50 protein-coding genes, 1 tRNA gene and 1 pseudogene (2 of these 52 cut by a window edge) are annotated in these 56,148 nt (G+C 69.8%); 15 read left to right on the plus strand and 37 right to left on the minus strand.

Translation table 11 applies throughout. The annotated features are described in order from the left end of the window. The 10 genes from M8445_RS03020 to dkgB all read right to left on the minus strand — a co-directional run. Positions 1-1,049 carry the 5' portion of an MDR family MFS transporter gene (locus tag M8445_RS03020; RefSeq protein WP_273989570.1) on the minus strand. Its footprint begins 1,042 nt before the window's first position, so 1,049 of the gene's 2,091 nt are visible here — the first part of the coding sequence; it begins with the start codon at positions 1,047-1,049; its stop codon lies beyond the left edge, outside the window. Beyond that, the gene (locus tag M8445_RS03025; RefSeq protein ID WP_273989571.1) at positions 1,046-1,519 is read right to left on the minus strand and encodes a MarR family winged helix-turn-helix transcriptional regulator; all 474 of its coding nucleotides are present in this window, start codon (positions 1,517-1,519) and stop codon (positions 1,046-1,048) included. The genes M8445_RS03020 and M8445_RS03025 overlap by 4 nt, the downstream gene beginning before the upstream one ends. Positions 1,520-1,638: 119 nt before the next feature. Then, entirely contained in the window at positions 1,639-2,304 is a 666-nt protein-coding gene (locus M8445_RS03030) for a Type 1 glutamine amidotransferase-like domain-containing protein (protein ID WP_273989572.1), read from the minus strand. A gap of 121 nt (positions 2,305-2,425) precedes the next feature. Continuing rightward, complete coding sequence (locus M8445_RS03035; protein WP_273989574.1) at positions 2,426-2,995, minus strand: DUF1801 domain-containing protein; 570 nt, start codon at positions 2,993-2,995, stop codon at positions 2,426-2,428. Beyond that, positions 2,992-3,624, minus strand: a complete 633-nt coding sequence (locus tag M8445_RS03040) for a dihydrofolate reductase family protein (protein WP_273989575.1) — start codon at positions 3,622-3,624, stop codon at positions 2,992-2,994. Before M8445_RS03040 ends, M8445_RS03035 begins: the two co-directional genes overlap by 4 nt. Beyond that, a complete protein-coding gene (locus tag M8445_RS03045) occupies positions 3,621-4,016 on the minus strand; it encodes a VOC family protein (protein WP_273989577.1) in 396 nt (131 codons plus the stop codon). Before M8445_RS03045 ends, M8445_RS03040 begins: the two co-directional genes overlap by 4 nt. 39 nt (positions 4,017-4,055) lie before the next feature. Beyond that, complete coding sequence (locus M8445_RS03050; RefSeq protein WP_273989579.1) at positions 4,056-4,466, minus strand: VOC family protein; 411 nt, start codon at positions 4,464-4,466, stop codon at positions 4,056-4,058. Further along, a complete protein-coding gene (locus tag M8445_RS03055) occupies positions 4,463-4,909 on the minus strand; it encodes a YdeI/OmpD-associated family protein (protein ID WP_273989580.1) in 447 nt (148 codons plus the stop codon). The genes M8445_RS03050 and M8445_RS03055 overlap by 4 nt, the downstream gene beginning before the upstream one ends. Before the next feature lie 31 nt (positions 4,910-4,940). Beyond that, entirely contained in the window at positions 4,941-5,489 is a 549-nt protein-coding gene (locus M8445_RS03060; protein WP_273989581.1) for a DUF4287 domain-containing protein, read from the minus strand. 244 nt (positions 5,490-5,733) lie between these two features. Beyond that, positions 5,734-6,561 (minus strand): 2,5-didehydrogluconate reductase DkgB, encoded by an 828-nt coding sequence (dkgB, locus tag M8445_RS03065; RefSeq protein ID WP_273989582.1) that lies wholly within the window; start codon positions 6,559-6,561, stop codon positions 5,734-5,736. A 122-nt stretch (positions 6,562-6,683) separates the two neighbouring features. On the opposite strand from dkgB, the gene pnp reads away from it, so the two are divergent. Next, the gene (pnp, locus tag M8445_RS03070; protein ID WP_273989583.1) at positions 6,684-8,849 is read left to right on the plus strand and encodes a polyribonucleotide nucleotidyltransferase; all 2,166 of its coding nucleotides are present in this window, start codon (positions 6,684-6,686) and stop codon (positions 8,847-8,849) included. Positions 8,850-9,075: 226 nt separating this feature from the next. Here pnp and M8445_RS03075 read toward each other — a convergent pair whose 3' ends face one another. From M8445_RS03075 to M8445_RS03095, 5 genes are all read right to left on the minus strand, one after another. Beyond that, positions 9,076-9,315: a hypothetical protein gene (locus tag M8445_RS03075; RefSeq protein ID WP_273989584.1), complete on the minus strand. Its 240-nt coding sequence runs from the start codon at positions 9,313-9,315 to the stop codon at positions 9,076-9,078. Positions 9,316-9,360: 45 nt separating this feature from the next. After that, positions 9,361-13,923, minus strand: a complete 4,563-nt coding sequence (locus M8445_RS03080) for a beta strand repeat-containing protein (RefSeq protein ID WP_273989586.1) — start codon at positions 13,921-13,923, stop codon at positions 9,361-9,363. Positions 13,924-13,987: 64 nt separating this feature from the next. Then, on the minus strand, positions 13,988-16,312 hold the full coding sequence (locus M8445_RS03085; protein WP_273989588.1) for a hypothetical protein: 2,325 nt from the start codon (positions 16,310-16,312) through the stop codon (positions 13,988-13,990). A gap of 590 nt (positions 16,313-16,902) precedes the next feature. Further along, positions 16,903-19,410 carry a transglycosylase domain-containing protein gene (locus tag M8445_RS03090; protein ID WP_273989589.1) on the minus strand — a complete coding sequence of 836 codons (2,508 nt, stop codon included), beginning with the start codon at positions 19,408-19,410 and terminating at the stop codon, positions 16,903-16,905. After that, positions 19,407-19,547, minus strand: coding sequence for a hypothetical protein (locus M8445_RS03095; RefSeq protein WP_273989591.1), 141 nt, complete (start codon positions 19,545-19,547; stop codon positions 19,407-19,409). The genes M8445_RS03090 and M8445_RS03095 overlap by 4 nt, the downstream gene beginning before the upstream one ends. Before the next feature lie 209 nt (positions 19,548-19,756). Between M8445_RS03095 and ttcA the strand changes: the two genes are divergently transcribed. Beyond that, positions 19,757-20,686 carry a tRNA 2-thiocytidine(32) synthetase TtcA gene (gene ttcA, locus M8445_RS03100; protein ID WP_273989592.1) on the plus strand — a complete coding sequence of 310 codons (930 nt, stop codon included), beginning with the start codon at positions 19,757-19,759 and terminating at the stop codon, positions 20,684-20,686. A 74-nt stretch (positions 20,687-20,760) separates the two neighbouring features. On the opposite strand, the gene M8445_RS03105 is transcribed toward ttcA, so the two are convergent. From M8445_RS03105 to M8445_RS03115, 3 genes are all read right to left on the minus strand, one after another. Then, a complete protein-coding gene (locus tag M8445_RS03105) occupies positions 20,761-21,732 on the minus strand; it encodes an acetyl-CoA carboxylase carboxyltransferase subunit alpha (protein ID WP_273989593.1) in 972 nt (323 codons plus the stop codon). Beyond that, positions 21,729-22,583: an acetyl-CoA carboxylase, carboxyltransferase subunit beta gene (accD, locus tag M8445_RS03110; RefSeq protein WP_273989595.1), complete on the minus strand. Its 855-nt coding sequence runs from the start codon at positions 22,581-22,583 to the stop codon at positions 21,729-21,731. Before accD ends, M8445_RS03105 begins: the two co-directional genes overlap by 4 nt. A gap of 213 nt (positions 22,584-22,796) precedes the next feature. Then, on the minus strand, positions 22,797-23,246 hold the full coding sequence (locus M8445_RS03115) for a LapA family protein (RefSeq protein ID WP_273989598.1): 450 nt from the start codon (positions 23,244-23,246) through the stop codon (positions 22,797-22,799). A 124-nt stretch (positions 23,247-23,370) separates the two neighbouring features. Between M8445_RS03115 and cutA the strand changes: the two genes are divergently transcribed. Beyond that, positions 23,371-23,694, plus strand: a complete 324-nt coding sequence (gene cutA / locus M8445_RS03120) for a divalent-cation tolerance protein CutA (protein WP_273989600.1) — start codon at positions 23,371-23,373, stop codon at positions 23,692-23,694. Between the two features lie 173 nt (positions 23,695-23,867). On the opposite strand, the gene M8445_RS03125 is transcribed toward cutA, so the two are convergent. The 3 genes from M8445_RS03125 to M8445_RS03135 form a co-directional block, all read right to left on the minus strand. After that, complete coding sequence (locus tag M8445_RS03125) at positions 23,868-24,515, minus strand: hypothetical protein (RefSeq protein ID WP_273989602.1); 648 nt, start codon at positions 24,513-24,515, stop codon at positions 23,868-23,870. A gap of 252 nt (positions 24,516-24,767) precedes the next feature. After that, positions 24,768-24,843: transfer RNA gene (locus M8445_RS03130), tRNA-Trp, on the minus strand. A gap of 130 nt (positions 24,844-24,973) precedes the next feature. Next, positions 24,974-25,195, minus strand: a complete 222-nt coding sequence (locus M8445_RS03135; protein WP_078301879.1) for a hypothetical protein — start codon at positions 25,193-25,195, stop codon at positions 24,974-24,976. 87 nt (positions 25,196-25,282) lie between these two features. Between M8445_RS03135 and nth the strand changes: the two genes are divergently transcribed. The 3 genes and pseudogenes from nth to M8445_RS03150 all read left to right on the plus strand — a co-directional run bounded on the left by nth (position 25,283) and on the right by M8445_RS03150 (position 27,961). Further along, positions 25,283-25,957 carry an endonuclease III gene (nth, locus tag M8445_RS03140; protein ID WP_273989604.1) on the plus strand — a complete coding sequence of 225 codons (675 nt, stop codon included), beginning with the start codon at positions 25,283-25,285 and terminating at the stop codon, positions 25,955-25,957. Further along, positions 25,915-27,203 (plus strand): annotated as a pseudogene (locus M8445_RS03145) (MFS transporter). The gene nth and the pseudogene M8445_RS03145 overlap by 43 nt, the downstream one beginning before the upstream one ends. Before the next feature lie 35 nt (positions 27,204-27,238). Beyond that, positions 27,239-27,961, plus strand: a complete 723-nt coding sequence (locus M8445_RS03150) for a zinc ribbon domain-containing protein (RefSeq protein ID WP_273989606.1) — start codon at positions 27,239-27,241, stop codon at positions 27,959-27,961. 207 nt (positions 27,962-28,168) lie between these two features. Here the strand turns inward: M8445_RS03150 and M8445_RS03155 are convergent, their stop codons facing one another. The 3 genes from M8445_RS03155 to hemC all read right to left on the minus strand — a co-directional run bounded on the left by M8445_RS03155 (position 28,169) and on the right by hemC (position 30,343). Then, entirely contained in the window at positions 28,169-29,134 is a 966-nt protein-coding gene (locus tag M8445_RS03155; protein WP_230270073.1) for an asparaginase, read from the minus strand. Between the two features lie 94 nt (positions 29,135-29,228). After that, the gene (locus M8445_RS03160; RefSeq protein ID WP_273989608.1) at positions 29,229-29,408 is read right to left on the minus strand and encodes a hypothetical protein; all 180 of its coding nucleotides are present in this window, start codon (positions 29,406-29,408) and stop codon (positions 29,229-29,231) included. A gap of 5 nt (positions 29,409-29,413) precedes the next feature. Next, the gene (gene hemC, locus M8445_RS03165; protein WP_273989610.1) at positions 29,414-30,343 is read right to left on the minus strand and encodes a hydroxymethylbilane synthase; all 930 of its coding nucleotides are present in this window, start codon (positions 30,341-30,343) and stop codon (positions 29,414-29,416) included. 126 nt (positions 30,344-30,469) lie between these two features. On the opposite strand from hemC, the gene M8445_RS03170 reads away from it, so the two are divergent. From M8445_RS03170 to M8445_RS03180, 3 genes are all read left to right on the plus strand, one after another. After that, the gene (locus M8445_RS03170; protein ID WP_273989612.1) at positions 30,470-31,801 is read left to right on the plus strand and encodes a family 1 glycosylhydrolase; all 1,332 of its coding nucleotides are present in this window, start codon (positions 30,470-30,472) and stop codon (positions 31,799-31,801) included. A 94-nt stretch (positions 31,802-31,895) separates the two neighbouring features. Then, positions 31,896-33,716, plus strand: coding sequence for an ABC transporter ATP-binding protein (locus M8445_RS03175; protein WP_273989613.1), 1,821 nt, complete (start codon positions 31,896-31,898; stop codon positions 33,714-33,716). Positions 33,717-33,798: 82 nt separating this feature from the next. Then, positions 33,799-35,616: an ATP-binding cassette domain-containing protein gene (locus M8445_RS03180; RefSeq protein ID WP_273989614.1), complete on the plus strand. Its 1,818-nt coding sequence runs from the start codon at positions 33,799-33,801 to the stop codon at positions 35,614-35,616. A gap of 280 nt (positions 35,617-35,896) precedes the next feature. Here M8445_RS03180 and pyrE read toward each other — a convergent pair whose 3' ends face one another. After that, positions 35,897-36,457: an orotate phosphoribosyltransferase gene (pyrE, locus tag M8445_RS03185; protein WP_273989616.1), complete on the minus strand. Its 561-nt coding sequence runs from the start codon at positions 36,455-36,457 to the stop codon at positions 35,897-35,899. A gap of 92 nt (positions 36,458-36,549) precedes the next feature. On the opposite strand from pyrE, the gene M8445_RS03190 reads away from it, so the two are divergent. The 3 genes from M8445_RS03190 to M8445_RS03200 all read left to right on the plus strand — a co-directional run bounded on the left by M8445_RS03190 (position 36,550) and on the right by M8445_RS03200 (position 40,238). After that, positions 36,550-36,753 carry a helix-turn-helix domain-containing protein gene (locus M8445_RS03190; RefSeq protein ID WP_273989618.1) on the plus strand — a complete coding sequence of 68 codons (204 nt, stop codon included), beginning with the start codon at positions 36,550-36,552 and terminating at the stop codon, positions 36,751-36,753. A 164-nt stretch (positions 36,754-36,917) separates the two neighbouring features. Next, positions 36,918-37,670, plus strand: a complete 753-nt coding sequence (locus M8445_RS03195) for a ribonuclease H family protein (protein WP_273989620.1) — start codon at positions 36,918-36,920, stop codon at positions 37,668-37,670. A 102-nt stretch (positions 37,671-37,772) separates the two neighbouring features. Then, entirely contained in the window at positions 37,773-40,238 is a 2,466-nt protein-coding gene (locus tag M8445_RS03200) for a glycoside hydrolase family 31 protein (protein WP_273989621.1), read from the plus strand. Positions 40,239-40,298: 60 nt separating this feature from the next. Here M8445_RS03200 and M8445_RS03205 read toward each other — a convergent pair whose 3' ends face one another. From M8445_RS03205 to M8445_RS03230, 6 genes are all read right to left on the minus strand, one after another. Next, on the minus strand, positions 40,299-40,853 hold the full coding sequence (locus M8445_RS03205; RefSeq protein ID WP_273989622.1) for a VUT family protein: 555 nt from the start codon (positions 40,851-40,853) through the stop codon (positions 40,299-40,301). Positions 40,854-41,098: 245 nt separating this feature from the next. Beyond that, the gene (locus M8445_RS03210; protein WP_380091515.1) at positions 41,099-41,602 is read right to left on the minus strand and encodes a hypothetical protein; all 504 of its coding nucleotides are present in this window, start codon (positions 41,600-41,602) and stop codon (positions 41,099-41,101) included. Between the two features lie 356 nt (positions 41,603-41,958). Further along, the gene (locus tag M8445_RS03215) at positions 41,959-42,636 is read right to left on the minus strand and encodes an arginase (RefSeq protein WP_273989625.1); all 678 of its coding nucleotides are present in this window, start codon (positions 42,634-42,636) and stop codon (positions 41,959-41,961) included. 111 nt (positions 42,637-42,747) lie between these two features. Then, the gene (locus M8445_RS03220; RefSeq protein ID WP_273989628.1) at positions 42,748-43,704 is read right to left on the minus strand and encodes a GNAT family N-acetyltransferase; all 957 of its coding nucleotides are present in this window, start codon (positions 43,702-43,704) and stop codon (positions 42,748-42,750) included. Then, positions 43,701-44,693, minus strand: coding sequence for a GNAT family N-acetyltransferase (locus M8445_RS03225; RefSeq protein ID WP_273989630.1), 993 nt, complete (start codon positions 44,691-44,693; stop codon positions 43,701-43,703). The genes M8445_RS03220 and M8445_RS03225 overlap by 4 nt, the downstream gene beginning before the upstream one ends. Next, positions 44,690-45,724: a GNAT family N-acetyltransferase gene (locus M8445_RS03230; protein ID WP_273989632.1), complete on the minus strand. Its 1,035-nt coding sequence runs from the start codon at positions 45,722-45,724 to the stop codon at positions 44,690-44,692. Before M8445_RS03230 ends, M8445_RS03225 begins: the two co-directional genes overlap by 4 nt. Positions 45,725-45,832: 108 nt before the next feature. Here M8445_RS03230 and M8445_RS03235 point away from each other — a divergent pair, with 108 nt between their 5' ends. Then, positions 45,833-46,510 (plus strand): PIG-L deacetylase family protein, encoded by a 678-nt coding sequence (locus M8445_RS03235; protein ID WP_273989634.1) that lies wholly within the window; start codon positions 45,833-45,835, stop codon positions 46,508-46,510. A gap of 65 nt (positions 46,511-46,575) precedes the next feature. Here the strand turns inward: M8445_RS03235 and M8445_RS03240 are convergent, their stop codons facing one another. Continuing rightward, on the minus strand, positions 46,576-46,872 hold the full coding sequence (locus M8445_RS03240) for a hypothetical protein (protein WP_273989637.1): 297 nt from the start codon (positions 46,870-46,872) through the stop codon (positions 46,576-46,578). Between the two features lie 157 nt (positions 46,873-47,029). Here M8445_RS03240 and M8445_RS03245 point away from each other — a divergent pair, with 157 nt between their 5' ends. Continuing rightward, the gene (locus M8445_RS03245) at positions 47,030-48,949 is read left to right on the plus strand and encodes a putative bifunctional diguanylate cyclase/phosphodiesterase (protein WP_273989639.1); all 1,920 of its coding nucleotides are present in this window, start codon (positions 47,030-47,032) and stop codon (positions 48,947-48,949) included. Positions 48,950-49,097: 148 nt separating this feature from the next. Here M8445_RS03245 and M8445_RS03250 read toward each other — a convergent pair whose 3' ends face one another. Together M8445_RS03250 and M8445_RS03255 are read right to left on the minus strand one after the other, a co-directional pair. Then, entirely contained in the window at positions 49,098-50,261 is a 1,164-nt protein-coding gene (locus M8445_RS03250; protein WP_273989642.1) for a M20 family metallopeptidase, read from the minus strand. A 118-nt stretch (positions 50,262-50,379) separates the two neighbouring features. Further along, the gene (locus M8445_RS03255) at positions 50,380-50,571 is read right to left on the minus strand and encodes a hypothetical protein (RefSeq protein ID WP_273989645.1); all 192 of its coding nucleotides are present in this window, start codon (positions 50,569-50,571) and stop codon (positions 50,380-50,382) included. A 345-nt stretch (positions 50,572-50,916) separates the two neighbouring features. On the opposite strand from M8445_RS03255, the gene M8445_RS03260 reads away from it, so the two are divergent. Further along, positions 50,917-52,971: a S9 family peptidase gene (locus M8445_RS03260; protein WP_273989646.1), complete on the plus strand. Its 2,055-nt coding sequence runs from the start codon at positions 50,917-50,919 to the stop codon at positions 52,969-52,971. Between the two features lie 57 nt (positions 52,972-53,028). Here M8445_RS03260 and M8445_RS03265 read toward each other — a convergent pair whose 3' ends face one another. The 3 genes from M8445_RS03265 to M8445_RS03275 all read right to left on the minus strand — a co-directional run. After that, positions 53,029-54,918: a beta strand repeat-containing protein gene (locus tag M8445_RS03265; RefSeq protein ID WP_273989647.1), complete on the minus strand. Its 1,890-nt coding sequence runs from the start codon at positions 54,916-54,918 to the stop codon at positions 53,029-53,031. A 175-nt stretch (positions 54,919-55,093) separates the two neighbouring features. Next, positions 55,094-55,975, minus strand: coding sequence for a hypothetical protein (locus tag M8445_RS03270; RefSeq protein ID WP_273989649.1), 882 nt, complete (start codon positions 55,973-55,975; stop codon positions 55,094-55,096). A gap of 169 nt (positions 55,976-56,144) precedes the next feature. Then, positions 56,145-56,148, minus strand: the end of a protein-coding gene (locus M8445_RS03275) for a hypothetical protein (protein ID WP_273989650.1). The gene runs 200 nt beyond the window's last position; the window shows 4 of its 204 coding nt (coding positions 201-204); its start codon lies beyond the right edge, outside the window; it ends in the stop codon at positions 56,145-56,147.

The following is a 56,148-nucleotide window of genomic DNA, read 5'->3' on the forward strand; positions in this document are numbered from 1 at the left end:
ATCAGGGGCAGCAGCGTGAAGCCGGAGTTCGTGGCGCTGATGCCCAGCACCGTCTGCATGAACAGCGGAAGGAACATCATGACGCCCAGGAACGCCATGTTGATGATGAACGACGCGACGTTCGACACGCTGAACACGCGGTTTTTAAAGAGGGTCAGCGGCAGGATCGGATCCTTGACGCGCGTCTCGGTGATCAGGAACGCGATCAGGCTCGCGGCGGACAGGGCGAACAGGCCCAGGATGCGGGCGCTGTCCCACGCGTACGTGCTTCCGCCCCACGTGAGCGCCAGCAGCAGCGGCACGGTCGTCGCGACGATCAGCGCGGCGCCCAGGAAGTCGATCTTCCCGGTGCCGTTGCCCATGCGCAGCAGCGGCATGAAGCGCGTGACCAGCGCCAGCGAGATCAGCCCCAGCGGCAGGTTCACGTAGAACACCCAGCGCCAGCCCTCAATGGTGTGGCCCAGCAGCGTGGCGGTGCCGTGGTCGGTCAGGAAGCCGCCCACCAGCGGCCCGACCACGGAACTCAGGCCGAACACCGCGCCGAACAGGCCGGTGAACTTCCCGCGTTCCAGCGGCGGGATGATGTCCGCGATGACCGCGAAAGTCGTGGACATGATGGCCGCGCCGCCCAGGCCCTGGAGTGCCCGGAACACGACGAGCTGCGTCATGCCGCCGCCGAACAGGTTGCCCAGGAAGGCCTCGCCGCTCAGGCCGCACAGGGCCGAGCCGAGCAGGAAGATCGAGACGCCGATCAGCAGGATGGGCTTGCGCCCGAACATGTCCGAGAGCTTCCCGTAGATGGGCACCATGACGGTGCTGGTCAGCAGGTACGCGGTGGTGACCCAGGTGTACAGCGAGAGCCCGTCGAGCTGCGCGATGATCTTCGGCATGGCCGTGCTGACGATGGTCTGGTCGAGCGCGGTGAGCAGCATGACGACCAGCAGCGCGCCCAGGATCACGTTGCGCTGCGCGGGCTGGATGTCGAAACCGGTGAACGGGGCGGGGGCGACCAGGCTGGCCTCCTGGCCGGAGGGGGTGGCGGTGGTCACGGCTGGTTCCCGAAGGCAGTCTGCGCGGCGTGCGCGAGGGTCTGGATGGCGGCGAGCACCCCGGCGCGCTCCGGGGCGGGGATGTGCTCGAACAGCTGCTCGATGGCGGCGTCCACGGTCACGCGGGCCTGCTCCAGAAGGGCGTGTCCGGCGGGACTGACGCTCAGGCGCGTGCGGCGCGAATCGTCCGGGTCAATGCTGCGCTCGATCAGGCTCTTGCCGAGCAGGTCGTCGATCACGCGGCTGGCCATGTGCTTGGGAATCTGCAGTTCGCCGGCCAGTTCGGTCGGGTACTGCACGCCCGAGCGGATGTGGCCCAGCACCATCAGATCCTTGAGGTTCACGCCGTGCTCGCGTTCGATCAGGGGCATCAGGTGGCGGCCGAGCGCCTGGTTGAGTTTCCACTGGCTGGCCAGGAAGTGCTCCGTATCGGTCGCCGGGGCACGGGACGGGAAGGGTGGTTGCGTCATGCAACTATTCTAGAACCGATTGATTGCAAAACGCAATAGATTAAATATGCAATCAACCGCTGGGTGGACATGGCCCCGGAGTGACAGACCGCGCCGGACGCGCGAACCGGCCGGACGCGCTACCGCAGCTGCGTCCACTCCCCCTCGGAGATGATCTCGGTGACGCCGCCTACCACCTGAAAGGCGGTCTGGTCGTCCACCGCGTAGCACGGCCCGGTCAGGCGGGCGGCCCACTTCCCGGCGTTCTCCAGGGTGTTCCAGGGCAGCATCTCGACGTTCAGGTGCGGGAAGATCGAGAAGTCCACGAGGCCCAGTCCCTCGTCGCCCCCACCGGGCGGTGTCCACTGCACGAACTCCCGCCCGATCTGCGGCGTCATGACCATGCTGCCGGCGCTGACGCCCACCCAGACCGTATCCGGCAGGGACGGCAGCAGGTCGGCCAGCCCGGACTCGCGCAGCCAGTGGGCCAGGTACAGGGCGTCTCCACCGTCGACCAGCAGCACGTCCGTTCCCCGCACCCACGGCACCCAGCGCTCCCGATCCATGCCGGGCAGCGCCAGCAGTTCCAGCACGCCCACTGACTTCCAGCCCAGGCCGGTCATGTGGGACGGTGGATGACCGGAGATGAACCGCCACGCGGACTCCGGCGTGCACCAGGGATGCCCGTACTGCGCGGTGGGAATGCACAGGGCCGCGCATTCCTCGATGGGTTTGCCCAGCAGATTGACCAGGGCGCTGCGGATACTGGCGTTGGTGACGCCGCCGGACGTGAGCAGAAGTTTCATGGTGCCTCCCCTGGCGAACCCGGATGCCGGACTTGATGTCGGTGAACCCGTGATCCTGCACTGGCATGGGTCGGAACGGCGGCGCGCACGTGCCGGGTGGCCACGCCGACGCGAGACGGCCTCATTCGCTGAAGGCCAGTCCCCGCTCCCTCAGTGCCTCGCGCAGCAGCCCGAGCGCCTTCGGCCCCAGGCCGTGCAGCCCGGCCACCTCCTTCTCGGCGCGCAGCGCGAGGTCAGCCAGGGTGGTGATGCCCGCGTTCGCCAGGGCGCGTCGGGCCGGAGCGCCCACGCGCGGCAGGTCGTCGGCCGGCGCGGCGGTGAGCTGCGCGATCCACTGCCGGACGATGCCCTGCACAGCGTCCGCGTGCGCGGCCACGGCGTCCGGGTCACGCAGGATCAGTACCGCCCGGTCCGGCGCGACCCAGGCCAGCAGGCCCGCCGGGTCGTCAATGTGCATGACCAGCGGTTCGGCGCGCACCTTCGCCCCGGTGTGCAGCACGACCTGCACGGTCGATCCGGGCCGGAGTTTGAAGGTCGCGAAGTGATCCGCCAGCCGGAAGCTCGGCGCATTCCACTTCACCTCCTCCCGGATGGCCGGATCGGCCGCCAGGATCACGGCCCGCAGCTCCCCGATCTGTGCCCGGTGCGGGTGCTCCAGCGCGGCCAGGAACGCCGTCACGGCACTGTTCACGACCCGGCCACCGGCGCGAGACCCGACACGTCGTACACGTTCAGCACGTTCCCGGAGCCGGGGTAGGTCTGCGTGCGGATCAGCCGGAACTGCACCGGGGGGCGGCCCGTGAACAGCGGCGTGCCGCCCGGCCCGGCCAGCAGCGGGAAGGTCGTCAGGTGCAGTTCGTCCACCAGTCCGCGCGCCAGCAGGCCCTGCCACAGCAGGCGGCTCAGGATGATCAGGATGGGCGCCCCCTCGCCGGCCTTCAGGGCACGCACGGTCGCTTCGGCCTCCGCGACCTTCGCGGCGCGGGCGTTCGGGAACGGCGTCAGGTCGCCCGGCGTGACGTGATCGGACACGATGACCGTCTCGATCTGCGCAATGCGGCGCGCGAAGGCCCGGCGTACCGGGGTCGCCTGCGGGTCGCCTTGCACGCCCTGCCAGTACCGCAGGTTGTTCAGCGCGGACTGGTGCCCGGCGAGCAGCAGCGTCCCGGCGGCCTCCAGCACCTCCAGGTTGTGGTGATCGAACTGATCGTCGCCGTCGTAATCGGGGTGCCGGTACTCGAACAGGGGCACCAGCGTCCGGCTGGCATCCTCGTAACAGCCGTCCAGCGTGACGAAATTGCTGACGATCAGGGGCCTCATGGCGTCTGTGGATGGGGTACATTCAGCTGCCATGACACGCCGTACGGGTCGTTCACCCACGCGAAGCGCGGACTGAAGCCGTAGTCGGCGGGCGGCATCAGAATCTCGCCGCCGTCCGACAGGCCCGCGTACAGCGCCTCGAACCCGGCGGTGTCCGCGCAGTCCACGAACAGCGACGTGGACGGCGTGAACGTGAACGCATGCTGCACGGGACTGTCGGTCACGCGCAGCGCCAGCGTGTCCGTCAGGTGCAGGGTCGCGCCGCGCACGGTGCCGTCCGGGTGGTGCTCTAGGCCCTCCACGCGGGCGGCCGGGAACACGCGGGTGTACAGGGCCAGGGCGTCAGTGCACTGTCCCTGGAACATCAGGAAGGGCGTAATGGTCTGCGGCATGGTCATTCCTCCTTCAGGAGTGGGGGCGGTGGCGGTTGGCTATGGGCGGGCGCTGATCTGCTGCACAGCAAACCCGTTCCCGTCCGGGTCTTTCAGGAACAGAAACCCGACATGGTTCAGGTCGTCGTCCGGGGTGGCGGGGCGCGGGGGGCCGCCGAGTACCTGGATTGCCGGGGCGTCCACGCCGCGCGCCAGGAGTTCCTCACGGGCGGCGCGCAGGTCATTCACCACGAGCTGCACTCCCTGAAGAGAACCGGGCGGCATGCTGGCAGGCTGCGGCCCGAGCACGATGGAGCACCCGGAGCCGGGCGGCGTGAGCTGCACCAGACGCCGCCCGCCGCCCATCTGGAGGTCGTGATCGACGTGAAAGCCCAGCCCTTCGGCATAGAACGCCTTCGCGCGGTCGATGTCGGTCACGGGTACCACGACGACCTCCAGCGTCCAGTTCATGCGCCGCCCGACAGTGTCCCCACGGCCTTCGCCACGCGCCGCGCCCGCGTCTCCGGGTTCTTCGTGCCCTCCACGCTCAGGGTGTGCTGGCGTTTGCCGCTGTACGACAGCCGCGCGAAGGCGGCCAGTGCGGTGGGATTCGCGTCCAGCGCGGCCTGGAGGTCTTCAGGCACGTCCACCTCGCGGGGGGCCGTGTCGAGTTCCAGGGTGACCTGCACGCTGTCGCCGGCGCTCAGGCCCGCGTTTCCCCGGTGCCCGGCACTCACGGGAATCATGGAGCGCCCGCCCATCACGCCGATGGTGCTGCGGTACGCGTACCCGTTCAGGGTGACGGTCACGGCCGGTTTCTTCCCGCCGCCGAGGGCCTCCATGATCTCTGGCGGCACCTCGATGCCGGTCGCGGTCCTGCCTTCTTGTTTCAGTGTTGCGGTGAATGTGGGCATTGGCCTCCCCGGAAGCTCTGGTGCGGGCGGGTCACTGCGCGGCCCCGTACGCGGCGCGCAGCCAGTCCATGACCTCGGCGTCGAGCTGCGCGGGGTCACCGATGCGCACGCGGTGCGTGACCATGCTGTTCCACGTTCCGGCTGCCTCGAAACGCTCCGTGGCCTGTGCGTCCCTGCGCTTGATGCCCAGATCCAGGCGCGCGGCGGTGGGCTGCACGACCGCGAATTTCTTGCCGCCCCGCGTGAAACTGACGTACGTGTCGGTGGGAGCGGTGTCCACGTCGTTCCCGAAGGCCTGCACGGACGCCAGCAGCGCGTCGTAGGCGGGTTTCCACGCGGCCTTCTTCCCGCTGAACACGGCGGCGACCCGGTCGTCCCTGGGCGTGGTGGCGTGCCCGGCCCTGAGGAGCGCGGCGGCCACGGCGTTCGCGTGCCCGTGCCCCAGCCCGTAATCGCCTTTGAGCCACATCACGATCTCGCCGTGTTTCGTGAGGCCCCGGTCTGCGCTTTCCGTGCGGAAGTCCGCGACGGTCTTGCCGGTCTTCGCCTGCACGCTGTCCAGGTAAGCCTGAAACGACATCAGCGGGCACCCGTGCGGGCAGGGACAGGCGGGTGTGGGTAGGGCGGGACGGGGGTGGGACGACGCATACAGCCTCCTGATACGGATTCCGTCTGACCTGACCGGCCTGAACGGGCGAGCCGGCGCTGGCAGGCCCGTAATCGTGGGTTTCCGTACACTTCAGTTTAGCCTGGAACAGAATGACATGCAACAAGAAGGGCCGGGAATGAATCTCTCCCGGCCCCTCCTCTCCCCGGCAGCGCGGTCAATCCCAGATGGGACGGGCACTCTCGGGATTCGCCAGTCGCGCGGACTCGCCCTGCTCCAGCCCGGCGATGCGCTCCATGTCCTCGTCGGTCAGGCGCAGGGTCAGGGCGCCCAGGTTGCTTTCCAGGTTCTTGCGTTTGGTGCTGGACGGAATCACCGAGTACTCCTGCGCCAGCGCCCAGGCGAGCGCCACCTGCGCGGGCGTCGCGCGGTGCGCCCGGGCGATGGCCTGCAAGACCGGGTCGTCCATGACCTTCCCGACTGCCAGCGTCATGTAAGACGTCAGGTGAATGCCCTCGCCCCGCGCGAACTCCGCCAGCCTGCGGTTCTGCAGGTACGGGTGGATCTCGACCTGGTTCGTGGCGATGGGCACGTCACCCAGGATGGCGCGCGCCTGCTTCAGGCCCTCGATGTTGAAGTTCGACACGCCGATCTGCCGCGTCAGGCCCTGATCCAGCCCGTCCGCCAGGGCTTTCAGGTACTCCTCGGGTTTCACCGGGCCGTTCGGGGCGGGCCAGTGGATCAGGGTCAGGTCCACCGATTCCACGCCCAGTTTCTCCACGCTGTCCTGCAGACTGGCGACCAGACTGCTGCGGCCGTAGTTGTCGGGTTTGATCTTGGTGGTGATGAACAGTTCGTCACGGTGAATGCCGCTCTCGGCCAGCACCTCGCCGATCTCGGCCTCGTTACCGTAGCCCTGCGCGGTATCGATGGCGCGGTAACCGACGTCCAGCGCGTCACGCACGGAATCCATCACGACCTGATCCTTCAGGCGGAAGGTACCCAGACCGAACTTAGGAACGGAACCAAACTTGTCGATGCTCATAAGGCGCACTATCCACCCGCGCGGGCCGGGAACTCAAGGTGCGTGCCGCGTGCATGAAGAGAGGGTGACGGGAGGCGTCTGGTCGCGGTGTCGGCCGCTCCGGGCGGGATAGACTGCCCCTTATGATCGGAAAGACTTACAAGACGATGCTGGGTGACCGGGAACTGAGCATCGAGACGGGCAAACTGGCCAAACTGGTCAGTGGCAGCGTGACCCTGCGCTACGGGGACACCATGCTGCTGGTGACGGCGCAGGCGCGCGAGGAGCGCAGCACGCTGGACTTCCTGCCGCTGACGGTGGAGTTCGAGGAGCGTCACTACGCGGTCGGGAAGATCCCCGGTAGCTTCCACCGCCGTGAGGGTCGCCCCGGCGAGAAGGCGATCCTGTCGGCGCGCATCACGGACCGGCAGATCCGCCCGCTGTTCCCCAAGGGCTACCGTCACGAGACGCAGGTGATCATCACGGTCATCAGCGCCGATCAGCAGAACCTGCCGGACGTGCTGGGGCCAATCGGGGCGTCGGCGGCGCTGAGCATCAGCGACATTCCCTGGGGCGGCCCGACCGCCTGCGTGCGCGTGGGTCAGATTGGCGGGCAGTTCGTGTTGAACCCCACCACCGATCAGATGCAGCGCAGCACCCTGGATCTCGTGGTGGCGGGCACGCGCGACGCCGTGATGATGGTCGAGGCGGGCGCGCAGAACGCCAGCGAGGAGGACCTCGTGGCGGCCATCGAGTTCGCGCACGCCGGCATGCAGGGCGTCATCGACCTGATCGAGACGATGCGCGCCGAGCTGGGGCAGGAGAAGTTCAACATCCTGGCCGAGGGTGACCTGAGCACCGATCTGGTGCCCGAGGTGGCCGAGGCCGCCCGCGCCGCCGGTCTGCGCGACGCGCTGCTGACCGTGAAAAAGAAAGACCGTGGGATTCGCACGAAGGCCGTGCGTGACGCCGTGATCGCCGCGCGCGTGCCCGACGCGGACGCCGAGGGCGCCGCCGAGCAGACCCTGGCCCTGAAGGCGGCGTTCGGGAAGGTCGAGAAGCAGGAACTGCGCCGCCTGATCCTGGAAGACGACCTGCGCGCCGACGGCCGCAACAGCAAGACCGTGCGGCCCATCTGGATCGAGGCCCGTCCCCTGCCCCGCGCGCACGGCAGCGCGATCTTCACGCGCGGCGAGACGCAGGTGCTGGGCGTGGCGACGCTGGGCACCGAGCGTGACAACCTGCTCGTGGACGACCTGACCACCGACGAGAACGACAAGTTCATGCTGCACTACAACTTCCCGCCGTACTCCACGGGCGAGGTCAAGCGCATGGGCGGGCAGTCCCGCCGCGAGATCGGGCACGGGAACCTCGCCAAGCGCGCCATCCGCGCGGTCCTCCCGACCTTCGAGGAGTTCCCGTACGTGATCCGACTGGTGGGCGAGGTGCTGGAATCCAACGGCAGCTCCTCCATGGCGACCGTGTGCGCCGGAACGCTGGCCCTGATGGACGCCGGCGTGCCCATCAAGGCCCCGGTGGCGGGCGTGGCGATGGGCCTCGTGATGGAAGGCGAGAAGTACCGCGTCCTGACCGACATCCTGGGCCTGGAAGACGCGCTGGGCGACATGGACTTCAAGGTCTGCGGAACCGCCGAGGGCGTCACGGCCCTGCAGATGGACATCAAGGTGGGCGGCATCACCCCGCAGGTCATGCGTGAAGCGCTCGCGCAGGCCCGCGACGGCCGCCTGCACATCCTGGGCAAGATGGCCGAGGTGCTGGCCGCGCCCCGCGCGGAACTCAGCCCCACCGCGCCGCGCATCGTGAGCCTCAAGATCAACCCGGAACTGATCGGGAAGGTCATCGGGCCCGGCGGCAAGCAGATCCGCGAGCTGGAGGCCATGGGCGCGCAGGTCACGGTCGAGGAAGACGGCACCGTGCGCATCTTCAGCGCCGACGGCAGCGCCGCCGAGGCCGTGAAGGTCAAGATCGAGAGCATCACCCGCGAGGCGAAAGTCGGCGAGGAATTCGACGGCACCGTCGTGAAGACCGCGCCGTTCGGGGCGTTCGTGAACCTGTACGCCGGCCAGGACGGCATGCTGCACATCAGCCAGATGAGCGAGGAACGCATCAACGCTGTCGAGGACGTCCTGAACGTCGGTGACAAGCTGCGCGTGAAGATCGCCGGGATCGATGACCGGGGCAAGATCGACCTGATCCGCCCGGAACTCGAGGGCAAGATCGCGCCCCGCGAAGCCCGCGCGCCCCGTCCCGGCGGGGACCGTGGCGGCCGCCCGCCCCGCCGCGACTGATACGGATTCCGTCTGTTTCGTTGACAACCCGGAAACGCACCGGGTTGCCAACTCCACGCCCGGAACCCGTTTCTCTCCCACTCGCATCCGCTCGGATTGAATGGCTTACAAAGCCATTCAATCGGAGTCCGCATGAGGTTCACTGCGGTTCATGGTTGAAAGTTGATGGTTGATGGACGGGGGGCTGCGGCTCCCCGATTCTTCTGTCGCAGCCGTGCGGTCTGCTTCAGCGTCTCAGTACGCGGCCCAGCACCCGCGAGGTGCCGGCCGAGCCTGCGAGCATCACGATCAGCAGGGCGTACATCGGCGCGCCCTGGGTCAGCAGCACGCCCATCAGCGCGAAGGTCAACAGTTCGCCGGCCACGCCTGGCCACGACACGCGCGGCAGGCTGCGGCCCAGCAGGGTCACGCTGCCGAACGCCAGGACGGCGGCCAGCAGCGTGATCAGCCAGTGCAGGAAGCTCATGCGGTCAGTGTAGTGGGCAGGAGCCGCGCGGTGGGCGCAGATCTGTCAGCGGATGGTGGTCTGGAAGCAGATGGTGACGGTCTCCCCTGCCGTCAGGACGCCCAGGTTCACGCTCAGCCTGCCGCGTCCGAACGTGCTGCCCGTGTCGGTCAGGGTGGCGGCCGCACTTTTCAGGTAGGCGGTGGGGGCCGCGCCGCGCGTGACCTTCACGCCGAAGCCGGTGTCCGCGCCGGGTTCAGCGGCGTCGTAGGCGTTCAGGCTGGCGGTGACGCTGGCAGGGACGGCGTCGGTCACGACGTACCCGGTCGGGGCGCCCAGGTCCGCGCCGCCCAGGTTGCGGGTGATCAGGCAGTACTCCAGGATCTCTCCGGGCTTGCCGCCGCCGCTGGTGCCGAACGCCGTTCCCGTGCTGACGTTCCGCACTTCCTTGCTGACGCTGGTCAGGATCAGGCGGGTGTCGGTGGGGGCCGAGGTGTTGTTGCCGAGCGCCGTTTCGCCGGGCAGGGCGACGCTGGCCGTGTTCTGCACGCTGGTCAGGCCACCCGTGACCTGCGCCTCGCTGGGCGCGGCGGCCGTGACGGTCAGGGTCTGCTGGGCACTCCCGGCCAGGGAAAGCAGGGACCACGTGACGGTACGGGTGGCGCTGTCGTACGTGCCGCCGTTACTGGCGCTGACGTAGGTCAGTCCGGCGGGCAGCGTGTCGGTCACGGTGTACGCGGCGGCGGGCACGGCCGTGGTGTTCGTGACGGTGACGGTGAAGGTCAGGGCCTCGCCGGGCACGGCGTACGCGGGGCCGGTCTTGGTGACGTTCAGGTCCGTGATGGAGGACACGGTGTCGGTGTCCGAGACGGTGCCGGTGGGGGTCAGGTCGACCGTGCCGCCGGGCAGGGTGGCCGTGACGGAGTTCGTGACGTTGCCGCCCACGGCCGTGACGGTCGCCGTGACGCTCAGCGTGACGGACCCTCCAGCGGGCAGCGTGGCGACCGTCACGCCACTCTGCAGCGTCAGGATCGTGATGACCGGGCACGCGCCCCCGCCCGCGGCCACGCAACTCACGCCGGTCGTGGTCAGGCCGGTCGCGGCCGGGTCGGTCAGGACGGTGCCGCCCGCGCCGCTGGGGCCGTTGTTGATCAGGGTGATGGTGTACGTGGTGGTCCCGGCAGGGTTCACGCTGCTCACGCCGTTCGTCTTGGTCAGGGTCAGGTCGGCGGTGGGCGTGACGGTGTCGGTGTCGGAGGCCGTGTTGTTACCCGTGTTGGGTTCTATGGTCGTGGCGGGCACACTGATGGTAGCCGCGTTGACCACGCTGCCGCCCGTGGCCGTGACGGTCGCCGTGACCGTGAAGGTCAGGGTGCCGCCGGACGGAATGCTGGGCAGCGCCAGCCCGCTTTCCAGGCTGGACACGCCAGGCGACGCCGGGCAGGTGGCCCCGCCGGTCGCGGCCGCGCAACTCACGCCGGTCTTGGTCAGGCCGGCCGCGACCGGGTCGGTCAGGGTGGCGGCCGTGGAGTTCGGCCCGGCGTTACTGACAGTCAGGGTGTAGGTGGCGCTGCCCCCGGCGTTGACGCTGGTCACGCCGTCGGTCTTGGTGACGCTCAGGTCGGCGGTGCGGGGCGCCGTCTGGTCCGTGCAGTTACGGACCGTGAAACTGGAGGACTTGCTGGTGCGCATGTCGAAAGACACGGTGCGGTTGGCGTTGTTGTTCCCCCCGGCGAACCCGGCGCGCAGGGTCAGGGAGTTCACGTCCAGGTACACGGCGCCCGCCGCGTTGCGGGGGTCGGCGCTGGTGTTGTCGTTGAAGCCCACGTACGTGCTGCTCTGGCTGGCGCGGGTGCCGCTCAGGGTCAGGCGGGTGGGGCTGTTCAGGAAGACGCTGTTCGGGGAGACGAACTCGCCGTAATCGCTCAGGGGGTTGGTGGCCGACACGCCGTCGATGTCGAACGAGAACACTAGCAGGTCGATGGGCGTGGCGGGCGTGCTCGTGCCGGCCTGCACCAGGTCCACCCGGTACTCCACCGAGGCGTTGCTGTTGCTGGTGAGGGCCGCGCTCAGGCCGGAGCCCAGCAGGGTGGCGCTGCCCGTCACGGACAGTTGCGTGACCGTCACCAGCGCGTCCAGGCCGGTCGTCACGTTCGAGAAGCGGTACACCGCGCCCACGGTATTCGCCGTGCCGGACACCAGCGCACCCGCCCCGCTGAAGTTCAGGGAGGTCGGATTCGCGGAGTTCAGGACCGAGCAATTCTGCAGGCCAGTGCTGGTGGCGCTGATGCTGGTCGGGTCGCTGGCCGAATCGTTCGCGGTGTTCACCTGCCCGCCGCCACTCACGGCCGCCGTGTTCGTCACACTGGCCGGCGCGGCGATGTCCACGTCCACCGTCACGGTGATGGCCGGGTAACTGCCGCCCGCCGCGAGCACGTCACTGCGCGTGCAGGTCAGCGTGCCCAGCGTGCAGGTCCAGCCCGTCCCGCTGATCTTCCAGGCACTCAGCCCGGCAGGGAGGGTGTCGGTCACGGTCACCGTGCCACTGGTCGGGCCGGTGCCACTGTTCGTGACGGTCAGGGTGTACGTGCGGCCCAGGTCCGCCTGCGTCCACGTGCCCGTGTGCGACTTGCTGATTGTCAGGTCCGGCGCGGTCACGGTATCGGTATCGGTCACCGAGTTGTTGCTGCTGTTCGTGTCGGTCACGCCGGACGGCGCGGCGACCGTGGCCGTGTTGGCCAGGCTGCCTGCCGTGGCCGTGACGGTCCCGGTCACGGTCAGCTCGTAGAACTGCCCGCTGCTCAGGGCTGGCAGCGCGTACCCCGCCTGAAGCTGCGCGGCAGTGGGCGTGGTCCCGGCCGTGCACTGACCGGGCGTACTGGAACAGGCCACGCCCGTCACGTTCAGGCCAGTGATGGCCGCGTCGGTCAGGACCGCGCCGGTCACGCTGCTGGGCCCCGCGTTCGTCATGCGGACGGTGTAAGCCGTGCTACTCCCGGTGTTCACGCTGCTCACGCTGTTCGTCTTGGTCACACTCAGGTCGGTGCCCGGCGTGATGGTCAGGCGGTAATCCTCGACCTCGCCGCTGTCCAGGCGGCCCGTGGGGTTCTGCACGCCGGCCGTGTCGTAACTGGCGCGCAGGCGCACGTAGTTCGTGCCGGCGCTCAGGCCGCTCAGGCCCGACCAGTTCAGGGTGACGCTGGTCGCGCCAGACGAGAACGCCGCGCAGGCACGTTCAGAAGCGACGTTCCCGAACGTGCCGCCCCGGTCGAAGTCGATCCAGCCGCACACCTGCCCCGCCGCACTGGCCCCGCTGACCGGCACGGTCAGGCTGTACCCCGTGGCGGTGCTGGCCAGCGCCGGGAACGTCGTGATGGCGTCCTCATCGGCACCGTCGCCGTTCGCGCCGTTGTTGTCCGCACCCGCCGCCACGGCGCTGGGACTGGGCGTGACGGCCGTCCCACCGTTCAGCACGGCCGGGTTCTCCGCATCGACCGCGCTGCCCAGTTTCAGGTCGCTCAGCACGTGGCTCGCGGCGGCGGTCGGGTCGTAACTGGCGGGTGCGTCCCCGAAGTCCTCGGAGACGCTGACCGCGAAGTTGGTAGCGTCGGCGGCGAAGTTCATGTTGATGGTGCTGCCGTTGGTCTTGGTGGAATCGTACTGTCCGGCCGGGTAGGCGTTGGTGGTGCTGGTACCAGCCGCAACCTTCTTCGTTTCCGTGATGACTTCAAATTGCAGTTGACTGAACGTGCCAGTGGTCTGAACGCTGCCGCAACCGGCCGAGGTGGTGTTCGCTGCGGGCGTGCAACTGCTCTGAATCACGTCGTAGGTGTTGGCAGGTGTGCCACTGGTGACCAGAGTGCCCGTGCCGAAACTGGTCACCCCGATGGACGGCTGGCCGGAGAGTGTGGTGACCGAAAGGTTCTGGGGGGTGCCGACCATGGCCAGTGTGACTCCGCTGGTCAGCAGCCGGTAACGGGTTGCCACGCCCCACACGTCGTTCGTTCGTGTGATGAAGCCGCCCAGTCCCGTCAGGTGAAACACCGGGTTGGTCACTGGACGGCTGAAGTTGATAGTCAGGGTACCCCTCAGGCAGTCTCCGGTACTTCCAGCGGTGCCGGTGCTGCCGTAGCAGTCCGGATCGTCGTAGATCCTGGCAGTCTGCGAGTTGGCACCGCTGGTGACGGTCTGGCTAATAAACGAGCCGTCCTGCCGCAGGGTGGTGGAAAGCAGGTACAGCCCTTCCACATTCGCCGTCGTGAACGCTGGGGAGAAGCCGGAACCGGTGTACCCCGTGCCAGCACGGGACGACATGGGGTCCTTGAGCGTGGTGGTCGCGCCGGAGGCGTCACCTATGTAAAAAGAGTTCTGGTTGTTCGTGGTGTCTCTGCTGGCCGTCACGTTCACTGTCAGTCCTGAACGGAAGGTGGCCGCGCCGTTTCCTCCTGCGTACGTACCGACGTTCTGCTGTGTGCCCCGCGTGCCACTCCAGGTGGTAGGCGTGGCGCTCAGGTCGCCGACGATCTGGTAGGCCCCGGCCAGGCCGGTCACGGTCAGGGCGGCGGCGGTCAGCAGGGTGCGCCAGATCGGGCGGCGGGCCGGGCGGGTGGGTGAGGGTGTCGTCGTCACGGGCCACTTCCTTGCGTGCTGGGAATGTGAGGGTCACGGGCAGGGGCGTGCTGTCGCGGGCGGCTTACTGCACAGTTACCACGAAGTCGGCCGTGAGGGTAGTGCCGGGGGCGACCGGGTCGGGCAGGTTGTTGCTGTCGGTGTCGGGGGCGATGTCGATGATGGTTCCGGCGGGCAGTCCGGCGGTGGGGGGCGTGGCCGTCCAGGTGCCGGTGTTGCCGCCGACGCGGTAGATGGTGCGGGTGGGCAGCGGGTCGACGCTGAAGCTTTTCAGGGTGGTGTTGGTGGGGACGGTGTCGCGCAGGAACAGGGGCACGGGGGTGTTGTAGTTGTTCTTGGCGATGATGCGGTACGCGATGTCTTCCAGGGTGCGGGCGCCGGTCAGGCCGGTGGCGGTGTACCCGGCGGGGTTGTCGATGCCGTTGCGGGGGTCGCTGCCGGCCGTGACGCCGGTTTTCGCGGCGAACTTGGCGACGGCGACGTTCCCGGTGGGGGTGACGCGGATCAGGTCGTTGGGGTCGGTGACGCTGGTCTGGCTGTAGTTGCCGGTCGCGGTCTGCGTGACGGTGTAGTCGGCAGCCCGCGTGCCGGCGGGGATGGTCACGGCGGCCACGAAGGGGCTTTCGCTGCCGGCGGCCAGGACGGGCGTGATGAAGGTGTTGTAGTCGGGGCTGGCGGGGTTGGTGTTCAGGCGGGGCAGCAGGGTGGTGCCGTCGGCGGCGTAGTACTGGATGGGCAGGGTGGTCGTGGCACCCGTAATGGCGTCGGTGACGGTCACGCTACCGCTCAGGGCGTAGCTGTCGTTGTACTGGCCGTTGTTCACGACGTCCATGGGGAAGGCGGCGGTGGCGTCGGTGCTGACGCTGCTGCTGCCGTCGGTGGCGGCGCCGCTGGGGTCCACGGTCTGCACGGGGGTGGGGGTGGCGACCGCGCCGAGGGTGGGGGTGGTGTCTCCGAACTGCGCGGCGGGCGGCACGACCGTGTCGCGGGTGGAGTTGTTCGAGGTGAGGTCGGCGTCGCTCAGGGAGTCCGCGCCGATCAGAACGCTGTACGAGGGGATGGTGCCGCTGTCGTCAGGGTCGGGGAAGGTGACCTCGGTGCGGTACACGGACTGGGTGCCGCTGGGGACGATCAGGGTGGGGTACGTGGCCGTCGTGGGGTTGGTGGGGTCGGTGGAGGGCAGGATGACGCTGCCGGTCACGGGGTCCAGGAAGCGGACGGTCACGCCGGTGGCCGTGTTCGTGAAGGTGCCGGTGGCGGCGTCGAAGGTGTAGGCGGGGTCGGCGGTGCCGTCGGCCAGCGCGGGGAACAGTTGCACGCGGTCGTCGAGGGTGCCGCCGTTCGAGAGGGTGTTCGTGAAGACGACCGTGTCGGCGGTGGTGTTGGCGTCGGCCTGCGGGTACGCGATCTGCTCGTCGCCGGAGAGCCGGGCGATGGGCGTGCCGCCAGGGGTGGGGTCGGTGGCGGGCGTGCCGGGCGTCACGTACCCGCTGCTGGGCAGGACCGGGTCGGGCGTGGCGCTCGTGCCGGCCGCGACGGTGGGCACCGTGACGCTGCTGATGGGCGGCAGCAGGGCGGCGTTGCTGATGGGCACGCCGACCGAGTCGACGGGGGTGGTCGCGCTGCCGTTGGCAGTGTTGTCGAGGCTGGGGGTGTACACGGTGACGCGCGTGAATTGCAGGTCGGTGTTCACCGTCTTGGCCTGTTCCTCGTTGGTGGTGCCGCTGTCGTAGCCGTTGCCGGGCGTGACCAGCGGGTCGGCTCCGGCGGTGCCGAGCACGGTGCCTTCGGGGGACGCACCGAACACGCTGTCCTTGTTGATCTGCGTGGGGCTGGTGGGCAGGGTGATGACCTGCACGATCTTCACGACGCCCTCGTCGTTCTCGACGGCAGGCGTGCCGGGGTTGTCGAGGGTGGCGGGATCGTCGGCGGGGACGTTCACGGCGCTGCCCACGGTGATCTCGCTGCCACGGGTGCCGTCGGCGTTCAGGCGGTAGTACTGCACGGTCGCGCCGGTGTCGCTGCCGGTGGTGTCGGCGTTCAGGATGATGTTCAGCGGGACGTTCCCGTTGTTCAGCAGTGCGTAGTTGGTGGTGATGACCTGTCCGGGCACGGCGTTGGCGGTGACGACTGTGGTAGTGCCCAGCACGGTCTGCGTACCGCCGTCCGTGGTGGCGTTCAGGTAGGTCACGTCGAAGTCGGGCCGGGGCAGCACGACGGTCGAGACGGTGTTCGAGTCACTGCTCAGTTGCGTGGCAGTGTTGCGGGGATCGGGGAATTCGGCGCTGGCGGTGTTGGTGATGGTGGTGCCGGCCAGCGTTCCGGCGGCGGCTGCAGAACCGGTGGCCAGGGCGGCCAGCAGGGCAAGGATTCGGGGAGTGTGTTGCATGGTGGTTCCTCCGGTTCTGCGGCGTGGGATGGGGAGCAGCAGGGTTCAGGGTGCGAGAGGGTGTGCGGCAGGACGGCGACCGCTGGGCGGCCGCTGCGGGTGGAAGCGCCAGTGATAGGCGTCTCATGAAGGTTAGGCCAGTGGTTCTTACCTCTGGGTTGCATCTGGTGGTGCATGAAGAGGCGGCCAGCTGAAGGGACTGAACTGGCGGCGCTGCGTCTCAGCCGCACCCGGCGGCCTTTATCTAATCTTTGTAAGTGTTCCTGACAGCCAGATTAAGACCGTCTTCATGTAGCCAGGACAGTGACCACCGGACAGAGCCCCGGCCCACCCTGACACGGGATTTCCGCCGATTTTTTCATCAGGTGCAAGCAGATGAACTGTTCCTACCGCCACCCACCCATGGGTTTCATGAAAGGCCGGTCACCCTCGCCGGGGAGGGGGAGGGAGGGGGCTCTGCGAATCCCCGTCAGGGGCAACTGCCGGGCCGCCAGAACCCCGGCCAGCCCCATGCCGGAAGACCGGCACAGCGGGCTGGCGCAGGGGACTGGTGCGGGAAGCTGGTGTGTCTGCAGTCAGGTCAGGGGACTTCAGTTCAGGGGTTGAATCTCGTTCGGTGACGGGTCCGGGGTACCGGGCAGCGGGACCAGTTCGTTCGGGGCCGGCGTGACGGGGTCCGGGGTCGTGGCGGGATCAGGCAGCGGTTCCGGCGGGGCGGGGTCCGGGAAGCTCTGGCCCGCACCATCCTGGCTGGAGCCGTCCTGGCCAGACCCGTTCTGGCCGGAACTGTTCTGGCCCGCGCCGTCCTGCCCGTTTCCGGGCGGCCCGTCCGGCGCGGTCCCGGCAGGGAGGTCCTGCCCGCCCGGTTCCGGCGACTGCCCATCCAGTGATGAGCCGTCCTGCGAGGCGGCGTCTGGCCCCTGGGTGTCTGGCTGCTGCGTGTCCGGTTGCGTGTCCGTCTGCTGGGCATCCGGGGTGCCAGTGTCCTGGGCGGGCACGTCCTGCACTTGCGGGTCTGGCGCCTGGGTGGGGGCCGGGGCAGCCTGGGCGGGGGCGTTGCGGCGCGGGAAGAAACTGCTGCGGGTTCCACTGCCGCTGCCGTCACGCGCGACGACGTCCTGGTCGGCTTCCGTCTCGCGGAAGGCCATGTTCACCTGCCGCACCACGCGGTACGTGATGCCCGGCGGTTCCCGGAAGGAACTGGGGACCTGCCCGGCCAGCGCCCCGGCAACGGCCTGCTGCCAGACGGGCGTGGGAATCTCGCCGCTATACGCCCAGGACGGCAGCGATCCACCTTCCTGGCGGCCCACCCAGACGGCCCCGGCGACGGTGGGGGTCACGCCGGCGAACCACAGGTCCTTGATGTCGTTGGTGGTGCCGGTCTTCCCGCCGACCGGCCAGCCCGGAATTTGCGCGCGGGTGGCCAGTCCTCCCTGGGCGGCCGTCAGGTCGTTCACGACGCCGCGCAGCATGTCCAGGCCCAGCCAGGCGCTCTGAGCGTCCCAGACGCGGCGGGGTTTCGGGGCGGGGCGGGCGTACAGCACCTTGCCGCGCGGGTCCTCGACCTTGCGGACCAGGGTGGGCGCGTAGTACAGGCCGCCGTTCGCGAAGGTGGCGTACGCGGCGGCCATCTGCAGCGGGCTGGCTTCCAGCGTGCCGATGGTCAGGGACAGGCCCCCGTCGGCGGGCGGCGTGAAGCCCAGTTCGCGCAGTTTCGCCTCGAAGGTGGGCACGCCGAGTTCCTGCCCGATGCGCACGGTGGGCAGGTTCAGGCTGTGGTCCAGCGAGTAGCGCATGGTCACGTACCGGCCGGTCCAGCGGCGGTCGTAGTTCATGGGCTGGTACGTGCCGCTGATGGGCGCGTCAAGCACCGTGTCGCTCTGCTTCCAGCCTCTTTGCAGCGCCAGGGTGTACAGCAGCGGCTTGATGGAACTGCCCACCTGCCGCCGGGCCTGCGTGGCGTTGTTCCAGTCGTCGGGGCGGCCGTCCGTGAGTTTCTGCCCCACCAGGGCCAGCACCTCGCCGCTGTCCGGGCGGACCAGGGCCGCGCCCAGCGTCGCTCCGCCTGGCAGGTCGGCGGTGCGGCTGGCCTGCTCGGCCGCCGCCTGCGCCGGGGCGCTCATGCCGGTGTAGATGCGCCCCCCGGCGTACAGCGCCTTGCGGCCGATGATGGGCAGCAGTTCCTTCTCGACGGCCTGCAGGTAGTACTGGTTGGGGTAGCGGCGCACGCCCTCCAGCAGCGTCAGGTTCTCCCCGAGGCGTGAGGGACGTTCCAGCACGGCCGAGCGCAGGCTGCCGTCGTCGTTCCAGCCGATGCGCCACCCGGCCGGGTAGATGGGGGTCTTCCAGGCGGCGTCCGCCTCGGCCTGCGTGACCTTGCCGTCCTCGACCATGCGCGCCAGCAGGTCCTTCATCAGGGGCCGGTACGCCTGGAAGCTCCTGTAGCGGCTGTTCGGCGCGGGAATCAGGGTGGTCAGGTACACGCTCTCGGCGAGGTTCAGTTCGCCCGGTTCCTTGCGGAAGTACGCGTGCGCCGCGCCGGCCGCCCCGATGATGTCGCTGTTGCCGCCGTCTCCCCAGTAGATGACGTTCAGGTAGGCGTTCAGGATCTGGTCCTTGTTGAAGTTGCGTTCCAGCTGGAAGGCCAGGATGGCCTCCTTGAACTTGCGCTCGGCGGTGCGGGCGCCTTCCAGTTCGGCCAGCAGGGTGTTCTTCACGACCTGCTGCGTGATGGAGCTGCCGCCCTCCAGGTCGTTCTGCAGGACGCCCTTGACCAGCCCGCGCACGATGCCGATGTAATCCACGCCGTGATGCTGGTAGAAGCGGCGGTCCTCGCTGGTCACCACGGTCTTCTGGAGCCACGGGCTGATCTGCGAGGATTTCAGCAGGTTGCGGTTCACGCTGCCGCCGCTGCTGAGGCTGGGCGACAGGGTGCCCACCAGACTGCCCGCCCGGTCGTACACGCGGGTCTGCCCGCTGTACTCCAGAACGTCCAGATCGGACACGCTGGGCAGGTCGCGGCCCCAGGCGTACCACGCGCCGCCCACCCCCACCGCGCCGATCAGCAGGACGCCACCCAGGACATTGAAGAACTTCATCCGGTCCACTCTAGCGGGCGCGGCGCTCCGGTCAGGGGATGGGCGTCACGGTCAGGCCACACGCGGCTCAGGCGAGGCGCGGCCGTGAGGCCCTGAGCCGCGGGGACCGGGGTGGGCGGCAGCTGGGGGGCCGTCATGCCGGGCAGTATGCCCGCGCTGCCCGCCACGTCACATCCCCCCAAAGCATGAGCCAGGAGCGCTGAGCAGGGAGCGCTGAGCAGGGAGCACTGAGCAAGGAGCACTGAGCAAGGAGCACTGAGCAGGGAGCGCGGCGGTGGGCCGTGTGGCTGGGAGGGGTCTGGCAGCGGGTACCATGCGGGCACTCCCACTGCGGGACTCCCGGACCATGACCCAGACTGCCCTCACCCCCAGCGACCCCACCACTGTGACCCCCACGGCTGCGGCTCCCATACCTCTGGCCGAGACGACCCGCCGGCTGGCCCCCATCGTCCGGGCTGCCGGGCAGGCCGTCAGCGACTACCGCATGATCGAGAGCGGCGACCGGGTGATGGTCTGCCTGTCGGGCGGCAAGGACAGTTACACGCTGCTGGACGTGCTGCTGCACCTGCAACGCAAGGCCCCCGTTCCGTTCGAGATCATTGCCGTGAACCTCGACCAGGGTCAGCCGGGCTTCCCGACCGACGTGCTGCCCCGCTACCTGAGTGCGCTGGGCGTGCCGCACAGCCTGATCCGGCAGGACACGTACCGCGTGGTCAGGGAGAAAACACCGGCCGGCAAGACCACCTGCGCGCTGTGCAGCCGCCTGCGCCGGGGCGCGCTGTACCGCCACGCCCGCGAGATCGGCGCCACGAAGATCGCGCTGGGCCACCACCGCGACGACATCCTGGAAACGCTGTTCATGAACCTGTTCTTCGGCGCGCGCCTGAAGGCCATGCCGCCCAAGTTGCAGAGTGACGACGGCACGAACGTCGTGATCCGCCCCCTGGCGTACGTGCCCGAGGCGGACATTATCCGGTACGCGCAGGCCCGCGCCTTCCCGATCATTCCCTGCAACCTGTGCGGCAGTCAGGAGAACCTGCAACGCAAAGTCGTCGGCGAGATGCTGCAAAGCTGGGAGCGCGAGCATCCGGGCCGCCTGACGAACATCGCCCGCGCCCTGACCCGCGTGACCCCCAGCCACCTGATGGACCCCAGTCTGTTCGACTTCGCGTCCCTGAGTGTCACGCCCGCCGAGGGCGACCGGGCCTTCGACCCGGACGAGCACCCGCAGCGCGAGTTCCTGAGCGGCGTGCAGGAACTGGAAATGCTCGGCTGAAGCCGGCCAGCCGCCTGACGTGACAACGGGGCCACGCACCCTTCAGCGCGTGGCCCCGTCCTGTGGTGGGGGCGTCAGGTCGTTTCGGTGTACGCGCCCAGGCGGCGGAAGCGGGCGGCGCGGCCTGTTTTCAGGTCGGCGGGTGCCTGCTGCATCAGGTCGCGCAGGTGGCGGGTCACGGCCTCGCCGACGGCGTGGGCGGCCTGCTGGGGGTTCAGGTGCGCGCCGCCAGCGGGTTCGGGGATGACTTCCTCGACAATCCCGAGTTCCAGCAGGTCCGGGGCGGTCAGGCGCAGCGCCTCGGCGGCCAGGGGGGCCTTGCTGGCGTCCTTCCAGATGATGCTGGCCGCACCCTCGGGCGAGATCACGGAGTACCACGCGTTCTCCTGAATCAGGACGCGGTTGCCCACGCCGATGGCGAGCGCGCCGCCGGAGCCGCCCTCGCCGATCACGACGTTCACGACCGGCACGCGCAGGTTCAGCATGCGGCGGATGCTCTCGGCAATCGCCCAGCCCTGGCCGCGCTCCTCGGCTTCCAGGCCGGGGTAGGCGCCCTGGGTGTCCACCAGCGCCACGACCGGCAGGCCGAACTTGTCGGCAAGGTCCATCAGGCGCACAGCCTTGCGGTAGCCTTCGGGGTTGGCGCTGCCGAAGCGGCGTTTGATCTTGCTTTTCGTGTCGCGGCCCTTCTGTTGCAGCAGCAGCATGACGGGCACGCCCTGCCAGCGGGCGGGACCTCCGATCAGGGCAGGGTCGTCGCCGTAGCGGCGGTCGCCGTGCAGTTCCGTGAACTCGGTGCACAGGTGCTCCACGTAGTCCAGCGCGGTGGGGCGGCCGGGCGCGCGGGCCAGTTGCACGCGCTCCCAGCGGGTCGGGGCGGCCTTCGGGCCGGGGGTGTGGGCGGCGCGCAGGCGGTCCACCTCGGCGCGCAGGGGGGTGATGGCCGCGTCGAGGTTCTGGCCGGTGTTGCGGGCCGTGACTTCCAGGTCGTGAACGCGCGCCTCGAGTTCTTTCAGGGTGTCGAGGCTGGTGGGGTTGGTGGTCATGCGCGGGCCTCCTGGCGGGTCAGCAGGCCCAGCAGCGACGCGAGGTACTCGCGCTGCTCGCGGCGGTCCACGACGGCGTCCACCATGCCGTGCGACAGCAGGAACTCGGCCCGCTGGAAGCCTTCCGGGAGGCTCTGGCGGATGGTCTGCTGGATCACGCGCGGTCCTGCGAAGCCGATCAGGGCGCCGGGCTCGGCGAGGATCACGTCGGCGATGGTGGCGAAACTGGCGGTCACGCCGCCGGTGGTCGGGTCGGTCAGGACGCTCACGTATGGCAGGCCCCGCTCGGCGAGCGTTTCGAGGGCGACGGTGGTTTTGGCCATCTGCATCAGCGAGAGCGCGCTTTCCTGCATGCGGGCACCGCCACTGGCAGTCACGATGACCAGCGGCGTGCCGTACCGGGCGGCGTGCTCTGCGGCGCGCGCGATTTCCTCACCGACGACGCTGCCCATGCTACCGCCAGAAAAGGCGAAGTCCATGACGGCCAGCGTCAGGGGCACGCCCAGAACGGTGCCGGTGCCGGTCAGGATGGCGTCCGGGCGTCCGGTTTTCTTCTGCGCGCGTTTCAGGCGGTCCGGGTAACTTTCGGTGTCCTGAAAGGCCAGGGCGTCGGTGGGGTGCACCGAGCCGGACAGCTGCACGAAGCTGCCGTCGTCCAGCAGGACCTGCACGCGCTGCGAGGCGTCCAGGCGCAGGTGGTGTCCGCACTTGGGGCACACGAAGGCGTTGGCCTCCAGGTCACGGTTGTACAGCCCCTCTTTGCAACTGGGGCACTGGGTCCATAGGTCGGGCACGTCCGCGCCGGTCTGCTGCTGGGGGCGGCGGCGGCGGAAAAATCGGTCAAGCGCCATTCGGTGAGTCCTCCCGGATAAACATCCTTACCCGCGCATTCTAGTAGCCGACCCCACAAGAGTTTGCACCGGGTTCAACAGAACACCCGGCGCAGCAGTCAGTTCTCATGCGAGCCCCAAAAATGAACAGGTCCTCCCGGGGGCCGGGCCAGCCTTCTCATGTGGGTTCGCGCCTTGCGTGGTCGCTGTTCCCTGGGGGCAGGCGGGGGGCGCTCAGCCCAGCTTGCTTTTCAGGTAATCGTCCATCTGGGCCAGTTGCAGGTTCATGTCCTTCTGCAGGGCGTCCACCCGGCTGGCTAGGGCACTCACGTCCGCGCCCGCGCCACCGCGCGCCCCTTCCAGCACCCCGAACCGCTCATCCATGTGCGACTGCAGCAGTGCGAAGCGGTTGCCTTCCTGCTGGTCCAGGCTGACGCGCAGGGCCTCCATGTCACGCAGCAGCTTGGCGCTGTCCGCCTGCGCCCGCAGTCCGGTGATGCCCGCCCAGAAGTAGAACAGCAGCGTGCACACCGCCGCCACGATCAGCAGGATCAGTCCGATCGGCACCTGCCGGTACGTCACGAAGCCCAGGCTCAGCGTGTGGGGGAACATCAGAGAATTGGTGTTCAGCATGGCAAAAATCGCCAGCAGTGCCAGCATGATGATCAGGACAGTGGTCCGCATACCCTCACCCTAACACCCACCCTTCATGAGAGCCCGCGCGGCAGGTTGCGGGAATATTCACGCACGTACCCCCACACACCCCCCCAACCGGTCACGCCCAGGGGCCGGAGTATGCTGAGGCACTATGTCACTCGTCGTTCTGGTCACCCTTCCCCCCGAACGGGCGCATGACCTGGCCCGCACCCTCGTCTCCGAGCACCTCGCCGGTTGCGTGAATATCGTGCCCGGCCTGCTCAGCGTGTACCGCTGGCAGGGCGAGGTCGCCGAGGACCCCGAGAGCCTGCTGCTGATCAAGACCAGCGGCGAGCAGTACCCGGCCCTCGAGGCGCGCATCAAGGCCCTGCACCCCTACGAGGTGCCGGAAATCATCGCCTTGCAGTACGACCGGGCCCTGCCGGAATTCCAGAGCTGGCTGCGCGAAGCCCTGACCACACCGCAAAAAGGCTGACGCGCACCGGCTGACGACAGCGCCGCCCACAGGCTGGGGCGGCGCTGTCGTCAGCCGGTGCGCGTCAGGCGGGACTCATACGGACTCCGCTTGTCTCCCACTCGCTCTGCGGCGCAGCTCTACGAGTCCGCCCGGATCGAACGGTTTTGCAAACCATGCGATTGGAGTTCGTATCAGCTGAAGTTCGAGAGGATGACCTTCACGCCGCGCAGCTTGAAGGACATGGTGCAGCCCGCGAGGCTGTTCTGATCGGCGCTGATGGTGGCGTTCAGGCTGGCCTGGTTCGCGCCGCCCTCGGTCAGGGTCTTGATGAAGGCGTCACTCTCAGCCGAGGTGGCCTTCAGGCTCACCTGGGTGTCCGACACCGCGTAGGTGGCGCTGCCCGCCGCGACCGCGCTGCGGGTCAGGGTGAACGTCACGTTCGGCTGGTTGCTGAAACTGGCCTTGCCTGCCGCGTCCCCGACTTCCAGCGCCAGGGACTTCAGGGTCACGGCGACCGTGGCGGGCGCGGCGGCGGCGCAGGCGCCCATCACGACAGCCTCGCTGAATCCGGCCTGGAATTCCACGCCGTGCGGGCGGATGCCGAAGGGAATGTTGTCGGGGAACTTGATGTCATCGAAGGCGCTGCCGGCCGTGCTGTAGCTGACGGTGCCGCGCACGGACTCGATGGTCAGCGGCGAACTGGGGGCCAGGACCTTGCCGTCCAGGCCGGCCGGGTTCTCGACCGTCTGCGGGGGCACCAGAGCCCCGGCGATCTTCCCGCAACTGGCGAGGGTGGTGGCGAGGGTCAGAACGGCGATCAGGGAAACGGTGCGCTTCATGGGGCTCCTTGTGAGGCAGGGCAGAGAGGGCGTGTGAGGCAGGAACGGCGCGCCGACCATGAGGAAACGCTCAGGGAACACTGAAGGTCCGTTCGGCTATGAAGGCAGTCTAGGGACCAGCCCCGCACGGGGATGCGGAGCATTTCACAGCCGACCTTCATGACGTGCAGCCCCGAATCCTGAAAGAGTCCTGTCAGGGCGCCCCGTTCCGGCACAACGAACACGCCCCCGCACGTGGCGGGGGCGTTTCTGTGGCGGGCCCTGCAGGACTTGAACCTACGACCCTCGGTTTTGGAGACCGATGCTCTACCAACTGAGCTAAGGACCCTGGGACTGCGTGCGCGGGGCACGAGCGCATGCAGAGTAGCAGAGCTTTCCGGAGGGCGCAAGTGTGCGGGGCGTCCGCTCTGCTCCCACTCGCGTCCGCCCGGATTGAACGGCTCTGCAAGCCATTCAAATCAGATCAGGCCGCCGCCCAGCATCAGGCGTAGCGCGCCGAGCAGGGCGACCACGGCGTTCAGGGTGACCGCGCCCCGGTCACGGGCGAGCGAGCCGAAGATCAGGCCCAGCACAGCGGGCGGCAGCACGAACAGCCAGTTGAGCCAGCCGAGCAGCGGCAGGAAGCCCAGCACCAGGCCGATGGCGGCCAGGATGCCCAGGATCAGGGAGAGGGTTCTCATACCTGTCCATACGCGCTCTGACCGGCGGGGGTTGCGCGTCTGTTCCGCGCGGACGGGCGTGGGGGGTGGGGTGTAGCTTGGGCTGCGATGACTCTCAAACCTTCCAGATCGACTCCGGCGCGCCTGCCGGTGGGCGCGCGGGCACGGGCGCCGCAGGTGCTGGGCGCGCTGGAGGCGCTGTACCCGGACGCCCGCACGGAACTGGAGTTCCGCACGCCGTTCGAGCTGCTGGTCGCGACGGTCCTGAGCGCGCAGGCGACGGACGTGAGCGTGAACGCCGCGACGCCCGCGCTGTTCGGGGCGTACCCGGACGCGCACGCCATGAGCGCGGCGCATCCGGAGGACATCGAGCCGTTCATCCGCCGAATCGGGCTGTTCCGGGGGAAGGCGCGGAACCTCGCGGCGCTGGCGGGCCTGCTGGTCGAGCGGCACGGGGGCGAGGTGCCGAATGATTTTGAGGCGGTGGTGGCGCTGCCCGGCGCGGGCCGCAAGACAGCGAACGTGGTCCTGAGTAACGCCTTCGGGTACCCGGCCATCGCGGTGGATACGCACGTGGGGCGACTGGCGCGGCGGCTGGCCCTGAGCGTGCAGACCAACCCAGATAAGGTGGAGACGGATCTGCAGAAGCTGTTCCCGCGCGGACGGTGGGTGTTCCTGCACCACGCGCTGATCCTGCATGGGCGGCGCGTCTGCACGGCCCGCAAACCGGCGTGCGGGGCATGCGTGATGGCCGCCTTCTGCCCGAAAGTGGGCTTGGAGTGAGCGCGCCGGGGCGGGGGCAGTCGTGGCGGTTCTCGCCGCAGGTGTGGTTGTTCCTGGCGGCCGTGTTCTCGTTCGGGCTGTCGCAGGCGTTCACGAGTCTGTTCCTGAACTTCTACCTGCGGGCGCTGGGCCTGGGTCCCGAGTGGCAGGGCCTGATGAACGCGCTGCCGGCCGTGACACTGGCCGCCCTGAGCCTGCCGGCGGTGGCGCTGGCGCGGCGCATCAGCAACGCGCATACCCTGAAGGTCGGCGCGGTCCTGAGCCTCGTGGGCACGGCGCTGCTGGCCGTGGCGGGCGGGCCGGTGCTGGTGATCGCCGGGGCGCTCGTGCAGGGGGCGGGCGCGGCCCTGACGGTCGTGGCGTCCTCGCCGTTCATGGCGAACAACAGCGACGAACGCAACCGCGTGACGCTGTTCAGCGTGCAGAACGCCCTGATGACCGGCGCGGGCTTCCTGGGGAACCTGCTGGGCGGACAGGTGCCGGGCCTGTACGCCGCCTGGACCGGCACGCCCGCCGACGGCGTGGGTGCGCTGCGTACGGCGCTGCTGGTCGCGGTGGCGCTGCAGCTGGCCGGGTTGATCCCGGTCCTGGGCCTGAAACCCAGCGGGAAGACCGCCCGCGAGGGCCGCAGCTTCAGCATTCAGGAGAAGGGCACCATGGCGCGGCTGGTCGCGCCGAACATCCTGGTGGGCCTGGGGGCCGGGGCGACCATTCCGTTCCTGAACGTGTTCATCGAGGGGAAATTCCAGATCAGTTACGCTGGCCTGGGCACCCTGTTCGCCTGGACGAGCCTCGCAACGGCCGCCACGGCGCTGCTGCAACCGCTGCTGGTGCGGCGCATGGGGCCGCTCCAGGCGGTGCTGGTCGTGCAGGCCAGTTCACTGCCGTTCCTGGCGGTGCTGGGGTTCGCGCCGAGCCTGTGGCTGGTCACGGCGGCGCTGTTCACGCGCGGCGCCCTGATGAACGCAGCCGGGCCGGTGTACAGCGCGTACGCCATGAGCGCCCTGCCGGACCGGGACCGGCCCATGTACTCGGCCGTGAACGTGATCCCTGGGACCTCGGGTGGGCGGTCAGCAGCGTCCTGTCCGGCGTGGTGCGCGGCGCGCTGCCGTTCACGCTGGCCTTCCAGGTGCTGTTCGGGTGGACCCTGCTAATGTACGCCGGGAGTGTCCTGGCCATCTACCTGGGCCTGTACCGCCACGCGAACCGCACCGCTTCCGCGCCCGCCGCCTCACCGCCCGCGTGACCCCTTCACCCGGCCGGGGGGGTAGACTGCCAGTGATGAGTGACTCCTCCCCCCTTCGCCGCCTGCACCACGTTCAGGAACTTGATCTGAACCTTGATCGCCTGCGCGATGAGGAAAGCAACATTCCTGACGAGCTGCGCGCCGCCCGCGCCGAACAGGAACGACTGAACAACGAACTCGAAGACACCGAGATCACCCTCGAAGGCGTCGACAAACGCGTCCGGCAGCAGGAACTCGACCTGGCCGGCACGCGCGAACAGATCGCCCGCGCCGAGGAGGAACAGGAGAAGAACGCCTTCGACGCCCGCGCGCAGTCCCAGTACGGCAGCCGCATCCAGATGCTCAGCGAACGCGCCGACGAGATGGAAGAAGACCTCGTGCCGCTGCGCGAGCGCCAGCGCGAACTGAACGAACGCGCCGCCGACCTGCGCACCCAGCACCGCGCCCTGCGCCCCAACCTGAACACCCTGGAAGAACAGGACGACGCCCGCGTGCAGGACCTGCGCGCCCAGGGCGAAGCGGACCGCCAGGAACGCGCCCGCCTCGCCGGGGAACTCGACACCCGCACCGTGCGCGAGTACGACATGATCCGCCGCGCCAAGAAGGGCCTGGGCGTCGTGGAGATCAAGGCCGGACGCTGCAGCGGCTGCAACGTCATGCTGCCCGTCAACGTGCAGCAGAAAGCCGCGCTGGGCAAACTGCCGCCCGTGAAGTGCCCCAGCTGCGGCCGCTTCCTGATCCGCCTCGACCTCGCGTAAGCAGGCCAGACAGCACCCCCACCCCGCCGCGTGGCAGGGTGGGGGTCTGTGTTAGGGGATGGGGATCGCCGTCATACGGATTCCGTCTGTTTCGTTAACAACCCGGAAGGATGCCGGGTTGCCAACTCCACGCCCGGAATCCTCTTTGCTCCCACTCGCTCCGCTCGGATTGAACGGTTTTGGCAAACCATTCAATCGGAGTCCGCATCAGAACTCGTCGCGTTCGAACACCGCGCGGATCTGCTCTCGCGTCAGGCCCTGTCCCAGCAGGATCAGCAGTAGCAGCCGGGCCTTGTGGGCGTTCAGGAAACTGGCGGGGATCGCGCCGGCCTCGACTAGGGTCGCGCCGCCCCCCGCGTACCCGTATACGGGCAGGACCGGCCCGGCGTGCGTGCGGGTGGCGATGATCACAGGCTTGTCGGTCGCGCGGATCAGGGGCAGCAGTTCGGCCGGGAGGTTCCCGGTCCCCAGGGCCGCGATGACCAGCCCGTCGGCGCGCTGCGCGGCCTCGGCGTAGCCCTCGCCGGTCCAGCCGGCGTAGGCGTACAGGATTTCCACGCGGGCGTTCAGGTGCGCGGGGCGGTACGTGGCGCGGGGTTCGGGCCGCGCGAAGTAGTGCAGGCGGGGCGTGCGGCCCTCGCGGTCGATGCGGCCGATGGGGCCGGGGTACCCGCCGAAGGCGTCCACGGCGGTCGTGTGGATCTTCGTGACGGTCCGCGCGTCGAAGATGTCCCCGCCGATCACCACGAGCGGCCCGCGCTCGCGGCTGCTGGGGTGCAGGGCGACGTGCGCGGCGTCCAGCAGGTTGGCCGGGCCGTCCCAGCTGACTTCCTCGGCGTGGCGCATGCTGCCGGTCAGGACGACCGGGACGGGCACGTTCAATGTGAGGTGCAGCGCGAACGCCGTTTCCTCCAGGGTGTCGGTGCCGTGCGTGACCACGATGCCGTCGTGGTCGGGGGCGAGCGTCTCGATCAGCGCGGCCAGTTGCCCCATGTGCGCGGGGGTCATGTGCGGGCTGGGCAGACTGAAGGGCTGCACGTCGTGCACCTGCACGCCGTCCAGGCCGGGCACGCTGGGCGCCTGCTGCGGCGTCAGGCCGCGCCCGTCGGGGCTGGGGCGGCTGGCGATGGTGCCGCCCGTATGAATGACCGCGAGTCTGGGTGGGGTGGACATGCCCGTGATGCTAGAGCAACCGCGCCCCGCCGCTCCCCGGTCTGTCCGGACGGGCGGCGGAGCGCGGTCTGCGGGTCCGGTTCTGAGGTCCGGGTCAGCGGCGGCGCAGTCTGGCCCACACGAACGACAGACCGAACACGGCCAGCGTCAGTGGGAGCTCGGCGCTCAGGGCGGCGTTCAGGGGCGTGCCGGCGGCGGTGCGCTGCCACAGACCGATGCCCAGCCACAGCAGCGCGGCGGCCAGGGCAATGGCCAGGGGTGGCAGGCGGTTCATGCCCCTCAGCTGTGAGCGGCATCGATCAGGGCCTGAGCGCCCTGGGCGAGCATGTCGCTGGCCAGTTCGGCGCCCATGTCGGCGCACTCGCCGGGGTCGCCCTGCGTGGTGGCGCGGATGACCTGCGAGCCGTCCAGCGCCGCAACCCAGCCTTCGAGGGTCAGGATACCGCCCTTGACGCTGGCGTGCGCGCCGACGGGGGCCATGCAGCCCGCGCCGAGGCCCGCGAGGAATTCGCGTTCGGCGGTGATGCGGTCGTCGGTGGTGTGGTCGTGAATGGCGTACGCGACCTCGATGGTCAGGTCGTCGTCCGAGCGGGTCTCCAGGGCCAGGGCGCCCTGGCCGGGGGCGGGCAGCATGATGTCGGGTTCCACGAACTCGTCGATGCGGTGGCGCATCTCGGTGCGGATCAGGCCGGCGGCGGCGAGGATGATGGCGTCGTACTCGTCGCCGGCCAGCGCGGCGAGGCGCGTGTCGATGTTGCCGCGCAGGTCCACGACCTGCAGGTCCGGGCGGTACGACAGCAGGAAGGCCTTGCGGCGCACACTGCTGGTGCCGATGCGCGCGCCGTGCGGCAGGTCCGCGAGGCGTTTACGGCCTTCCTTGCCGATCAGGACGTCGCGGGCGTCCACGCGGCGAGGAATGGAACTGACTTCCAGGCCTTCGGGTTGCTCGGTGGGCAGGTCCTTGAGAGAGTGCACGGCAATATCGATGCGTTTTGCCGCCAGGGCCTCCTCGATCTCGGTGATCCAGAAGCCCTTATCGCCCTTCTGGGCCATGGCCGCGAGGCTGCCGCGGTTGCGGTCGCCTTTCGTGCTGATGGTCTGAATGCGGAAGTCTGTGTCCGGCCATTCTTCCTTCAGGCGGCCAACCACCCACTGGGTCTGTGCGAGCGCGAGAGTACTGCCGCGCGTTCCTACCGTCACCATGCGCATAACCCGCACATTATACGGGTTGGCGGGTACGAATCGTCCCGGATGGGGCGGACATGAAGGTCAGGGGGCGGGCCGCTGCGTGCGGGGCGGGCCTTTTCTGGCGCTGGGAGCGTGCAGAATGCAGGCATGACTTTCCCGGCAGGGTTCGTGTGGGGTGTGTCCACGGCGGCGTATCAGATCGAGGGTGGCGGCGAGGCGGGGGGCGGCGGGGGCCGGGGGAGCGTGTGGGACCTGTTCAGCTGGGCGCGCGGCGTGCCCGGAGGCGAGGCAGCCAGCGGGCACGAGGGGCTCTGGCCGCGTGACCTGGACCTGCTGCGCGACCTGGGCGTGGGTGCGTACCGGTTCAGCGTGGCGTGGTCGCGGGTGCAGCCGGGCGGGCGTGGGCGGGCCAGCGTGCCCGGACTGGCCTTCTACGACCGCCTGACCGATGAGCTGCTGGGCCGGGGCGTGCAGCCGTGGGCGGCGCTGCACCACTGGGATCTACCGCAGGCCCTTCAGGACGCGGGCGGGTGGCTGGCCCGCGACACGGCGTACCGTTTCGAGGAGTACGCCTCGCTGGTCGGTGAGCGCCTCGCGGACCGCGCGGCGGCGTTCGTGACGCTCACGGACCCGTTCACGGTGACGGCGCAGGGGCATGTGCTGGGCACGCACGCGCCGGGGCTGCGGCTGGGCCTGGACGCCTTCCCGGCGGCGCACCACCAGCTGCTGGCGCACGGGCTGGCGGTGCGGGCGCTGCGCGAGGCGGGCGCGCGGCAGGTGGGCCTGGCGAACGGGTACGCCCCGGCGTGGCCCGCCACGGACCGCGACGAACGGGCCGCGACCCTGATGAGCACCCTGCGCGGCGACCTGTTCACGGACCCCCTGCTGCGCGGCGAGTACCCGGCCACGCTGCTGAACCTGCTGTCCGAGCGCGCGCCGCAGGTGCTGGAGGCGGTGCAGGCCGGCGATCACGCGGTCATGGCCGCGCCGCTGGATTTCCTGGGCGTGCACTACACCCAGCCGGACTGGGTGCGCGCCAGCAGCGGCACCCTGCTGGGGCTGGAGGTCGGGCACGTCCCGGACCGCGAGCGCACAGCGTCCGGCGCAGCGGTCGTGCCGGAGGGCCTGACGCAGACGCTGACCGGCCTGAAAGCTCGCTACGGCGACACCTGCCCGCCGCTGATCGTGACGGTCGGCTCCGCCGGGGCCGCAGACACCGACATCCCGGACGATGGGGGCCGCGTGCGCGACGACGCCCGCATCCGCTACCTGGACCGGCACCTGGAGGCCGCCTCCGACGCGCTGACGCAGGGCGCACCGGTGCGGGGCGTGTTCGTGCACAGCCTGCTGGACGGCTTCGAGTGGAACGCCGGGTACAGCCTGCGCACTGGTCTGGTGCACGTGGACTCCGGCACGCTGGAACGCACGCCCAGAAGCAGTTTCCGCTGGCTGCGCGACCGGTTGCGCACGCAGGGCTGAGCGTCCCGTCACGCGCAGGTTCGGGGTCCGGTTCCGTCGGACATGCGCCACTCGGCGGATGCGGGAACGGGTGCGTTCGACCTAGCCTGTCAGGATGACGGCGTCTGCTTCCCCTCCCTCCTCCTCCCGGCCGGACGCTCCCTTACCAGACAGACCCTCGACGGCGCTGGGCGTGCTCGCCACGTACCTGGGGCCCCTGAAATGGCAGGTGACGGCCCTGGCGGCGCTGCTGCTGACCGGCACGGCCCTGAACCTGACCCTCCCGCAACTGCTGCGGCAGTTCGTGGATAACGCCCGGCTGGGCGGCGCGGCCGATCCGGGCCTGCTGGCGCGGCTGGCGGGCCTGTACATCGCGCTGGCGGTGGGCGTGCAGGTCATGACGGCCGGTGCGACGTACGTGGGCGCGCGGGTCGGCTGGACCGCCACGAACCGCCTGCGGGCCGACCTGATGGACCACCTGCTGTCCCTGGACATGCGTGAGCACAAGGAACGCACGCCGGGCGAGATGATCGAACGCATCGACGGGGACGTGACGGCGCTGAGTAACTTCTTCTCGCAGTTCGCGGTGCGGGTGTTCGGGGCGGCGCTGCTGCTGACGGGCGCGCTGATCATGTTCTTCCGCGAGGACTGGCGCGTGGGCCTGGGCGTGACGACCTTCACGCTGATCACGCTGATCGCCATGAACCGCGTGCGGAAACTGGGCGTGGAACCCACCCGCCTGGAACGCGAGAGCAGCGCCCGCCTGTTCGGCTTCGTGGAGGAACGCCTGACCGGCCTGGAAGACATCCGCAGCCTGGGCGCGGGCGGCCACCACCTGAACCGCTTCCTGGGCGTGCAGCGGGAGTACTTCACGCGGTCCATCAACTCCTGGCGGCGGCGCAGCGTGGTGTGGCAACTGAGCATGCTGCTGTTCGCCGTGGGGTACGTGGCCGTCCTGAGCGCCGCCGTCGGCCTGTACGCCGCCGGGAGCATCACGCTGGGCACGGCGTTCCTGATGTACCAGTACATGACCCTGGTGGAAGAACCCATCGATCAGCTCACGCAGCAGCTTCAGGACCTCCAGAAGGCCGGGGCGAGCATCGGGCGCGTCTCGGAACTGCTGGCCCTGCGGACCGCCGTCACGGGCGGAAATGCGCCCCTGAGCGCCGGGCCGCTGGCCCTGGATTTCCGGGACGTGTCGTTCACGTACGCGCCCGAGGACCCCGAGGCGCGCGGCGTGCTGAGCGGCGTGACCTTCCACCTGCCCGCCGGGCAGACCGTGGGCCTGCTGGGCCGCACCGGCAGCGGCAAGACCACCCTGACCCGCCTGATCTCCCGCCTGTACGACGCCACCGAAGGGCAGATCACGCTGGGCGGCGTGAACATCACCCACACGCCCCTGAAGGACCTGCGCCGCCGCGTGGCGGTCGTCACGCAGGACGTGCAACTGTTCCAGGCGAGCGTGCGCGACAACCTGAGTTTCTTCGACCCGACCGTCACGGATGAGCAGGTGGAGGCGGCCCTGCACGAGGTCGGCCTGGGCACGTGGCTCTCGCGGCTGGAACAGGGCGTGCGCACCCCGCTCCCCACCGGCAGCCTCTCGGCCGGGGAGGCGCAACTCCTGGCGTTCGCGCGCGTCATGCTGCGCGACCCGAGCGTCATCATTCTCGACGAACCCAGCAGCCGCCTCGACCCCGCCACCGAGGCCCTGCTGACCGCCGCCATGACCCGCCTGCTCTCCGGGCGCACCGCCATCATCATCGCGCACCGCCTCGACACCGTCGCCCGCGCCGACCGCATCCTGGTCCTGGGCGGCGGCGAGGTGCTGGAAGACGGCCCCCGCGCCGACCTGGCCCGCGACCCGCACAGCCACTACGCCGCCCTGCTGCGCGCCGGAACGCTGGACGAGAACGCGCCGGAAGGAGTGCTGGCATGACGGGGCGCAGGATGCCCGGCGCCGTCTGCACTGCCCTCCCGCTGACCGCCGCCCGCGCGCCGCGCACCCCCTGGAGTCCCGCATGACCACCTCTCCCCTGCCGCCCGCCGCAGCCGTGAAGGAACGCACGTTCGCGCTGTCACGGGAACTGTTCCGGTACAAGCCCGGCCTGTTCGCGTTCAACCTGCTCATGTGGGGCATGGTGCACGCCAGCCCCGCCCTGCTGACCCTGGCCGTCAGCGGCGTGTTCCGCCACCTGGAAGAAGCGGACGCCCTGAAAACCGGCGGGCAACCCCTGAACCCCGCCATTGCGGCCGCGTGGGTATCGCTGGCGTGGTTCACGTTCGTGCGTCTCAGCCGCTTCGGGATCTTCTACGGCGCGTTCCGCGCGTGGATTGAACTGTGGTACACGCTGGACGCCCTGGTGCGCCGCAACCTGCTGGGCTACCTGCTCACCGCCCGCCGCAGCCGCCGCCTGCCCGACACGCCCGCCGAGGCCGTCAGCCGCTTCCGGGACGACGTGGACGACGTGGCCGGGTACACGGAAGTCTGGGTGGACGGCGCGGGCTTCGTCGCGTACTCCCTGATCGCCATCACCCTGATGGCCCGCGTGGACCCCCTGATCACGCTGCTGGTGTGCGCGCCACTGCTGCTGATGATCGCGTTCGTGCAGCGCCTCTCACCCACCATCCGCACGTACCGGCGCCGCATGCGCGAGGCGACCGCCCGCGTCACGGACTTCATCGGCGAGACCTTCGGAGCGGTCAGCGCCGTGAAACTCGCCGCGCAGGAAGACCGCATGGTCACGCACCTGCGTTCCCTGGGCGAAACGCGCCGCCACGCCGCGCTGCGCGACGTGCTGCTGACCGAACTGATCCGCGGCGTGAACACCAACATGGTCAACCTCGCCGTGGGCCTCGTGCTGCTGCTCGGCGCGAACAAGGTCCGGGGCGGCGCGCTCGACGTGGCCGACTTCGTGCTGTTCATCGGCCTGCTGCCCCGCCTGACCGGCAGCATGGGCTTCTTCGGAGACGCCATCGCCCGCCACCGCCGCACCGGCGTCAGCTACGACCGCATGACCCGCCTGCTGCAGGACGCACCCGACACCACCATCGTCGCCCACCACGACGTGCACCTGAACGCCGACCCGCCCGCCCCCGACCCCGCCCCACCCCACATCCCCCTGCAGGAACTGCGCGTGGAAGGCCTGAACGCCACGCACCCCAGCGGCCTCGGCGTTCACGACATCAGCTTCAGCGTGACACGCGGCGAGTTCATCGTCATCACCGGCCGCATCGGCAGCGGCAAAAGCACCCTGCTGCGCGCCCTGCTCGGCCTGATCCCCACCCAGAGCGGCCAGACGTACTGGAACGGCCAGCCCATCGACGACCCCGCCACCTTCCTCGTGCCGCCCCGCAGCGCGTACACCGCCCAGATCCCCAACCTGTTCAGCGACACCCTGCAGGAAAACATCACCAGCGGCAGCCCCGACACCAACCTCAGCCGCGCCGTGAAACTCGCCGTGCTCGAACCCGACCTCGACACCCTCGGCAGCGGCCTCACCACCCCCGTCGGCGCACGCGGCGTGAAACTCAGCGGCGGACAGATCCAGCGCGCCGCCGTCGCCCGCATGCTCGCCCGCGACGCCGACCTCCTCGTCTTCGACGACGTCAGCAGCGCCCTGGACGCCCGCACCGAAGCGCAACTCTGGCAGGGCCTCGCCAGCACCGACGCCACCTGCCTCGTCGTCAGCCACCGCCGCGCCGCCCTCCTGCGCGCCGACCGCATCCTCATCCTCCAGAACGGCACCCTCACCGACCACGGCACCCTCCCCGAACTCCTGGGGCGCAACGAAGAAATGCGCGCCCTCTGGCACGACGACGCGGCAGAGGGGGAATAGGAAGGGCGACCCCTCAGTCAGCTTCGCTGACAGCTCCCCTCAAGGGGAGCCTAGGGACTGGCTGACGTAACCGTCACAGCGACCCGGCCCGTCGTGCGCGCAGCGCGCGGGGCGCACGCGGCAGGGGCGGAGGAGGGCGTGTGAGGCGTGGCCGTCCCCGCCCGATATCCACTGACCACCTCAGAGAAATACCTGCCCAGTGCCAACGAAAGCCCCCCCTGCCCCCCTGGGGTAGGGGGCTGGGGGGTGGGGCAGCACACGGGAAGCCCGTAAGTAACCCTCAGATCTCCTGCAAGGGAATAGCCGCCAGCCACGCCGGAACCTCGTCCGGGGCGTACGTGTCGAACACGAGCCGCGTGAGGGACACGAGCGGGTACCCTTCGAGGTCTCCTTCGACGGGGCGGCGGTCGACGATGCAGGCGATGGCGGCGCAGCGTCCTCCGGCGGCTTCGGCGGCGCGGACGGCTTTGAGGACGCTGCCGCCGGTGGTGAGGACGTCTTCGACGGCGATGAAGGTTTCGCCGGGGTTGATGGTGAAGGCTTCGCGGATTTTCATGCCGCCGTGGCCGTCTTTCTCGGCGAAGATGGCGCGGGTGCCGTAGTGGCGGGCGGTTTCGTAGGCGAGGACGACGCCGCCCATGGCGGGGCCGATGAGCAGGTCGGCGTAGATGCCTTTTTCTTTGAGGTGGGTGGCGAGGGCCTGTCCGATCTGTTCGGTGAGGTGGGGGTGCTGGAGGAGGGTGGTGCTCTGGAGGAATTTGGGGCTGTGGCGGCCGGAGGCGAGGAGGAAGTGGCCTTCGTGGTACGCGCCGGCCTGCTGGTAGAGATCCAGGACGTTCATGTGGGTCAGTATTTCATCCTGGGCGGCCGGAGCGGTGCCGGTTGGGGGGCTGGGTTCCATTGCGTGGGGGTGGGGTGGGGGCATGATGGCACATGGATTCGGTGACTTTTCCGGGGGCGGTAGCGGTGGGGGCGCGGCGGCGTCTGCTGGGGATTTCGCTGGTGGCGTTGGCGCGGGAGGCGGGGGTGTCGCCGGAGGTGCTGCGGTTGCTGGAGGCCGGTGAGTACGATCCGCGCAGTCTGCATGTGCTGGCGCGGCGGGTGCTGGTGCACCGGCTGGACATCACGCTGGACTGACTGGCGGCGGCGCAGGGCAGCGTAGGCGTGCTGGCTGATGCGCCGCACCCGCGTGGCGCGCTTGAATGGCGTGTATGACGTGTGAAGGAACGGCCGGGTGCGTGCGGGGCGCGCGCCGTGAAGAATGACGGTCAGCGCGCGGTGCGTGTGGGGGGTGGTGCGGCGTGAATCAGGCGTTCGTGGATGCCAGCTGGAATGAGGGACCGGACGCCGAGGGGCGACTGGTGGGCGTGGGCGGTTGGGGGCTGGTGCTGATCGTGCCGGGGCAGTTACCGGCCCGTTTTCAGGGGCAGCTCCGCGCGCCGGACAACAACGCAGCCGAGGTGCGCGCGGTGCTGGAGGCGGTGCGGGCCGCGCCGGTCGGCGAGGCGCTGACGGTGCATACGGATAACGAGGCGGTGATCGCGTCGGTCGGGCGCGGGCGAGGGCCGGAGGTCCTGACGGACGCGGCCCGCGAGGTGCTGGAGGAGGTCGCGGCGCGGGGCGTGGGGCTGCGCGTGCGGTACGCGCCGCGCACGCGGCGGCACATGCTCACGGCGCACGAGTTGGCGAACGACGCGCGGCGGGGGCTGGGCACGCCGGGCCTGACGGCCGCCCGGTCGGACGTGCTGATCGAGCAGCGCGCCGCCGGGGACGAGGCCCGCGTGAGCCTGCGCCGCCCCGGTGAGCGCGTAACAGCGCACGTGCCGCTGGACGTGATGTCCGAGGTCCCGCCGAGCGCGCAGGCACTGCTGGCCGCCGTGGGCCTGGCCCTGCCGGGCGAGGTGCTGGTGGTGCGGCGCGCCAGCCGGGTCGCGCAGGCGCTGTGGCACCGGCCCGAGCGGGCGCTGCGGGCGGGCGCGCAGGCGACGCTGCAACTCGCGCGCCGCGCCGCCGACGAGAACGGCGTGCAGGTCGAATTCCTGGGCGTAGGCTGAGGGGAACGGTGATGGTTGAAGGTTGATGGTTGAAAGAAGCGCGGCTCCATCAACTATCAACCTTCAACCATTGACTCTCTGCGCGCTACGCTGGGCAGCATCATGAGGTTCTCTTCGTTCGCGGTGGAAAGTGGTGGGGTGGCGGTGGCTGGTGGGCAGGGGTCCGAGGTGCGCGTGTGGGGCGAGTCGGACGTACTGGTGGTGTCGGCGCCGCTGCCTGGGGTGCTGCGGGTGCGGTTGATGCCGGAGGCGCGGGCGAACTCGCTGGGCTTTCCGCGCGCTCCGGTCAAGCAGAGTTTCGCGGTGCGGCCGGACCTGCCGGATGGCCTGAGCCTGAACGCGGCGGATCTGGATGACGAGTTGCTAGTGATCGGGGGTGGGTTGTCGTTCCGGCTGAACCGCGTGTCGGGGGCGTGGCAGGTGCTGACGGGGAGTGGGTCGTCGGCGCGGGTGCTGGTGTCGACCCCCGTGTGGGGCGGCGAGGCTCCGGCGCAGCGTCCGGCGCTGGATGCCGAGCGCTTCAACCTGCGCCGCTCGCGGCTGAGCCTGGAGGCTCCGGAGGGCGCGGCGTTCCTGGGGTTCGGGGAGCGGGTGGGGCCGATCGATAAGCGCGGCATGCACCTGACCTTCTGGAACACGGACTGCTTCCCGCATCACACGGAGACGGACCCGCTGTACGTGTCAGTGCCGTTCACGACGGTGCTGCACGGGGGCCGGGCGCACGGGGTGTTCGTGGATGAGCCGTGGCGGATGGAGGCGGACGTGGCGCGCGCGCATCCGCACGAGGTGCGGTGGGCGTCAGCGGGGCCGGAACTGGACGTGTACGTGCTGTCGGGGCCGCGTCCGGCGGATGTGCTGCGGCGGTACGCGGACCTGACGGGGTACGCGCCGATGCCGCCGCTGTGGGCGCTGGGGGCCGGTCAGAGTCGCTGGGGGTACCGCACGGCGGAGGACCTGCGGGCCGTGATTCAGGGGTACCGGGACCGGGGGCTGCCGCTGGACAGCGTGTACGTGGACATCGATTACATGGATGCGTACAAGGTGTGGACGGTCAGTCGCGCGAACTTCCCGGACCTGCGGGCGTTCGTACGTGAGGCGGCCGCGCAGGGCGTGAAGCTCGTGCCGATCATCGATCCCGGCGTGAAGGTGGAGGCCGGGTACGACGTGTACGAGGAGGCGGTGCGTGGGGATCATCTGGTGCGCACGGCACGCGGGGACGTGCTGGTCGGCGAGGTCTGGCCGGACCCGGCGGTGTTCCCGGATTTCACGCGGCCCGAGGTGGTGGGCTGGTGGGCGGGCCGGCATAAGTTCTTCGCGGACCTGGGCATTCAGGGGCAGTGGAACGACATGAACGAGCCCGCGTGCTTCAGTCTGCGCGAGCCGCGTGAGACCGAGGGCAAGACGCTGCCGTACGACGCGCGGCATGGGAACCGCTCGCACCTGGAGGTGCATAACGCGTACGCGAACGGCATGAGCGAGGCGAGCCGCGCCGGGTACGCGAAGTTCAGTCCGCAGGTGCGCCCGTGGATTCTCACGCGGGCCGGGTACGCCGGGATTCAGCGGCACGCGACCGTCTGGACCGGGGATAACACGGCCACGTGGTCGCACCTGTCCCTGAGTCTGCCCATGATTCAGGGGCTGGGGTTAAGTGGCATTCCGTTCGCCGGGGCGGACGTGGGCGGGTTTGGCGGGGACACGACCGGGGAGTTGCTGGCCCGCTGGTACCAGGCGGCCGTCGGGTACGCGTTCCTGCGCAACCACTCGGCGCTGGGCACGGCGGATCAGGAACCCTGGCGGTTCGGGGACACCTTCACGGACGTGATCCGCGCGGCGCTGGAACTGCGCTACCGGCTGCTGCCGCACCTGTACACGCTGGCGCAGGCGGCGACCCGCACGGCCCTGCCGGTCATGCGCCCGCTGGCGCTGCACTGGCCAGCCGACGAGGACGCTGTGCGCGAGGACACGCAGTACCTGCTGGGCGAGGGCCTGATGGTCGCGCCGGTCCTGCGGGCCGGGCACCGCCGCCGGCTGGTGTACCTCCCGGCGGGCCGCTGGGCGGAAGTGTTCAACCTCTCGGAGTTCGGGGCGGTGCACGCGGGCGCGCAGCACGTCGTGGCGAACGCGCCGCTTCACACGCTGCCCATGTACCTGCGGGCCGGGGAGGCCGTGCCGGTCACGGAGGCCGCGCTGCACACCACCTCGGCCCGCTGGGAGCGGCTGTCATGGCTGGTGCACGCGGGCCGCGACGGGTTCATCGGGCAGCTGTTCGAGGATGCCGGGGACGGCCCGGCCGGGGGTCGCCTGACCCGGCTGGTCGGCGAGCGTCAGGGAGCGCGCCTCGTCATCCGCCGTGAGGCCGAGGGCGACGCCGGGACGTTCGAGCAGCGCGAGGCCCTGCACATCCTGGGCCTGTCGCACGTGCGCGAGGTGCAGGGCGCAGCCAGTTTCGCGTACGAGGACGGCGTGCTGCGCCTGACCCTCCCGGCCCGCTGGCAGAGCGTGACGCTGCACCTCGACGACGACGGCGACGACGAGGTGCTGCCCGGCGACCTGCTGCCCATCGACTGATCCGATCAGAGCAGCGCCCCGCCGACTGAACGGGCGGGGCGCTCTGCTGGACCGGTGAGGTCAGGTGGCGTTGCGTGTGGCGTGCCGGACACGCAGGGCGAACAGCGCGGCGATCAGGTACTTGATGACGATGTCCGCGAAGATGATCTGCGCGATCTGCGAGGCGGGCATGTCGCCCCAGAAGGCCAGCAGGTTGAACAGCACGCTGTCCAGCGGGACGCTCACAGCGTTGCTGGCCAGCACCCGCGTCCACCAGCTGCGCTGGATCAGGCGCTGGTACACGGCGGTGTCGGCCAGTTCGCCGGCCAGGATGGCCAGGAAGCTCGCGCCGATGAACCGCCACGGGGTGCCCGTGATCAGTGCGACGGCGGTGTTCACGATCAGCGCGGCGGCGATGGCCACGTACACGGCGTTCAGGCCGCCGGCGCGGTGAATGCGGTCGCGCAGCGTGAACACCGCCGCGAAGAAGATGGTGCCCACGCTCAGCAGGCCGTACAGCGGCAGCGGAATGAAGGTATTCAGCGTCAGGTTCGCCAGCAGGATACTCAGGGCGTACAGGCCGATCAGCAGCAGGGGCAGCGGGGCGAGCAGGCTCCGCGCGGGGGGGGATTTCATAGGGGTGACCTCCGGCCGCAGCGACAACACAGGTCACGGGCCGCCCACGAGCTTACAGCATTTGCCATAAAGAAAGCATCTTGATGGCCGAGCGGAGCGAGTGAATTTGACCGAGCAGGACGGACTGGAACAGCCGCGAAGCAGAGAATGGAGGCATCAGGAAAAAGGATTCCTGATGCCGTAATTCGGAGCACCGCTCTAACCCATGGCGGCTTTCAGGCGTGCGGGGGCCGGTGGGGGTGCGGTCAGCGGCGGCGGCCGAAGCGCAGGCGGGGCTGGGCGGGTTCGTCGGGTGCGGCGGCTCCCTGGGTGGTTTCGAATTCACGGACGGCGGCGGCCAGCCACTCGGGGTACGCGCCCGTTTCGAGCAGTTCCCGCTGCGGAATCCAGTCGGCGGCCGTGATCAGGTCGGCGTTGGGGGCCAGGATGCCCGCGCTGTACTCGGTGCCGAAGATCATGTTCAGCCGGGCGTCCGCGCCGCTGTCCTGCGGGCCGCGCGAGGCGTGCGACCCGATGAGTTTCAGGTCACTGACGACCAGTTTCACCTGTTCGCGGATCACGCGGCGCAGGTTCATCTCGACGAGGTTCTGGCCGCTGCTCAGGCCCAGCAGCAGGCCCGGCAGGCCCTGGTCCCCGCCGGGCAGCAGGGGCTGGTGGGGCCGGACGATCAGGTACGCGCCCCGGTGACGGATAAGCGCGAACACGCCCACCTGAAAGGTGGCGGGCACGGTCTGTTCTACGGTGTGCATGCTGGTCACGGGAACTCCTGTGCAGGCCGGGGGTGGGGCGTGGTCCTGCCCCACCGGGCGCTGCGCCCATTGTAGTGCCTGCCTGCCGGCCCTGAGGACCGACTTACCGGCCGACCTGCCGGGGGTATCCGGCCGGGGGGGGTGATGGGTGGTCATACGGGTTCCGTTCGTTCCTTCTGGCATCCGCTCGGGTTGAACGGTTGTTGCAGACCATCTAAGTACGTTGAAGCTAACACTGCGAGATTCCGGGAAAGCGCCGGAACCTCTCCATTCCCGCTTCAACGTACTTTCTTCTGCTACGCGCTCCGCGCGGTTTATCTACAAGACAAACGCAGTGTACTTAACCGGCGTCCGTATCAGGAGCGGCGCAGCGGGGCCACGATGGGTGCGGCGTTCAGTGTACAGGCCAGTTCCTCCAGGGCGGCGTCGTGCGCGGGGTTCGTCCAGGCGGGGGACTGCACCAGCAGCAGCGAGGTCACCCGCGCCGGGTCGGGCAGGCCCGCGCCGGGTTCCGGCTGGCGCAGCAGGGTGGTGCGCGCCAGCAGGGGCGCGGGCAGCAGGTCGCGGATCTCGCCGCGCGTGCGGTCCAGGTCGTGGCCCTCCGCAACGGGCAGGTCCGCGTGCCAGTCGGGGTACAGGGTGGTGACGTGCCCGATCAGGCCTCGCGCGAGGCCCAGACCCGCCCAGTTGCCCGGGCGGACGCGCGCAGGGTCGCCGCTGCGGCTGCCCAGATCATGGTGGGAATCGAGATTCAGGACGTCCAGGCCGGGGTACCGTTCCAGCCACGCCCAGGCGTCCGCGTGACTGAGGGTCACGAACGCCGGAACGCCCGCGTAGGCGCGCAGCGCCTCCCAGCCGGGGTACAGCGGGAAGTCCGCGTCCAGCGCCGCCCAGTCGCTCCCACCGCGCCTGTGAACGCGGTGGGTCCAGGCGGCGTGGCGGTCGTGGTCCCGGTCGCGGGTGCCCCAGATCGGCGCGTCGAACACCAGTTCACGAGTGCCCGAGAAGGCGTCCCAGTCGATACTCAGCAGCACGCCTCCAGCTTACGCGGATGGCGGATGGCGGATGGCGGATGGCGGATGGTCAACAGCGTCTGCTCGGCGTACCCGCCCATGTCAAGCCAACCCACTGCCCACTCCCCTCCTTCACCCGAAGCGGATCAAGTACGACACGCTGGCGGGGTCGCGCACGAAGCCCAGGCGGTCGTTGATGGCGAGCATGGGGGCGTTGTCGCTGGCGTTGTCGGTGCGGATGGTGGGGGCGCCCAGGGTGCGGGCGGCGCGGATCGCGGCGAGTTTCAGGGCGGTGGCGACGCCCTGACCGCGCCAGGAGCGGGTAACGCCGGTCAGGCCGGTCAGCAGGTCCGGGCTGGCTCCGCTGCGGAAGCAGACGGTCTGCCCCACCCACTCCCCGCCGACCTCGGCAATCAGGTAGGCGTCCGGGAGGAGGCCGGGGTCGCCCAGTACGCCGTCCTCGAACACCTGCCGGGACAGGGGTGTGGCGGGTTCCGCGCGGGGGACATCCTGGCGGACGTCGCTCATCAGGGCGTGCAGGCGGCCCACGAGGTCCGGCGTGCCCGCCGCGCGCAGGTCGGCCAGCGTGCGGATGCGGACGCCCCGCGACTGCACCCGGTCTTCCAGCGCGGCGTACGGAGCAGCGTCGAAGTCCGGGACGCTCAGGGTGGACATGAAGTACCGCCTGTCGCCCACGAAGCCCCGGCGGGTCAGGAAGCCCGGCGCGACCGGGTGGTCCTCGCGCGCCAGGAGGCGGGCAGACTCGGCGCCCCGGCCGCGCAGTTCGGCGTGTAGCGCCTGCCACAGCGCTCCGCCCACCCCGCGCCCCTGCGCGTGCGGGGCCACGGCGAGGTCCAGGCCGTAGCGGTGCGGGTGGAACGCGCCGGGATTCTGGTGGTACGCGGCGACGCCCAGTACCTCTGCCCCGTCACGCGCCACGAGGACCGCCCAGCCGTAGCCCCAGTCCCGCTGTTCGTGCATCTGGTGGCGGAACTCCTCGCCGGTCAGGGGGTCGTGCGGGTTCGCGCCGGTCAGGATGGCGGCCGCCGCTTCCCACTCGTGCGCAGCGATGGGGGTCACGGTGGTCATCCGTCTGCCCGGCCGCGCTGCATCTCGACCCAGGCGACGCGCGGGCGGAAGCCCAGGCGTTCGTTCAGGGCCAGCATGGGGGCGTTGGTGGTGGCGTTCCCGGTCCAGACTTCATGGGCGCCCAGGTCGCGTGCGAGGTCCAGGGCGCGGAGTTTCAGGGCCAGGGCCAGTCCCTGACGCCGCCACGCGCGGGTGGTGCCGGTCAGGCCGGTGTTCAGGCGGTGCGGGTCGCCGTCCTCCAGTTCCAGTTCGGACAGGGCCGCGACCTCGCCGCCCTCGGTGATGGCCAGCAGCACGCCGCCCGGCAGGAAGTGCGGGGCCTGCAGGCGCTGGCGGAAGTCCTCGGGCGTGACGGGCGTGGCGGGCGAGGTGCGCGGCACGTCGGCCCGCGCCTGCTGGAAGCCCCGGTAGTACGCGTCACGGGCGGCGTCCTCGCCGGTCTGGGCGCACAGGTCGGCGTACGTGACGGCGCGCACCCCGGCTGGCAGGGCGCGCTGGGCGGCCCAGGCGTGCGGGTCGAAGTCCGCGAGGGTCAGGACGTTGTCGAAAAAACGCATGACTTCCCGGAAGTCCCGGCGGTTCAGGAACGCCAGCGAGTCCGGGTCGTCCTCGTACGCGCCGGCCAGGACCTCGCGTGCGCCGCGCCCGCGCAGGTGGCCTTCCAGCGTGGCGGCCAGCGCCCGCCCGACGCCCTGCCCGCGCGCGTCGGGGTGCACGCCCACCTCGGCGTGGTAGCGGTCCGGGTGGTACATGCCCGCGAACTGCATGACGGACGCCACGCCCAGCAGCGCCGGCTGACCGTCCCGGGTAGCCTCGGCGGTCCAGAGGGCCACGTGCAGGCCCAGCGGGTGCCCGCGCAGGCTGCCCAGGTGGTGGTCGAGCGCGGCGGTGCTCAGGGGGTGGCGGGGGTTCACGGCCGTCATCAGGTCGGCCAGCGCGGCGTGGTCGGCGTCCGTGGCGGGACGCAGCGTGAAGGGGGCGGCGGTCACGCGGTTTCCTCCGGGGTGGGAATGGGTCGGCGCTCGCCGGTCAGGGGGTCCAGGTGCAGTTCGTAGCGGCTGCGGGTCGGGCCGCGCTGGAATCCCAGCGCGCGGTTCATGTTCAGCATGGCCTTGTTGGGCGGATCGTTGAAGGTGCGGATCTCGCCGCCCCCTGCGGCGGCCAGGGCGCGCATCGCGGCGACCTTCAGGGCCTTGGCCACGCCGCGCCCCCGGTCCTCGCGGCGCACGCCGGTCATGCCGATGACATAGAACCCGGCCGGGTTACGCATCAGGCTGCTGTACCCCACGTACGGGCCGGTCAGGGGGTCCTGCACGTCCGGGCGCACGGCCACGAAGGACAGGTCGTGGCTGAAGGTGGGGTCCTCGATCTCCTGCCTGACCCACGCATCGAACGGCCGCCGCGTCAGGGTCTGCCCCATCGGCACGTCCTGGAACAGCTTCCAGTCGAGTTCCCACAGGCGGCGGTCGCGCTCGGGGTCACCCGCGAGGTCCGCGACCGACCGCAACTGCACGCCGTCTGCCGCCACGGCACCCATCAGGTCGTCGAAGGTGCTCAGTTCGGCGGCGTCGGTGTGCAGGCGGGACTCGAAGCGGTCCCAGGTGCGCGTGAAGCCCCGCGCGGCCAGGAACGCCCGGCCCGGCGCGTCGCGGTCCTGGTCGCTGAGCATGGTGCGGATATCCTGCGCGCCCCGCGCCCGCAACTGCTCTGTCAGCGCCGCGTACAGCGCCCGCCCGATGCCCTGCCCGCGCGCGTCCGGGTGCACCGTGAGCCCACCGAAGTACCGCCACTCCTCGAACGCGAAGTCGTCATGCCCGGCGTTGCCGACGCCCACGATCCGGCCGTCCTGCTCGGCCACCAGCTCGTACCGGTACAGGTTCGGGTCGTGCGCGGCGTCCCACACGACCAGCATGTCAGGCGTGACCGGCCAGTCGGGATCGGCGGCGCTCAGCAGGGCCGCCACGCCGGGAAAGTCCTGTGGTGTGCGCAGTCCGCGCAGCGTGAAAGGCTCAGGGGTCATGCGCCCATCATGCGGGCTGCCCGGTCAGGGCCGCATCCGCCAGCACGCCTACGCGCCCCGGGCGGCGTGACCCGCCCGGTAACGCGCCGCCCGTCCTATGCTGGGCGGATGAGTGAAGGACTGAAACTGCTGCTGATCGTGCCCCACCCGGACGACGAGGTGTACGGCGCGTCCGGCACCCTGATGGGCCACCTGGAAGCCGGGGAGGCCTGCGGGCTGGTGACCCTGACGCGAGGCGAGGCGGGCCGCACGCTGGGCCTGTGCGACACGCCGCAGGAACTGGCGCGGATGCGCGAGGTGGAACTGGCCGCGTGCCTGGACGTGATCGGGCTGACCAGCCCCGGGGCGCGGGCGGGCGGCAGCGTGTTCGAGCACCACCACTTTCCGGACAAGTACCTGAAAGACGAGTCCCTGGACGAACTGACCGCCGTGGCGAGCGAGGCCATGACCCGCCTGCGCCCGGAGGTCGTGCTGACCTTCCCGCCCAATGGCAGTAACGGCCACCCGGATCACGTGACCACGCACCGCGCCGTGAAGGCCGCCTGGGACGCCCTGCCGGACGGTGAGCGTCCGCGCCTGTGGTACTACGCCAGCGACGTGCCGCCCGAGAACGAGGACCTGCGCGCCCAGTGGCTCGCCCCGAACGTCCGCCACGACGTGAGCCGCTTCATCGTGCGGAAGTTGCAGGCCATCGCCTGCCACCGCACGCAGGCGCTGAGCACCGTGGATTTCATCCGCAAGTTCCCGGACCGCATCCCGGAAGAAACCTTCCACGAAGTGCAGTGACAGCGCGGGAATAGCGGGGCAGTGGTGAGTAGGCAGTGGGTCTGCCCACTCACCACTCTCCCGGGTTACTCCCAGTCGCTGACGGGAATGAAGTCCAGGCCCTCGGCTTCGGTGCTCGTGACGGCGTAGTGGCGGTTGAACCGGACCGTGAGTTCTCCCCGGTCGAAGTGCTGGGGGCTGACGACCGGCTTGCGGAAGATGTACGTGCCGTCGTCGTCCACGCCGATGTGCGCGCCTTTCGTGAAGCGGAACTCGACGACCTCGGCGTGCGGGCGGGTGCGGACGCGCACGCGGTACGTCTGGGCGTCGTCCTGCTTCACGTTCGGGTTGGCGGGCGGCTTCTTGCTGAACAGGTTGAACATCTGGCCCGCAGCATACCGCACGCGCCTGTGCCGCCCGGTGAGCGGCGCGGAGTGTCGTGTGCCCGTGCGGCCGTGTGGGACGGCCCGGACCGCCGGCACGGCCGCGATGAGCGGCCGGTATGAAAACTGTGTGGAAACGGTTCATACACTGGTCGTAATGAGCACCGCCGACCAGCCGACTCCCGCTGCCCAGCCACTCGCGTGGCGGACGGCGGCGCTGCTGGCGCTTCCGCTGGTGATGCTCGGGGTGTACGGCGCGCAGTCCTACTCCAGGCATGACCTGTGGGACCGGGTGTATGACCCGGCGCTGTACCTGGGCCTGAATCTCGTCATGCTGGTCTGCTGGGTGGGCACGCTGCTCGGCCGCCTGACCATCCAGCAGTTGACCCTGATCGTCCTGACCGGCAGTACCATGTTCCTGACCTTGAAACTGGCGTTGCTGGGCGTGGTCGTGAACGACCCGCAGGTGCTGCTTCAGGAGTTCATGGAGAGCATGATCTGGCTCTCGCCCATCCTGGTCTGGCGGATCATCACGCAACTGTCCCGCGCGGCGCGGTTGACGCTGAACGCCCTGCTGCTGAGCATGCTGCTGGGCGGGGTGTTCGTGGCGGTCAAACCGCTGCTGACCGGTCGGCCTCTCCAGCCGGTCGTGCTGATGACGCTACTGCAACTGACGCTGACTTCCGGCGTGATTCTGCTGATCACGTCCGTGTTCCAGCGGTACGCCTCCCAGAGCAGTCAGGTGGCGGGTGAACAGGCCGCGCTGCGGAAACTGACCTTCACGGACATCCTGACGGGCCTGCCGGGGCGCGCGCGCCTGCAGGAGCAACTGCAGGAACTGACCGTGCCGGGCTCCGCGCCGTTCGCGCTGCTGTACGTGGACGTGGACGGCTTCAAGATCGTGAACGCCACGCTGGGCCACGCCGCCGGAGACGACCTGCTGCGCGTCCTGGCCGGGGAACTGCAGCGGCTCAGCGGCCCGGACTCGCAGGTGTACCGCCTGAGTGCCGACGAGTTCGTGGTCCTGCTGCCCGGCGCGGACGCCGAGCACGCCGACTGGACCGGGCAGGTGCTGCTGCACGAGGCGGCCATCGAGCCCAGCGCGCGGGTGGGCGTGGAAACCACGCTGAGCCTGGGCCTGAGCCTGTACCCGCACGATTCCCTGGACGGAGCCGAACTGATGCGGCACGCCGACAGCGCCCTGGCCGCCGTGAAACGCGCCGGTCGCCGCCAGTTACGCCGCTACCACCCCGAACAGGACGCCGCCACGGAACGCGAGCAGGTCCTGGCGCGCGAACTGGGGCACGCACTGCCCCGGCAGCAACTGACGCTGGTCTTCCAGCCGGTCGTGCGCCTCCAGAACAGCCGGATCGTGAAGGCCGAGGCGCTGCTGCGCTGGCAGCACCCCACGCTGGGGGCCGTACCGCCCGGCGAGTTCATTCCGGTGGCAGAACGCAGCGGCCTGATCAACCCCATCGGGTCCTGGGTCCTGCACGAAGCCTGCCGCGCCGCGCTGGCGTGGCCGGAACTGACCATCAGCGTGAACGTCAGCGCCGTGCAACTCCTGCAGTTCGAGTTCCGTTCGACGGTCCGCGACGCCCTGACCCGCAGCGGCCTCCCGGCCTCCCGCCTGGAACTGGAACTGACCGAGACGGCCGTGCTGTACGAGGATGAACGCGCCGCGCGCACCCTGCAGGAACTGCGGGACCTGGGCGTGCTGGTCAGCATCGACGATTTCGGTTCCGGGTACTCGAACCTGATGCGCCTGCGGACGCTGCCCATCACGGGCGTGAAGATGGACCGCTCGATCACGGCGGACCTGACCTGCCCGCAGGCCGGGCAGTTCGCGCGCGCCCTGACGCTGGCCGTGCGCGGCATCACCCGCAACCTGGGCGTGGACCTGACCGCCGAGGGCATCGAAACGCCCGAGCACCTGCGGGCCGTGCAGGACCTCGGGTGCCAGCTGGGGCAGGGGTACGGGCTGGGGCGGCCCATGACCGCCCGGCAGCTCAGCGAGCAACTGGCGCACCCCTCCTGCCTGGAAGACCGGAGCGCACCCCACCACGTCGCCCGCTGAACTGGCGGCGCTCATATGGACTCCGTCTGTTTCGTTCACAACCCGCCCATGCACCGGGCTGCCAACTCCACGCCCGGAATCCTCTTTGCTCCCACTCGCGTCCGCTCGGATTGAACGGTTTTTGCAAACCATTCAATCGGAGTCCGTCTCAGACTTCGCGCAGCAGGCGGGCCAGCAGGCGCACGTGGTCGGGCCATCGGTCCAGGCGCACGTGCTCGTGCGCGGCGTGCGCGCCGTCGCCGGGTGCGCCCAGGCCGTCCAGGGTGGGGATGATGGGCGCGGTGAAGTTGCCGTCGCTACCGCCGCCCACGACGGCGCTGGGCACGTCGAAGCCCAGCTCGCGGGCGATGGCGCGCGCCTGGGCGTACAGGGCCAGGGTGCCCTCGCCCTGCTCGAAGGGCGGGCGGTTCAGGCCGCCTTCCACGCGGCGCTGCACGCGGGCGTCCGGTGGCGTCCAGGCCTGCACGGCGGCGTCCACGCGCGCGCCCTCTTCCAGGCTGCTGACGCGCACGTCGAGTTCCAGGCGGCAGTGGGCGGGGATGACGTTCACGGCGCTGCCGCCCGCGATCAGCCCGGCGCTGACGGTCGTGCCGAGGTCCGGTCGGGCCAGGGCCTGGAGGTCCAGGACGGCCTGCGCGGCGGCCGTGACCGCGCTGGCTCCCTCGCCGGGTTTATTCCCGGCGTGGCTGGCGACGCCGGTGAAGGTCAGCACGTAACTGCCGGTGCCTTTACGGCCGGTTTTCAGGGCGTGGGTGTCCGCGACGGGCGGCTCGACGACCAGCGCCACGCGGGCGCAACGGGCGGCGTTCTCGATGTGCGCGCGGCTGCTGAGACTGCCGGTTTCCTCGTCCGGGGACAGCAGGACCTGCACGCCGCCCGCCGGCCACTCACCGTTCAGGGAGCGCAGCGCGTGGAACAGGCCCACGATGCCGGCTTTCATGTCGTATGTGCCGGGACCGTACAGGCGGTCGCCGTCCTCACGCAGCGGCATGTGGTCCAGCGTGCCGTGCGGCCAGACGGTATCGGCGTGCGTGAGGACCAGCACCGGCCGGTCCTGCCCGCGCAGGCCGGGCGTGGTCTGCCCGTGTCCGGCGCCGGCGGCGCCTGCGCTGTGCACGCCGAAGTTGAACAGGCGGGTGCCACCGCCCAGGGCGTGCGTCTCGGCACCCAGGTCGCGCGCCCAGCCTTCCACTACGTCCATGACGCGGGCGATGCCGGCCGGATCGGTCGACGGCGATTCGATGCGGGCCAGGGCATGCAGGTCGGCCTGCATGGCCTTCAGGTCGGGGGTGAAGTCAGGCATGAGCGTCATGCTACGCCCCGGCCAGCGGTGGCGGGCCTCTGCGTGCGCGGGCCGCGGGTGCGCCACCCCAGAAACACGCGCGGCCCCCGCGAACCAGTGGCAGGGACCGTGCGGGGCAGGGAGCGTTTCAGCTCAGCAGGGCGATCTGGCGGGCGTCCACCTTGAGTTTCGCGCTGCCCTTGAGGTACAGGTCGTGCAGCGCCTGCTGACCGAACAGGCGGGTCACACGCGCGGCAGTCATCTCGATGGTTTGACCGGCGACTTTCAGACGGACGAGATCGAAGGTTCCGGGAACCCAGGTACAGGACAGTTCTTGCATGACAGACCTCCAGAAAAAGAGTGGTGAGCGGCGCGGCAACCCACGGGAGAAGGGCAGGTCCAGGGCGGAAGCAGACAGGACACTCGGTATTCGGTTGACCCACTCGGAACGCCGCAACCAACCCAGCGGTTCGTTAACACGTGACGTTCTGACGGGCCTGTTGGGCCGGTATGTTCAGAATAGGCCAGCCACATACGGCAATGGAAAGGAATCACCCGTTCGGCATTGAGGAAGCCATCATGAAAACAACGTGACTGGTACGGCGTCCCGCCCATCCGCCCGGCACCCGCGCAGACGTCCCCGGACGCGCCGCAAGTGGCGCGGCAGTGTGCTTGACTGGAGTGCATGACACTGCCCCACCCAAGCGCGCCGTCCGCCGCCGCGCGGCCCGGTCCCGACTCGCTGCTGCCACTGGTGTTTCCTTCCGACCCGCAGGTCAGTCCGGACGGGCAGGCCGCCGCGTTCGTCCTGACCCGAATCGAGGAGGACAACCCCCGCACGCCCGACAGGGACTTCCCGAAACCGCGTTACCGCTCGCAGATCTGGCTGACGGACGGCACCCTGACCCGCGCGCTGACGCAGGGCGAGAACCGAGACGGCAGCCCCCGCTGGTCCCCGGACGCGCACACGCTGGCCTTCACCCGCAAGGGCGAAGAGGGGGGTGCGCAACTGCACCTGCTGCCCCTGACGGGCGGCGAGGCGAGACGCCTGACGGACCTGCGCGGCGGCGTGGGCGCCCCCCTGTGGAGCCCGGACGGGCAGTTCATCGCGTTCACGAGTACCGGCGACGACGAGGACAAACGCGACGAGCGCGGCGAGGCCCGCGTGATCACGAAACCCCGCTACCGCTTCAACGGCCGCGACTGGCTGCCCGACACGCCCGCCCGCCTGTACCGCCTGCACGTGCCCAGCGGCGAACTGAGCGTCTGGCACGCCCCGGACGTGGAGATCAGCGACGTGGCGTGGCTTCCGGACAGCAGCGGCGTGCTGTTCGTGGCCGCCACCGACGAACTGGCCGGCGCGCACTGGCAGCAGGAAGTCTGGCACCTGCCGATGAACGGCGATCTGCGGCAGGTCACGCGCTGGGCGTCCGCCGTGAACGCCGTGATCCCCCACCCGGACGGTCAGCACTTCGCGCTGCTGGGCCGCCCCGCCGGGCAGGGCAACACCGAACACACCCACCTGTACCTGCTGCCCCTGCACAGCGACCTGGATAGCCGCGACCTGAACAGCCGCGAGGCGACTCCCGTCCGCCTGGACGCCGGGCACGACCACCCGGTCGGGAACGGCGTGGGCGGTGACTGCCACGTGGGCGCCATGCCCGAACGACCCGTGTGGTTGGACGACCGCACCCTGCTGTTCTCCGCGACCGTGCGCGGCAGCTGCGGCCTGTTCACCGCCACCCTGGGCGAAGGCGACCAGCCCGGAACGGTCCAGGCCCACACCCACGACCCGCAGACCGTCATTCCGGCCTTCACCGCGCGCGGCAGCGGCCTCGCCCTGATCCGCGAACGCGCCGACCGCTTCCCCGAAATCATCCTGAACGGCACCCAGGTCACCCACCTGCACGCGAACCTCCCCTTCCCGGCCCGCACCCCCACCCGCGTGCCCTTCCCCACCGACCTCGGCGAGGGCGAAGGCTGGATCCTGCTGCCCGACGGGACCGACCCCGTACCCGCCCTGCTCAGCATCCACGGCGGCCCGCACACCGACTACGGGCACGCCTTCACGCACGAATTCCAGCTGTACGCCGCGCGCGGACAGGCCATCTGCTACAGCAACCCGCGCGGCAGCCTCGGCTACGGACAGGCCTGGGTGAACGCCATCCACGGCCGCTGGGGCAGCGTGGACGCCGACGACATCCTGACCTTCTTCGACGCCTGCCTGGACACCCACCCCCGCCTCGACCGCACGCGCACCGCCGTCATGGGCGGCAGTTACGGCGGCTTCATGACCAACTGGCTCACCGCGCACACCACCCGCTTCCAGGCCGCCATCACCGACCGCAGCATCTGCAACCTCCTGTCTTTCGGCGGCACCAGCGACATCGGCCTGCGCTTCTGGGACGACGAACTCGGCCTGAACTTCCACCGCCGCGCCGACACCCTGAAACTCTGGGACATGAGCCCCCTCCAGTACGTCGAGAACGTGAAGACCCCCACCCTGATCGTCCACTCGGTCCTCGACCACCGCTGCCCCATCGAACAGGCCGAACAGTGGTACGCCGCCCTCACCCTCCACGGCGTCCCGGTGCGCTTCGTGCGCTTCCCCGGCGAGGACCACGAACTGTCCCGCTCCGGCCGCCCCGACCGCCGCCTCAAACGCCTGACGGAATACCTGAACTGGCTCGACCGGTACCTCGTCCCCAGCACCACACGCGCCGAAGCCGCCCCCGCCTGACCCAGGCAACAGAGCGGGGCGGAGGTTCGCCGTGAACCTCCGCCCCGCTTTTCACGTTTACTGCGAGTTGAACACGTTATCCGGGTTGTTCCCCGTCACACTGCCACCCGGCTGAGCGTACACACCCACCCGCGTGTTGAACACGCCGCCACCATTCCGGGCCGAATTCCCGGTCACGCTGCCACTCTGAATCGTCAGCTTCCCATCGTTCCAGAACCCGCCACCATCACGACCATCGGCACGGTTCCCACTGACCGTCGCGCCAGACAGCACGAACGTGGAGGTCGGGGAAGTCTGGAACGCCCCGTTCGTCTCTACGCCCCCTCCGAACCACGCCGCGTTACCGCTGATCGTGCCTCCGCTGGCGGTCACACTGGCCCCAGCATACAGGCGGATGCCACCCCCACCACCCTGACCCTCCGTGCGGCTCGTGACCGTGTTCCCCGTGATGCTCCCGCCCGTCATGTTCACGGTCCCGCCCACGGTGATCCCACCGCCCGTCTTCACGGCCGTATTGCCCTTGATCTCTCCGCCAGACAGCGTAAATACCGTTCCCGTGAGGACACGGACACCCCCACCGCCGTCTGCGGAACCCGTCACTGCGTTCCCGCTGATGCTGCCGCCATCCATCGTTACCTGCGCGTTCTGCACCAGGGTCACGCCCCCGCCGGACCCTGCAGCGGTGTTCCCGCTGATCTGGGCACTGCCCCCGATCCGGTAGGTGCGGCCCGGTCGGATGAAGATGATCCCGCCGCCGCCGTCAGTGGCGGTGTTCTTCTCAATCACGCCGCCCGTGATGGTCAGGTCACGCCATGTGTCGATCCCGCCGCCGTACATGCTGCTGTTTCCACGGATCACGCCGCCGCTGATGGTAGATCTGGCGTTCAGCCACAGGCCGCCCCCGCCGTTGTCCACGGTGCCGGTCGTTCGGTTGTTCTCGACCGTGCCGCCGGTCATGGTGAAGGTCGGCGTGATGATCGTGGTGCATTCGGCGCCAACGCAGCTGGAGGTGACCATGATCCCACCCCCGAGGTGCGTGGCGGTATTCCCGGAGATGCTGGTGCCGCCGAGGGTCACGTCACCGAGCATGTACAGGCCGCCGCCTGCGCAGCCGTCGACGTCGGCGTTGGTGGTGCCGGTCAGGGGGCGCGTGCAGGCATTGTCGTTCACGCTGCCGGAGGTGAGGTTCGTGACGCTGCCCACCGCTCCGACAATGCCACCGCCGCTCCAGGTAGCCCTGTTCCCGTCGATGCGTCCGCCCGCGAGGGTCAGAGTGCCCTTGTTGTAGATGCCGCCGCCGAGGCCCTGATCAAAGGTATTGACGTCGCTGTTCAGCGCGGTCGCCTCGTTCCCGGTGACGTTCGTGGTGCCCTTCAGTGTGAGGGTCGCGCCTTCGGTGTTGTACATGCCGCCGCCCGAGTTTGCTTTACCGCCCGTGACGGTCACGCCGTCCAGCGTCAGGGTGCCCGCGTTGCTCAGGACGCCGCCGTACGTCAGGGTGGTGGCCTGCGGTTTCAGGGCGGCCACTTGCAGGCGCGCCCGGGCCGTCGCATTCATCGGTTCTGCCATGGACGCCACGCCCACGCTGGCGGGCAGCACAGCCCCGGTTCCGCCCTTGAGCGTGCCGCCCTGCATGGTCACGGTCGCGCCTTTGGCCACGTCCACCGCGCGGCCTTTTCCGGCGGCGTCAATGGTCACGCCGGTGGCGATGATCGTCACGTCCCGGTCGATGGTCAGTGGGCTGGCGAGGGTCAGCGTTCCCGTGCCGGTCAGGCGCAGCGTGTCCCCGCTCTTGGCGGCGGCGAGGGTGTCGCGCAGGCTGCCCGCCCCGCTGTCCGCGAGGCTGGTCACGGACGTGCCGATGGGGGTGGGCGTCCCGCCTCCCCCGCAGGCGGCGAGGGTCAGGGTCAGGAGCAGCAGGGCGGGCATCCGGGCATTCGTGGTCATGGTTTTCCCTCCATCCCTTCAGGGCGGCCGGGCGGAGGGAATGGCGGCCCGCCCGCGCGCTGAAGGTGACTGGAGTGTGCTGGGCGGGCAGTGACCGCACCGTGACCGCCTGCATGGGGCGGGGTACAGGAAAAGGGCCGGACGCTGTGGTCCGGCCCTTTTTCAGGTGTGTGGGTTACTCGTCGTCGCGGCGGTTGTTCCAGCCGCGGTCGGCGCGGGCGCGGGGGCGCTCGGCGGTCGCGTCGGGCGCGGCGCTTTCGCGGGGGCGGAAGCCGCCTTCGCTGGGGCCGCTGCGGTCGTCACGGGGACGGAAGGTGGGGCGGTCGCCGCCACGGTCGTCACGGGGGCGGAAGCCGCCGCGGTCGCCGCCGCTCTGGAAACCACCACGGTCGCCGCCACGGTCTTCACGGGGACGGAAGCCGCCACGGTCGCCGCCGCTCTGGAAACCACCACGGTCGCCGCCGCGATCGTCACGGGGACGGAAGCCGCCACGGTCGCCGCCGCCCTGGTAACCACCACGGTCGCCGCCGCGATCTTCACGGGGACGGAAGCCGCCACGGTCGCCGCCACCCTGGTAACCACCACGGTCGCCGCCGCGGTCTTCACGGGGGCGGAAGCCGCCACGGTCGCCGCCGCCCTGGTAGCCGCCACGGTCTTCACGGGGACGGAAGCCGCCGCGGTCGCCGCCACCCTGGAAGCCGCCGCGGTCTTCGCGGGGGGCGGGCGCGGGGCGCTGCTCACCGCTGCGCAGGCCACCCTGGCCCTGGGCTTCGCGCATTTCGCGCATCTCGCGGCGCAGGCCACGGATTTCCTTGCCCTGAGCTTCGAGCATTTCTTTCAGTTCGGCCAGGACGCCCAGCAGTTCGTCGGCGTCGATGTACTCTTCTTCCTCTTCGCCTTCGGCCCCGTCGGCGCTGATGCCACCTTCGGTTTCAGTTTCGGCTTCCTGGGCGTCCAGCACGGCGTCCTCGTCGGGTTCGCCTTCCAACTGGGGGATAATGTCGCGCAGTTCTTCTGGCGTCTGCTCACCGGGGCGCAGCTCGTTGTTGTCCGTCATCTGGTTTGCTCCTTTTTCCTGCATCTGGCCCGCCTTGCGGGCGCTGCTCCGGACACCGGTGGGGGTCACCGTGTGCGGGCGTGCCCCCGAGTGTACCACCCGCGTGGGCTGCTGAACCTGCGCGCGGCGTTCATGCTTGGTGGGGGCGCCCCCGCGTAGCCTGGGGCCGTCAG

Source organism: Deinococcus aquaticus (assembly GCF_028622095.1).
Classification (GTDB): Bacteria; Deinococcota; Deinococci; order Deinococcales; family Deinococcaceae; genus Deinococcus; species Deinococcus aquaticus.

Coding starts and splice junctions, on each gene's coding strand:
- M8445_RS03155 (WP_230270073.1), bottom strand. CDS start 29,134: ATGTCCACCCCACCCAGACTCGCGGTCATTCATACGGGCGGCACCATC.
- M8445_RS03075 (WP_273989584.1), bottom strand. CDS start 9,315: ATGAGCTTCCTGCACTGGCTGATCACGCTGCTGGCCGCCGTCCTGGCG.
- M8445_RS03190 (WP_273989618.1), top strand. CDS start 36,550: ATGGATTCGGTGACTTTTCCGGGGGCGGTAGCGGTGGGGGCGCGGCGG.
- M8445_RS03040 (WP_273989575.1), bottom strand. CDS start 3,624: ATGAGGCCCCTGATCGTCAGCAATTTCGTCACGCTGGACGGCTGTTAC.
- M8445_RS03095 (WP_273989591.1), bottom strand. CDS start 19,547: ATGACGGCCCCCCAGCTGCCGCCCACCCCGGTCCCCGCGGCTCAGGGC.
- M8445_RS03240 (WP_273989637.1), bottom strand. CDS start 46,872: ATGTTCAACCTGTTCAGCAAGAAGCCGCCCGCCAACCCGAACGTGAAG.
- M8445_RS03025 (WP_273989571.1), bottom strand. CDS start 1,519: ATGACGCAACCACCCTTCCCGTCCCGTGCCCCGGCGACCGATACGGAG.
- M8445_RS03170 (WP_273989612.1), top strand. CDS start 30,470: ATGACTTTCCCGGCAGGGTTCGTGTGGGGTGTGTCCACGGCGGCGTAT.
- M8445_RS03235 (WP_273989634.1), top strand. CDS start 45,833: ATGAGTGAAGGACTGAAACTGCTGCTGATCGTGCCCCACCCGGACGAC.
- M8445_RS03105 (WP_273989593.1), bottom strand. CDS start 21,732: ATGACCACCAACCCCACCAGCCTCGACACCCTGAAAGAACTCGAGGCG.
- M8445_RS03180 (WP_273989614.1), top strand. CDS start 33,799: ATGACCACCTCTCCCCTGCCGCCCGCCGCAGCCGTGAAGGAACGCACG.
- M8445_RS03160 (WP_273989608.1), bottom strand. CDS start 29,408: ATGAACCGCCTGCCACCCCTGGCCATTGCCCTGGCCGCCGCGCTGCTG.
- M8445_RS03150 (WP_273989606.1), top strand. CDS start 27,239: ATGAGTGACTCCTCCCCCCTTCGCCGCCTGCACCACGTTCAGGAACTT.
- M8445_RS03115 (WP_273989598.1), bottom strand. CDS start 23,246: ATGCGGACCACTGTCCTGATCATCATGCTGGCACTGCTGGCGATTTTT.
- M8445_RS03205 (WP_273989622.1), bottom strand. CDS start 40,853: ATGAAATCCCCCCCCGCGCGGAGCCTGCTCGCCCCGCTGCCCCTGCTG.
- M8445_RS03060 (WP_273989581.1), bottom strand. CDS start 5,489: ATGTCGTTTCAGGCTTACCTGGACAGCGTGCAGGCGAAGACCGGCAAG.
- M8445_RS03270 (WP_273989649.1), bottom strand. CDS start 55,975: ATGACGGACAACAACGAGCTGCGCCCCGGTGAGCAGACGCCAGAAGAA.
- M8445_RS03220 (WP_273989628.1), bottom strand. CDS start 43,704: ATGACCACCGTGACCCCCATCGCTGCGCACGAGTGGGAAGCGGCGGCC.
- pyrE (WP_273989616.1), bottom strand. CDS start 36,457: ATGAACGTCCTGGATCTCTACCAGCAGGCCGGCGCGTACCACGAAGGC.
- M8445_RS03265 (WP_273989647.1), bottom strand. CDS start 54,918: ATGACCACGAATGCCCGGATGCCCGCCCTGCTGCTCCTGACCCTGACC.
- M8445_RS03245 (WP_273989639.1), top strand. CDS start 47,030: ATGAGCACCGCCGACCAGCCGACTCCCGCTGCCCAGCCACTCGCGTGG.
- M8445_RS03250 (WP_273989642.1), bottom strand. CDS start 50,261: ATGACGCTCATGCCTGACTTCACCCCCGACCTGAAGGCCATGCAGGCC.
- M8445_RS03175 (WP_273989613.1), top strand. CDS start 31,896: ATGACGGCGTCTGCTTCCCCTCCCTCCTCCTCCCGGCCGGACGCTCCC.
- dkgB (WP_273989582.1), bottom strand. CDS start 6,561: ATGAGCATCGACAAGTTTGGTTCCGTTCCTAAGTTCGGTCTGGGTACC.
- M8445_RS03135 (WP_078301879.1), bottom strand. CDS start 25,195: ATGAGAACCCTCTCCCTGATCCTGGGCATCCTGGCCGCCATCGGCCTG.
- M8445_RS03125 (WP_273989602.1), bottom strand. CDS start 24,515: ATGAAGCGCACCGTTTCCCTGATCGCCGTTCTGACCCTCGCCACCACC.
- ttcA (WP_273989592.1), top strand. CDS start 19,757: ATGACCCAGACTGCCCTCACCCCCAGCGACCCCACCACTGTGACCCCC.
- M8445_RS03210 (WP_380091515.1), bottom strand. CDS start 41,602: ATGCACACCGTAGAACAGACCGTGCCCGCCACCTTTCAGGTGGGCGTG.
- pnp (WP_273989583.1), top strand. CDS start 6,684: ATGATCGGAAAGACTTACAAGACGATGCTGGGTGACCGGGAACTGAGC.
- M8445_RS03090 (WP_273989589.1), bottom strand. CDS start 19,410: ATGAAGTTCTTCAATGTCCTGGGTGGCGTCCTGCTGATCGGCGCGGTG.
- M8445_RS03260 (WP_273989646.1), top strand. CDS start 50,917: ATGACACTGCCCCACCCAAGCGCGCCGTCCGCCGCCGCGCGGCCCGGT.
- M8445_RS03030 (WP_273989572.1), bottom strand. CDS start 2,304: ATGAAACTTCTGCTCACGTCCGGCGGCGTCACCAACGCCAGTATCCGC.
- M8445_RS03055 (WP_273989580.1), bottom strand. CDS start 4,909: ATGCCCACATTCACCGCAACACTGAAACAAGAAGGCAGGACCGCGACC.
- hemC (WP_273989610.1), bottom strand. CDS start 30,343: ATGCGCATGGTGACGGTAGGAACGCGCGGCAGTACTCTCGCGCTCGCA.
- M8445_RS03050 (WP_273989579.1), bottom strand. CDS start 4,466: ATGAACTGGACGCTGGAGGTCGTCGTGGTACCCGTGACCGACATCGAC.
- cutA (WP_273989600.1), top strand. CDS start 23,371: ATGTCACTCGTCGTTCTGGTCACCCTTCCCCCCGAACGGGCGCATGAC.
- M8445_RS03230 (WP_273989632.1), bottom strand. CDS start 45,724: ATGACCCCTGAGCCTTTCACGCTGCGCGGACTGCGCACACCACAGGAC.
- M8445_RS03085 (WP_273989588.1), bottom strand. CDS start 16,312: ATGCAACACACTCCCCGAATCCTTGCCCTGCTGGCCGCCCTGGCCACC.
- accD (WP_273989595.1), bottom strand. CDS start 22,583: ATGGCGCTTGACCGATTTTTCCGCCGCCGCCGCCCCCAGCAGCAGACC.
- M8445_RS03200 (WP_273989621.1), top strand. CDS start 37,773: ATGAGGTTCTCTTCGTTCGCGGTGGAAAGTGGTGGGGTGGCGGTGGCT.
- M8445_RS03045 (WP_273989577.1), bottom strand. CDS start 4,016: ATGCCGCAGACCATTACGCCCTTCCTGATGTTCCAGGGACAGTGCACT.
- nth (WP_273989604.1), top strand. CDS start 25,283: ATGACTCTCAAACCTTCCAGATCGACTCCGGCGCGCCTGCCGGTGGGC.
- M8445_RS03255 (WP_273989645.1), bottom strand. CDS start 50,571: ATGCAAGAACTGTCCTGTACCTGGGTTCCCGGAACCTTCGATCTCGTC.